Raw genomic sequence first — 57,671 nt, 5'->3', positions numbered from 1 at the left:
GGCGGCGGTGAGCTGTCGCGTCAGGCCCGGGAAGACGCGCTCGGGGTGGCCGCCCCTGACGGGGTCGGCGCCGGGGGCGGCGCCGACCGGTGTGCGGGTCTCCACCCAGAACCCGTGGAGGCTGCCGCTGCCGTCGGGCGCGGTGAGGGCCAGGCCGTTGGGTACGGTGCGCTCGCTTCCGTCGGACGGGCTGTTCTCCACCTGGAGGGTGTCGCTTCCGGGCTCGCGGGCGACGAGCGTCGACGAGCCGCCGCCGTCCAGGTTGAGCGCGCTGTACGAACCCGCCTGGCGCATCATCAGGCCCAGCTCGGTGAGAGTGACACCGCCGCTGTCGGTCTGGCGGCCGTCGACCGTGACGACCTGCATGGTGCGGCCGTCCTTGGAGAAGCCGACCGCGGTGCGGGGCGCGGCCGTGTTGTTGCCCTCGCCGTCGTGGTTCTGGGCGGCACCGTCGACGACCAGGAGCTCCCTGCCGCCGACGGCGGTCCGCGGCACGGCTCCGCCGTCGGTGCGTGCCCGGTACTCCATGGCGACGGGGTCGCCGGGCTTCAGGGCGGTCAGCAGGGCCGCTCCGGCCTCGCGTCCGACGAGGACGGTGGTGCCGTCGGGCACGGGCCCCGACCCCGGGGTGGCCGACACGGAGACGACCTTGCCGTCCTGTACGGCTGCCTCCGCGACGGGGGACGCGTCGTCGACGGTCAGGGCTCGGTCGGCACTGCCCCAGGCGGAGGTGTAGGCGCCCACTCCCCCGGCGGGTACGTTCGCGGCGTTGTACGCGGCGAGGGGATGCTTTCCGGAGGGAAGCGTCAGGCTTCCCTCGAAGTACAGCTGCAGAACACGCCCCGCGTTCTCCGGACCGATGCCCACAGCGCGGTTGACGCCCGGGGCGGGCGAGTGGACCGGGCTGCCGTCCTTGATTCCGGGACCCTGCGGCGCTCCGGTCTGGTTGATGTCGAAGAAGTCCGCGTTGATCGCGGCCACGGTGCGCCGGCCCTGACCCGGGTCGTGCCCGGCGGCGAGTTCGGATACCGTCCGCCGTTCCGCGACCTTGCCGGCCGAGAGGTAGTCGGCGCGTGCTCCGGCCTCCAGGTCGACCGAGAGGGTGTCGACCCGCAGCCACTTGTCGGATTCGAGACGGTCGTAGGAGCTGAGCCGGATACCGGGGGCGAGCGGCCGGGAGCTCCGGGCGGTCTCGATGCCGTCGCCGTCCACGACGGCTCTCGGCCCGCCGGACGGCCTGCTCGCGGGCGGCGGGGCGACCGGTCTGAGGATCTCGGCGGAGTTGCGGGGGCGCGGATCCGGATGCGAATCGGCGGCTGCGGGGGCCATGGCCCCGACCGTCATCGCGGTCACCGTCGCGAGCAGCACGAGTGGCCGCACTGCGGTGCCGAGTATGCCTTGGCCCACAAGTCCTCCTGGTGCAGAGCTGGTTGCGCCGGCAGTAAGCGCTGTCGGCGGACAGCATGGCCGGGCATGCGGTGCCGCACCAGAGGACAACGAGGACATCAGGAGAAACAGCGGGCGGCGAAGGAATGGCCGTCGGTGCCGGGTGGCTCGGTGCTCGGCCGAACGGGCGGCCGTCGGTGGCCTTGCGGAACTCCGCCCGGCAGACTTGGCGACATGCCGACATCAAGGCGCAGTGCGGGTGTTCTGCTCTACCGGGTCACCGGGGGCGGACGGGACGTCGATGTGCTGATCGGGCACATGGGCGGCCCCTTCTGGGCGGGCCGCGAGGCGGCTTCCTGGTCGATCCCCAAGGGTGAGTACGAGCCCGGGGAGGAGCCGGCCGCAGCCGCCCGGCGGGAGTTCGAGGAGGAGCTGGGGCTGCCGGTCCCGGACGGCGCGTGGGTGTCGCTGGGCGAGGCGCGTCAGTCGAGCGGCAAGACCGTGACCATCTGGGCCGTGGAGGCCGAACTGGACCCCGCGCAGGCGGTTCCGGGGACGTTCACCATGGAGTGGCCGAGAGGGTCCGGTGTGCAACGGGAGTTCCCGGAAATGGACCGGTTCGCCTGGTGCACACCGGACGAGGCCGCAGAACGCCTGGTGGCGGGCCAGCGCGTCTTCGTCGACCGGCTGCGCGATTACGTCCGGGACGGCCGGGCGCCTTCGGAGCCGTAAGCGGCGAAGGCACGGCTCCCGGCGCCGGTCACCGGGCGGCCGGCCCGCAGTTCGAGGCGGTCGCCCGTGAAGCGGCTGCGGAAGCTGCGGTCGTGCGAGACGACGACGACGGCGCCCCGGTACCGGGCGAGTGCCGCCTCCAGTTCCTCGACCAGGCTCAGCGCGATGTGGTTCGTCGGCTCGTCCAGAACCAGCAGATCGGCCGGCCTGGTCACCAGTCGCGCCAGGGCGAGTCTGCGCTGCTGCCCGATGGAGAGTGCGGCGACGGGGACGGTCAGGTCTTCGGGACGGAAGAGGCCGAGCGCCAGCAGGTCCTCGGCGTACTCATCGGCGAACCCCGGCCGGCCCGCGGCGAACGTGGCGAGCAGCGAGCGGCGCGTGGGCCTGACGGGGAGTTCCTGCGGGAGGTAGCCGATCCGTGCCCGTCGCCGGACCGTGCCGGTGTCGGGTGCGAGGTCCCCGGCCAGCACGCGCAGCAGGGTGGACTTGCCCGCACCGTTGGGTCCGGTGATCAGGAGTCTCTGCCCCGGGCCGATGCGCAGCGCGGGCAGGTCCAGGCGGTCGCCGACGACTACGGATTCGAGCTCGGCCAGCGGCTCGGGGCTCCCGTTGCCCCCGGCCTCCCGGTCACCCGCTGTCGCCAGTTCGGCCGTGAAACTCAGTGGCCGGGGAGGCGCGGGCACGGGCGTGCGGCGCAGTGCCTCCAGTCGGGTCCTGGCCGCCCTGACCTGCCCGGACAGCTTGGCTTCGTGCGATCTGCGGTGCTTTCCGAAGCCCTGCCCCGGGTCCTTGCCGGTGCCGGCCAGGCGCTGACCGGCCGCGTTCACCTGCTCCTCGGTCCGGGCCAGTTCGGCCAGCCACTCCTGGTGCTCCTGCGCCCATCGCCGGCGTGCGGCTGCCTTGGCTGTGCGGTAGCCGTCCCACCCGTCCCCGTACCGGGAGACGCCGCGCAGGTCCCGGTCGACCTCCAGGATCACGGTGGTGGTCCGCTCCAGGAACGCCCGGTCGTGGGTGACGGCCACCATGGTGCCGCGGTGGGCGCGGAGGTGGTCCTCCAGCCAGGTGACGGCGGCGACGTCGAGATGGTTGGTGGGTTCGTCGAGCAGGAGGAGTTCCGGAGCCGCGGCGAGTACGCAGGCCAGGGCCAGTCTGGACTGCTCACCGCCGGACAGGGTGCCGAGCCCGCGGTCCCGGCCGAGGTGGCCCAGACCGAGGCCGTGCAGGGCCGCGTCGGTCCGGGCGTCGGCCTGGTACCCGCCGCGTTCCTCGTACGCCGTCAGCAGGTCACCGTACGCACCGAGGTCCGCTTCGGTGGGGTTCCCGTCGGACATCGCCGCTTCGGCCTCGCCGATCAGGCGCTCCAGGGTGCGCAGTTCGGCGAGGGCCGCGTCGATCGCGTCCTGGACGGTGCTGCCGGGGTCGAGCGTGAGGGTCTGGGCGAGGTAGCCGGTGCCGCCGGGGAAGGTGACGGTGATGTCGCCGTTCTCCGGGGCCTCGGCCCCGGCCATCAGACGGAGCAGGGTGGACTTCCCGGAACCGTTCTCGCCGATGACGCCGACCTTCTCGCCGGGACGGACGGTGAGGGACACCTGGTCGAGGACGGATCGGTCTCCATAAGCCTTGGAGACGTCTTTCATGGACAGCTGGGCGCGGTGGCGCTGGGGAGACATGGGTGCTTTCCCTGAGGTGACAGGCCCTCGGCAGCGCACGGTGGAAGCCGCTGCGGGGCAGGGGTGTCGGACGGCGGGAAGGACTGCGCCACGACTGCGTGACCGGGTGGGTCACGCGGCGACGCTCAGCGTCGCGCGGCGGCGTCCGGGCCGGGAATCAGAGAAAGAAGTAGTACGAACCCATGCGGTCCAGTGTAACCACGCTCCGCCGGGTACCGCCGTCGTTTTCGGGCGGGGCGGCGGCCCGGAGGTGTGCGCTGCGGGCCGCCGTCGTCGGTTGCGGGCGTGGCTGTCGGGCCCGAGGACCGTGCCGGGGTCAGGCCAGGCGTACCGGCAGCGCGCCGAACCCGTGGGCGATGAACGACTCCACCTGTCCGGCCGGGACCGTCGGGTCGGCCAGGCGCAGTTCCGGGAAGCGGGCGAAGAGTGCGGGCAGCGCGATCGTCGCCTCGAGCCGGGCCAGCGGCGCGCCGATGCAGTAGTGCACGCCGTGGCCGAAGGAGAGGTGCTCCTTGGCGGTTCCGGCCGGGTGGAAGCGGTCCGCGTCCGCGCCGTGACGTTCCGGGTCGCGCCCCGCGGCTGCGTAGGTCGCGAGGATCGCGTCGCCGCGGGCGATGGTGATCCCGTCGTGGAGCTCGATGTCCTCGACGGCGTACCGCAGCGGCAGGTTCGCGATCGACGGGGCCCAGCGCAGGGTCTCCTCGACGACATCGCTCCAGGCGACCTCTCCGCCGCGTACCCGTGCGAGCTGGTCCGGGTGGGCGAGCAGGGCGTGGACGGCGTTGCCGATGAGGTTGACCGTGGTCTCGTGGCCTGCCCCGATGACCAGGAGCAGTGTGTCGATGAGCTCTGTTTCGGTGAGGCCCGAGCCCTCCTCGTCACGGGCGGCGATCAGAACGCTGGTCAGGTCGTCACCCGGCCGCTCCCGTTTGGCAGTGACAAGGCCTGCCAGCAGGCCGTGGACCTCCTGCCAGGTGGCGAGGGCCTGTTCGGGCGTTGCGGTGGTGTCCATGATCGCGCTGACGAGCCTCGCCGTGTCCTCCCGGTGGTCCTCGGGGAGACCGAACAGCTCGCAGATGACTTCCATCGGCAGGGGGTGCGCGTATGCGGCGCGCAGGTCCAGGGGGCCGTCGCCGGCCGCGGCCATCCGGTCCAGGAGGCGTGCGGATATCTCCTCGATACGGGGGCCGAGGGCGTCGGTGCGACGCTTGGTGAACGCGGGAGAGACGAGTTTGCGCAGCCGTCGGTGGTTGGTGCCGTAGGCGGTGAACATATTCGTCACGCCCACCCAGGAGTTGATCCATGTCTCCCGGAACCGGCCCTCGATCCAGTCCGGCCAGTGCTGGTTCGGATCCTTGGACACCCGGTCGTCCGCGAGGAGTTGCTTGAGGACGTCATGGCCGGTGGGCGCCCAGGCGACGATGCCGCCGGGGAGCTCCACCCGTGCGGCGGAGCCCTGGGGGCGGAGCCGGTCCGCCTCAGCGTGGATGTCGCGGCCTGCGGGGTCGATCACGACGGGCTGGTGTCCCATGGAGAACTCCTGCGTGTGGGGGCGGGATGAGTCGAGCGTAGGGGCGCAGGGGTTCATGATCCAAGCAGTCCGGCGGGATGTGGGGCAAGCCTCAGCGGCGGAGCCGGGACGCATGCGCGCGCACCGGCTCCGCACCTCGTCGATGGAGCGTCAGAAGAGCGGCGGCTGCGCGAACCTGACGAGTTCCAGGGCCTGTTGCGGGAACCAGGCACCCGCCGCCGGGTCCACGGTGCCGCGCTCGGGGTCCTCCGGGCCGTCCGTGCCGCGCAGGCAGAGGCCGTCCGACTCCCCCGGGATCTTGATCCACAGGGCGGCGTCGTGGAGCGGGTCGCCCGTGCGGGTGGTGGGCCGGGCCCCGAGGCCGCGGTCCGGCGGGTTGCACCAGTCCTGCGGGTCGGTGTACTTCCCCGCGGGGGCGGTCCAGGCACCCTGGCCGTTGCGGCTGGAGTCGGTGACGAAGCGCTTCATCCGGGCAGGGTCGGCGTCGACGTTGGCGTCCAGCCACGACTGGGCGTCGGCGCGGGGCCACCACTGGTTGGGGCAGTCTGCGGTGTCCCCGCCGGCCTCCGTGTAGGCGAGGCAGGACGAAATCAGGGTGCCGTACCAGGTGTTGGCATCCTCGGTGTGGTAGTTGGATGCGTTGGTGTAGAAGCCGGTCGCCCGCTCCACACCGCCTGCGATCAGGCGCGGCACGATGCTGTTGACCGAGTGCCAGCCCTGGTGGCCGGTGTCGAGGTAGACCTTGGTCCCGGCCAGCGGTTCGAGTGCGTCGACCGCGTAGTTCACCTCGGTGTAGCGGGCCGCCGTCTTCGTGCCTTCGGCATCGTCCTGCCCGCAGTCGGCGGGCAGCAGGGCGAGCGAGTCCGGTTCCAGGACGACCATCGCCTCGTGCTTGCCGATGCCCCGGGCGACGGCGTCGATCCATGCGGTGTACTCGGCGGTCGTGGAGGCTCCGCCGCCCGAGTAGTTGGCGCAGTCCCGTCCCGGGACGTTGTAGAGGGCGAAGACCGGTACGGACCGCTGCCCGGTCGCTTCGCGGACGACTTTCCGGGCCTCCCGCTCGACGACGGCGGGGGTCTGGTCCCCGTACCAGACGGCGTGCGGTGTACGGGCCATGGCCAGAATGCCTGCGGCATCGCGCAGTTGGCCGTGGCGCAGGAGATCGCGTGCCTGGTCGTAGGCGCCCGGGTTCGCGTCGGGGGTGTAGAGCCGCGTGCCGGGCTCGCCGGTCCGGGTTGTCGCGTCGGATCCCGTACCGCCCGGAGGGCCGGCCGCGGCTGCCGGAACGGTGAGCAGCAGAGCCGCCGCCAGGGCGAGTGGCAGGGCGGTGAGAAGGGGTGCTGCGGGGGTGCGCATGGTGTCCATCCTCGGTCGCGACGAACGTGCGGGAGCGCTCCCACATCCGGTCACGGGAGCGCTCCCATGAGGGTTGCCGAGGGCCATGTATGCGTCAAGGCTGTTGCGCCTGTTACTTCGCGGGAGCCGCTCGCCGGGGCGCCCGTACAGGTCAGTGGTCGCTCAACGCTCCTGTGGCGCTCTGTTCGGCGTCACCGTCGGGCATCTCCCGCAGCCTGCCCGTGTCCTGCGGCCTGCTCAGGACGAGCGCCGCCACGTCGTCGCGGCGCACTCCTCCCGAGAACTTCTCCAGGTCGGCCTGGAGCGCTGCCAGCACCTGCCGGGGGTCACGCCCCGCCCACTCGGCGAGCCGTTCGTCCAGCGGGTAGAAGGACCCCTCGGAGTCGCGGGCCTCGGTCACCCCGTCCGTGAACACCAGGAGCGCCGCGCCGCGAGGGAAGGCGACCCACTCGGCGGCGCGCGCCTCGGTGCTGAGCTCCGCCATCCCGAGGGGGACGGACGTCCTGTGCAGGGCGACCTTCGACACCGATGCGCCGTTCAGCAATCGCGGCGGAAGGTGTCCGCAGTTCACCGTCCGCACCCGGTCGCCCCCGTCGAATCCGAGCAGCAGGGCGGTGACGAAGCGCTCGGTGTCCCCGGTCTCGGCGGAGAACTGGTTGTGCCGGGACACCGCGGCCTCCAGGGCATCGGCCACCCCGGTGAGCTCGGCCTCCCGGACGGCCGCTTCGCGGAAGGCGCCGAGCGCGGCGAAGCCCGCTCCGATCGCGGGCAGGCCCTTGCCCTGGACGTCACCGATGATGACCCGTGTCCCGAAGGGCGACTGCACGATTTCGTAGATGTCGCCGCCGACGAAGCGGTCCTCCTCGATCGGCTCGTAGATCCCGTGCGCCCGGACCTGCTCGGTGACGATGGGCAGCGGCCGGAGGATCTGCCGCTGGAGTGCGACGGCCGCCGAACGCAGCCGGGCGATCTCCTTGGCGTGCCGGATACGGGCGGCGCAGGCGACGACTCCCAGGGCGCTGGCCACCGTGGTGAACGCGATGACGAAGGTGACGTCCCAGAACGCCCCTGCGGACCCGATGAGGGACACGGCCACCACGACCGTGACCCACAGTGCCACACAGATGGTCTGGCGAACCGTGCAGAAGACCGAGGCCAGTGCGGGCAGGACCACCAGGAGCGGAATGATGGGCAGTTCCTCGCCGGTGAGGACGTCGAGGAGGACGACCAGGACGGTCAGAAGCACCAGCCCGCCGGCGAGCGCCCAGTTCCTGACACGGGAGGCACCGGCCGCCGCCTCACCCGGATCCGTCCCGGGCAGCGGCGTCCGGCGCGCCGCTGCCGGCAGCCGGAGCCCCATGACCATGAAAGGCCTCTCGCCGATTTGTCGGTGTCATCCCACTTGTTCCAAACTACCTTTCCCTCGGGCCGGGGTCCTGGCGTCGGTGCGCCGCTCCGGTTCCGCCGGGACCAGCGCCGAGAGGAACGAGGTCCGGCGGCGTAGCCGGAAGCCGAGGGATTCGTAGAGCCGGATGGCGTTGACGTTCGACGCGGCAGCGTGCAGGAAGGGCGTCTCGCCGCGTTCCTCGATGCCGTGGGCGACGGCCCGGACGAGCCGCGTCGCGAGCCCCTCCCCGCGTACGGACTCGTCGGTGCACACACCACTGATCTCGGTCCAGCCGGGCGGGTGAAGCCGCTCGCCCGCCATCGCGACGAGCACCCCGGAGCGGCGGATGCCCAGATAGGTGCCGAGCTCGACCGTGCGCGGCAGGAACGGGCCGGGCCGGGTGCGCGCGACGAGTTCCAGCATCTCCGGCACATCGGCGGGGCCCAGGAGCACCGCCTCCGGGTCCGGTGCGGTGTCCACGCCGTCGTCCACCAGCTGCACGCCCTCGGCCTGGAAGACGATCTCCCAGTCGTCCGGCGGCGGCTCCCGGAAGGCGGTGAGGGTGATGGACGCACCCGGTCCGGCGAGTGCGGCGACATCGGCCCAGTCCTGGGCCTCGGGCCGGTCAGGCAGGGCGAGCCACGGGGTGACGTCGGGCGGGTAGCGCAGGATGCGACCCCGGTGCTCCGCGAAGTGGGCATGGGGTCCGGTCAGCGAGGCGCGGGCCGGATTGTCCAGCGGGTGCGCCGCGTCCTGGGGCGTCGGGGCCTCGGGAGAGCTCATGCCGCCTCCCCGCTCGCGGTGGTGCCGGTCCCTTCGGGTGACGCTGCCCGGATCCGTCCGGCGCCACCGACGGCGGGCATCAGAAGTGGGCTTCCCCTTCCGGGTCCGTCATGGCGATCGCGTACGCAGGCCTTGGGCATTAGCTCCTCGCTCCGGTTGATCTCAGCGGCTGACGACAGCATCGGAAAGCCCATTCGTCATGCACCTATTCCCGGGACGCCCGACTGTTCATGAGCGTGTAATCAAGGCACCGGGCCGCAAGCCCCGCGGTCGATGGCGCGCGAGCCCCGGCGGCGGGTGAAAGCCGCCGGGCCGGATCGCATACCGCTAACGGGATCGTGCCCCCAACGTGCCCTTCGCTGTGGCACTCTGGAGACGGCCGCCCCACCGGGCTCCCCCGTACCGGTGGGGCGGTTCTGTGCTTGCTCCCTCCCGGCGGACCCGCGAGGCGGCTGCCGGGAACGGCTCCTGCGGACGGCTCCTGGGGCGATAGCGACGATTACCGGCCAATAGCGGGCGCGTACGCGGCTCAAATCCGCCTTTCGCGCATGCGGGCCGGGCCTCCGGGCAGGCGCCCAGACCTCATGGCCTACGACCTGAGGAGCGTGACGGCAATGACGGAGCACACCGCGCGGACCGCCGACGTGACGCGAGCACGAGTGACGGACGATCTCCCGTGGATCGAGGACGCCGGGAAGATCGCGCCCAAGGACGCACGCGCCCTGTCGAAGCTCTTCTTCGATCGGCTGCAGGTGCTCGAGGAGGGCACTCCCGAGTACCAGTACGCCCGGAACACGCTCATCGAGATGAACCTGTCCCTCGTCCGCTTCGCCGCGGGCCGCTTCCGCAACCGGGGCAGCGGCGACATGGAGGACATCGTCCAGGTCGGCACCGTGGGCCTGATCAAGGCGATCGACCGCTTCGACCTTTCCCGCGAGGTGGAGTTCACCTCGTTCGCCGTGCCGTACATCGTCGGTGAGATCAAGCGGTTCTTCCGCGACACCAGCTGGTCCGTGCACGTGCCCCGGCGCCTGCAGGAACTGCGGGTGGAGATCGCCAAGGCGAAGGAGACCCTGTCGGCCGGCCTGGACAGGGACCCCACCGTGCACGAACTCGCCGAGCATCTCGGCCTCGACGACGTGGAGATCACCGAGGGCATCGTCGCCGCCAACGGCTACACGGCGGGATCGCTCGACATGCCGACCGACGCGGCGGACTCCGCGGGACACATGACGAGCGGCCGCACCTACGCGGATGTGCTGGGCAGGACCGACCCCGCCATGGAGACGGTGGAGAATCTTCATACGCTCGCGCCACTGCTGGGTGAACTCGACGCCCGTGAGCGCCGCATCATCGACATGCGGTTCGGCCAGGAGATGACGCAGGCTCAGATAGGTGACTGCCTGGGGATCTCCCAGATGCATGTCTCCCGGCTGCTGAGCCGCATTCTGGACAAGCTCCGCACCGGGATGTTCACGCAGGACTGACACCCCGGCCCCGGCCCCGGCAGGCATCCCGTCGGGAGCCCCGCGCGGCCTCCCCACCGCCTTCCGCACCATCCCGGTCCGCCGCACTCCGCGCGACATACGCGGAGTGCGGCGGACCTCTTCCGGCAACGCAACTGCCCTCTGTTGCTGCGGTATTGCAGGTTCGTGGCCATCCCGACGGCACGCTTCCACACCCTCGCGCGGCCCTCTACGGTCCGTAATCAGCCCGTCGCCGCCGCGTCGCCATCCGTGCTCGCGCGCATCCGCCACTGAACCACCGTGCGAGGAATGACATGAGCCAGCCCGTCGACTCCGTCACCGCAGGACACACTCCCGAGGACCACGACCGGCAGGACGCCGGGGCCGCCTGGTCCTTCGAGACCAAGCAGATCCACTCCGGTGCCGTCCCGGATCCCACGACCGGTGCCCGTGCGGTGCCGATCTACCAGTCGACGTCGTTCGTCTTCCGTGACACGCAGCATGCGGCCGACCTCTTCGCGCTGGCCGAGCCCGGCAACATCTACACCCGGATCCACAACCCCACGCAGGACGTCCTGGAGCAGCGGATCGCCGCGCTGGAGGGTGGAGTCGCCGCTGTGGCACTCGCCTCCGGACAGGCCGCGGAGACGCTCGCGCTCCTGACGCTGGCCGGCGCCGGCGACCACATCGTCTCCTCGGCCTCGCTCTACGGCGGTACGTACAACCTGTTCCGGCACACGCTCCCCCGGTTCGGCATCGAGGTGTCGTTCGTCGAGGACCCCGACGACATCGAGGCGTGGCGGTCGGCGATCCGGCCCAACACCAAGGCCCTGTTCGCGGAGACGCTCGGAAATCCGCGCGGCGACGTCCTGGACATCCGGGGCGTGGCGGACGCGGCGCACGGGGCGGGGATTCCGCTCGTCGTCGACAACACCGTTCCGACCCCGTACCTCCTGCGGCCCCTCGAGCACGGGGCGGACGTCGTCATCCACTCCGCGACGAAGTTCCTCGGCGGGCACGGCACCACCATCGGCGGTGTCGTCGTGGACGGCGGCACGTTCGACTTCGGTGCACACGCGGAGCGCTTTCCGGACTTCCACACCCCGGACCCGAGCTACCACGGCCTGCGGTACTGGCCGGACCTGGGGCCCAGCGCCTTCGCCGTGAAGCTGCGGGTCCAGCTGCTGCGCGACCTGGGGCCCGCCCTCTCCCCGCACTCCGCGTTCCTGCTGCTCCAGGGTGTGGAGACGTTGAGCCTGCGCCTGGAGCGGCACACCTCCAACGCGCTGACGCTCGCCCGGTGGCTGGAGGGCCGCGACGAGGTGTCGGCCGTGCACTACGCGGGGCTCGAGTCGAGTCCCTGGTACGGAGCGGGGCAGCGCTACCTGCCGCGCGGTGCCGGAGCCGTGCTCGCCTTCGAGCTGCGGGACGGGGTGGAGGCGGGCAAGCGGTTCGTGGACGCGGTCGAGCTGTTCAGCCACCTCGCCAACATCGGTGACGTACGGAGCCTGATCATCCACCCCGCGTCCACGACGCACAGCCAGCTGACCGAGGAGCAGCTCGCCGCGACGGGCGCCACCGCAGGCCTGGTGCGGCTCTCCGTGGGCCTGGAGAACGTGGACGACCTCAAGGCCGATCTGGAGGCCGGCTTCCGCGCCGCCAAGGCGGCGTCCTGAACCGGGTCGCCACGCCCCCCGCACTCCCTCTCCCGCCGGCCGCCGGAGGCTGGCGGGAGGGGGATCCGTCCGGCCGCCGCTCCTGGGTGGCGCTGGACGGTCCGCTCGGGCTCGAGTCGGGGGCCGAACTGCCGGGCGTACGGCTCGCGTACGAGACCTGGGGCAGGCTCGCACCGGACGGCGCCAACGCGGTGCTGGTCCTGCACGCGCTGACCGGTGACAGTCACGCGGCGGGCCCTCCCGGGCCGGGGCATCCGACCGCGGGCTGGTGGGACGCGCTGATCGGTCCCGGCCGGGCGTTCGACACCGACCGCTGGTTCGTCGTCGCGCCGAACGTTCTGGGCGGCTGTCAGGGCAGCACCGGTCCGTCCTCCCGTGCCCCCGACGGCACCCGCTGGGGCCCCGACTTCCCGTTTCTGACGGTCCGTGACCAGGTGGCGGCCGAGGCCGCGCTCGCCGACGCCCTCGGCATCGGCCGTTGGGCTGCGGTCGTCGGCGGTTCGATGGGGGGCATGCGCGCCCTCGAATGGGCGGTGAGCCGGCCGGACCGTACGGGATCGCTGCTGGTACTCGCCACCCCGGCCGCGGCGTCGGCTGAACAGATCGCCTGGGGCAGCGTGCAGATCGCCGCGATCCGCGCCGACCCGGGCTGGCGGGGCGGCCGGTACCACGACGCCCCGCCCGGCTCGGGTCCGCACCGGGGGCTCGGCCAGGCCAGGCGGATCGCCCATGTCACCTATCGCAGCGAGGCGGAGCTGGGGGCGCGGTTCGGCCGGGAGGCGCAGTCCGGAGAGCTTCCCTCGCAGGGCGGGCGCTACCAGGTGGAGTCGTACCTCGACCACCATGCCGCCAAGCTGGTGCGCCGCTTCGACGCCGGCAGCTATGTGACGCTCACCGAGGCGATGAACGGACACGATGTGGGCCGGGGCCGCGGCGGTGTCGCGCAGGCGCTGCACCGTGCGGGTATGCCCGCACTGGTCGCGGGAATCGAATCGGACCGGCTCTATCCGCCCTCGCAGCAGGCGGAACTGGCGGCGCTGCTGCCCGGTGCGGACCGGCTCCGGATCATCGCATCACCTTACGGACACGACGGATTCCTCATCGAGACCGGCCAGGTGGGCGGCCTCGTGAGGGAGTTGCTGCCCGCTTCGTGACCTCGTCCTGCCCCTCCCCAACCCCTGGAGCGTCCATGAGTTCCGTAGAGCCGTCCGAAGCCGCGTACGACCGGATGAGACTGCGTCAGTGGTTCCGCGGCGGCGCCAGATCGGCGGGGATCGACCGCCGCGACCTCCTGAAACTGGTCGCGGCGGCGTCGGCTGCCGTCCCGCTGATTCCGGCCGCCGCCTCGCCGGCCCACGCGGCGGGAACCCTGGCGGGGGTGTTGAAGCCACTGCCGCCGGAGCTGTTCACCGTGCGCGGCACCAACGCGGAGACGAACTTCGCCGCGCTGCGCGACACCGGGCTGCTCACCCCCGTCGACCGCTTCTTCGTCCGCAACCACACCGCGACGCCCCGCATCGAGGCGTCGGACTGGAAGCTGACGGTCTGGGGCAGCGGGCTGACGGGCGGGCCGGTGGACTTCTCGTACGCGGCGTTGCGCGCCCTGCCGTCCGTGACCCGCACCGCGTTCGTCGAGTGCGCGGGCAATGGCCGCAGCTTCTTCACCTCGCAACAGAACCAGCAGGTCAGCGGTACCGCCTGGACCCTCGGCGCGATCGGCACGGCACGCTGGCGCGGGGTGCGGCTCGCCGATGTGCTGCGGCTGGCCGGAATCGGCAGGGACGCGGTGGATGTGCTGCCGCGTGGACTGGACGCGGAGGTCGTCAGCGACGGGACGAATCTGGGCCGGGTGCGCAGGCCTCTGCCGGTGTCGAAGGCTCTGGACGACGTCCTCCTCGCCTACGAGATGAACGGCGAGCCGCTGCCGCCCGACCACGGCCATCCGGTCCGGTTGATCGTCCCGTCCTGGGTCGGCATCGCGAACATCAAGTGGGTCGGGGACATCGAGGTGAGCGCGGAGCCGCTGCTGACTCCGTGGAACACGGGCCTGTACCGGCTGTTCGGACCCGGGTACCCGCCGGAGGGCAGCGATCCGCTGACCCGCCAGACGCTCAAGAGCGCCTTCGAACTGGCGCCCGGTGCCACTTTCGCCGCCCACCGCAGGCACCTGCTCACGGGCCGGTCCTGGTCGGGCGGCGCACCGGTGCGTCTCGTCGAGGTCAGCACCGACGGCGGCACCCGGTGGCGGCCCGCCCGGCTGCGCGACGAGCCCAGGAGCGGCAGCTGGGTCCGCTGGACGGCCGACTGGGTTCCGAAGGAGGCCGGCCCCGCCGTGCTGCTCGCCCGGGCGACGGACCGGTCGGGCCGCACCCAGCCGGCGACGGCGGCCCACAACACGCAGGGCTACCTCTTCGACGCGGTGGTGCGGCACCCGGTGACGGTCGCCTGACACCACCGCTATGCGGAGCCGCCCGCGTAGTACGTGGCGATCATGTCCTCGGCGCCGTGTCCTGCCGCCTCCGCACGGGTGAACCGCTCAGCGGAGGCGGCGACCAGATCCAGCGTCACCCCGGACGCCTCGGCCGCGTCGAGGATCAGCCGGGTGTCCTTGAGCGCCGTGGAGAGCGCGAAGCTCGGGGTGAGGTCGCCGGACAGCACCGCGGCGGCCTTGCCCTGCAGGTACGGGGTGTCCAGTGGGCCGCCCTTCACCGCGTCCAGGAACAACTGCGGGTCGATCCCGAGCCCTTCGGCGAGATTGAGGCATTCGGCCACGCTGTTGACCAGGTTGATCACCCAGGTGTTGGCGACCAGCTTGAGCCGGGTGGCCGCTCCCGGGTCCTCCCCGACCCACACGGTGCGCTGCCCGATCGCTTCCAGGACCGGCAGCGCCGTCGCGCGGGCGGTGGAGGGGCCGGAGACGAACACCGTGAGGGTGCCCTGCTCGGCCGGCTGCCGGGTGCCGGAGACCGGGGCGTCCAGGTAGACGAGTCCGAGGCCGGCGGCCCGGTGGACGAGGTCGGTGGTGGCGTCCAGTCCGACGGTGGAACTCTGCAGCCAGACCTGTCCGGGGCGGAGTCCGGGGGCCGCGGCGGTGAGGGTCGCGGCCACGGACGGGCCGTCGTTCAGCGCGGTGAGGACGACATCGGCGCCGCGCACCGCTTCCTCCGCGGTGTCCGTCACGGTGGCGCCGTGCGCGGCAAGGGGCGCGGCCTTGGCCTGCGTTCGGTTCCAGGCCCGGACCGGAAGTCCGGCCCTGAGCATGCTGCGCGCCATCCCGGATCCCATGATCCCGGTGCCGAGGACCGCGACGGTCGGCCTGCCGGTGGCCGATCCCGTGGGGGCGGCGGTGGTCATGGGGGATTCCCTTCCTCGGTGTGCCCCGCACCGGTACGGCGGGGCGACGGGACTCAAGCCTGCCGCAGCGCGCCGTCGAGTACGGCGCGGTGTACGGCCCGGGCGAGTCGTGATCCCCAGCGTGAGCGCGGTCCGGCGAAGGGTTCCCCGGACTGCGCCCCGGGGTCGGGAGCGGCGATGCACACGGCGTCCGTGGGCGTACCCGAGCAGTCGAGTCCGGCGTCCACGAGGGCTTGGACCTTGGCCTCGGTGGCTGTTGCCACCGCGTTGACCAGGGCGGCGTCGGAGAGGGCCACGGGGACGGTGACGACGATGTTGACCGTGCCCGGTGGCAGCGGGCCGTCGGTGCCGCCGGCCGGGTCCGCGGCCCATCCCCGTACCCCGAGACCGCTGGTGACGGTGGCCGTGACGCCCCCGTCGGCCGCGACGGTGTACGCGGTGACGTCCGCGGCCGTCATCAGACCGGCCCCGGGGCCGCCGAGGTCCTCGGCCGCGGCGATCTCGGCGAGGTGCCGGTCCGGGTCCAGCCGCGGGTATCCGCCCGGTACCTGCGCATTGAGAATCCAGGCCCGCGGCCCGATGCCGCCGCCCAGGACGGCGCTGCTGCACACCCGCCAGCCGGGTCCCAGCCGCCAGACCAGGTGGTGGAGGCGGAGGCCTTCCTCCTGCCTGGCCAGCAGTTCCCCGCGCTGTCCGGGGATGCGGGTACGTACGGAATCGATGGCGCACCCCCGGGGACGGGCCGCCCGACGGTCGGCGACGGCGCGTCGATCATACGTGCGGGGCGGGTCCGCATCCCCGGTGCACCCATGAGGGTGCTCACCCGAATGGCGTAACGGGTGGAAGAGGCCGATACAGGCATTGCGCGGGGCCACCGCCCACCCCGGGTCCTCCGGGCCGCCCGCTGCCCGGGCCGGGAGGTTGCAGCGACCAACCGGGTGAGGCGCGATGGAAGCCGGACGCGCCTTCCCTGCTGGACCCACCCACAGGGCGTGCCCGGGCGAGGAGGAATCGGCCATGGGAGCCGCTGACGGTTTCACGGATTCCGGAGAACTCGACGGTCTGACCGTCTACGACAGTGACGGCGAAAAGGTCGGCAGTGTAGGACGGGTGTACGTCGACGACGACACCGGCAAGCCCGACTGGATCACGGTCAAGACCGGCATGTTCGGCATGAAGGAGAGCTTCGTACCGCTCGCCGGAGCCCGTCGCGTGGGCTCCGACCTGCACGTCTCGCACGCGAAGGACCGCGTCAAGGACGCCCCCAGGGTGGACGCCGACGCGCATCTCTCCGTGGCCGAGGAGGAAGAGCTCTACCGGCACTACGGCATGACCAGGAAGACCACCGCAGGTGCGGGCGGCGACGCGCGCACCACGTCCGGCACCGGAACGGCAGCCATGGGCGCCGCCGGAGCCGCAGGAGCGGCCGGAGCCGCGGGAACGGCCCGCCCCAAGACGACCGGCAAGGCGACAGCGGTCGGCACCACGGGCGCAGCCACCTCGGGCGCAGGCATGGGCAGGCACCGTGACACGGAGGCGTCCTCCACGTCGCGCCCGCTCGCCGGAGCCGGAGCCGAACGGTCCGCCGCGGGCGCCGGGGGACGGGAGGAGATGGTCCGTTCCGAGGAACAGCTCCTCGTCGGTACGGAGGAGTACGAGAGCGGGAAGGCGCATCTGCACAAGTACGTCGTGACCGAGAACGTCACCCGGACCGTACCCGTGTCCCACGAGGAAGTACGCGTGGTGCGCGAACCCATGCGGTCGGGCGAGAAGTCGACCGGGACGACGAGCATCGGCGAAGAGGACGTCGAAGTCACCCTGCACGCCGAACGCGCCACCGTCCGCAAGGAGGCCGTCCCGGTGGAGCGCGTCCGCCTCGAAACCAACAAGGTCACCGAACAGAAGGAAGTCTCCGCCGAACTCCGCAAGGAGAAGATCGACTACGCGGACGGCAAGGACATGGGCAGCGGCAAGGACACGGGCGGCGAGTTCGGCCAGGGACGCCGCCGCTGACCCCCTCACTCAGCGGCGACAGGCCGCGCGACAAGCAGCGAGGGGCGGACCCGGACGACGCGGGCCCGCCCCTTCGCCGTCGGTCACCCGGAGACCGGGCCGCCCGCGGCGGCCCCCGGCAGGAAGCGCACCGACGGCCTGCCGTCCGGCCCGTCGGGCGTCACCACCGCCCGTACCCGGTAGACGTCCGCGACGAGTTCCCCGGTGATCACCTCCGCGGGCGTTCCGCAGGCCACCACCCGTCCCTCCTTCAGCACGGTGACGCGGTCGCAGAACATCGCGGCCAGGTTGAGGTCGTGCAGCGCCACCACAGCGGTGACGGGCAGTGCGGAGACGAGGGCCAGCAGCTCCAGTTGGTGCTGGATGTCGAGATGGTTCGTCGGCTCGTCCAGGAGGAGTTCACGAGGCCGCTGCGCGAGTGCACGGGCGATCTGGACGCGCTGGCGCTCACCGCCGGACAGGGTGTGCCAGGACTGCTCGGTGCGGTCGGCCAGGCCTGTACGCTCCAGCGCCTCACGCACGGCGTCCTCGTCCTCGCGGCCGGGCGCCGTCCAGGCACGGCGGTGCGGGATGCGGCCGAGGCGGACGACGTCCAGGACACTCAACTCGACCTGGGTCGTTGCGTGCTGGTCGACCACGGCGACGCGTCGGGCGACGGTGCGGCGGCCGGTCTCCGCGAGGGTACGGCCGTCGAGGGTCACCGCGCCCGCGCCCGGGCCGAGGACGCCGGCCATGATGCGGAGCAGTGTGGACTTGCCGGATCCGTTGGGCCCCAGGAGTCCGACCGTGGCACCGGGCGGCGGCGCGATGTCCACTCCGTCGAGGACGATCCGCCCGCCCGCTTCCCGCGTCACGCGCTCGGCCCGCAGGCCCTCGGTCGCGGCGGCGGTCATGTGGCCCTCCGGGTGCGGTACAGGACCAGCACGAAGGCGGGCACACCGATGAGGGCGGTGACCACTCCGACCGGTACCTCCTGCGGGTCTAGGACGGTGCGGGCCAGGGTGTCGACCCAGACCAGGAACACCGCCCCGGCGAGCGCGGTGACCGGCAGGAGACGCCGGTGCCCCGAGCCGGTCAGGGCGCGGGCCGCGTGCGGCAGGACGAGGCCGACGAAGCCGATGGCGCCCGCCGAGCTGACGAGCGCCGCGGTCAACAGCGCAGTGGTGCAGAGCAGCACGATTCTGGTGCGGGCGACATGGACGCCGAGGGTGGCCGCCGCGTCCTGGCCGAAGGCGAAGGCGTCGAGCGTACGGGCGTGTCCGAGGCAGATCAGCAGTGCCACGGCGAGCACTGCCGCGCACATCCACACATCGGTCCAGCCGACCCCGCTCAGGGAGCCGAGCAGCCAGAACAGCACACCGCGGGTCTGCTCGGCGTCGGCGGCGGTCATCACGACGAAGGAGGTGAGCGCGGAGAAGAGCTGCATCGCCGCCACACCGGAGAGGACGACCCGGTCGGTCGTCCCGCCGAGCGTGTGGCTGAGCAGCAGAACGAGGGCGAACGAGCAGAGGGCGCCGATGAAGGCACCGGCCGAGATCGACACCGCTCCCCCCACCCGCTCCGAGGATGACGACCACGACCGCTCCGGTGGACGCCCCCGAGGAGACACCGAGGACGAACGGGTCGGCGAGCGGGTTGCGCAGCAGTGACTGCATGACGGTGCCGCACACCGCGAGTCCGGCTCCGCACACCGCGGCGAGCAGGGTGCGGGGCATGCGCAGGTTCCAGATGATCCCGTCCCGGATCGGGCTGAGCCGCGAGTCCCCGGGGCCGAGATGGGCCGCCACCGCGGACCAGACGTCCGGGACCGAGATCCGGGCGGGCCCGATGGTGACGGCGACCGCGACGGACAGGAGCAGGAGCGCCGTCCCGCAGCTCCACAGGAGGCCGTCGCGCAGGACACGGACACCGGCCGGGCGTGACACCGGTGCCTCCGGTGCGCGTACGCCGGCGGCCTGTCGGGTGTCGGTCACCCCGCGAGCCCGAAGCCGCGCAGCCCTGCGGCCACGAGCTCCACGCCTTCGACGGTACGGATGGAGGGGTTCATGGCCTGGCCGCTGAGGAGGACGTAGCGTTTGTGCCGGACGGCGTCCATGTTCCTCGTGGCGGGATTGGACTCCAGGAACTGGATCTTCTTCTCGGCGCTCTCGGCGGTCTGCGACTTGCGGGTCAGGTCGCCGATGACCAGGACGTCGGGGTTGCGGTCGGCGACGGTCTCCCAGTTGATCTGGGGCCACTCCTCGTGGGTGTCGTCGAAGACGTTCTTCGCGCCGAGCTCCTCGGTGATGATGCCGGGCGCCCCGCAGCAGCCCGCGAGGTAGGGCGACTCGGCGTTGGCGAACCAGTAGAGCAGGGTGGCGTCCGATGCCTCGATGCCTGCGGTCGCCTTGCCGATACGTGCCCGGAGGCGGGCGACGAGCTCGTCACCGCGTTCCTGGACGCCGAACACCTTGGCCAGATCGTGCACTTCGGTGTAGACGCTCTCCATGGTCAGCGGCTTCGTACGGGAACCGTCCCCGCCTTTGCTGTTGTCCTTGGCGGTGCAGTCGGCCGGCGAGACGTAGGTGGGGACGCCGAGGTCCTCGAACTGTTCGCGGGGCGCGACACCGCCCTTGCCGAGCGTCGATTCGAACGAGGAGCTGATGAAGTCGGGTTCCTTGTCGAGGACCTTCTCCGAAGAGGGCCGGTTCTCGGCGATGCGGGGGACGCTCGCACTGGCCTTCTCCAGGCCCTTCATCACCGGATCGGTCCAGGTGGAGGTGCCCGCCAGCCGGTCGGCGAGGCCGAGCGAGAGCAGGATCTCCGTCGACCCCTGGTCCAGGGAGACCGCGTGGTGCGGGGCGGCCGCGACGGTGACGGTGCGTCCGCAGTTCTTCAGCGTCACGGGGTAACCGGCGGCGCCGGCGTCCTGCGTCGTCTTGTCGGACGAACCGCCACCGCAGGCGGTCAGCAGGACAAGTCCCGCCGTGAGCAGGGCGGTTCGGCGTACGGTACTGGCTATGGGCGGCACTGGGTCCCTCTGCGTCCTGGGGCTCATGCGCGGAGCCCGGTACGAAGCACCGCTCCCGGTACGGGAAACGGGTGCCAGCAGGTTTTCGGACTCGGGTTCATCCGGACGGGACGCCTTCCCGGACCCCGAGGGTGTCCAGTGGCCGTGGCCCCGCCCGTCCCCCTCACCGCTGCGCGTCAGCTCCGGTTTCGCACCGGATTCCCTGACTCCACGTGGAGTGTGACTGGCCTCTGCAAGCTATCACGCAGCTGAACGCAGGCCTCGGGGGCCGCGGCCGGCACGGCGGGTGGGGCGTCCCCCGCACCGGCCCCTCCTCGACCGGGACCTGCGCTCGGGGTCAGGACCTGCGCCGAACCGATTCTCCGGCTCTCACGTGCGGCGTCCACGCCGGCGGGCGAGTACGGACGCCGTGCCCCAGTACGCGAGCAGGACAACCCGCAGGCCGAGGATCTCGGCGGCCTCGCGCACACGCCGGGCCCCGGCCGCACCGGGTGGTGTCCGGACGGGCCGTCGGCCGCTCACCGTGCGGCCGGCGGCGAGGGCTCGGCCGGGCCCCGGTGCCAGGGGCCGTCCGGGTCGTCGTACGCGTCGGCGTAGTCCGGTCCTGCGATCGGCCAGTCGGCGAGCAGCTCTTCCGGCAGCGCGAAGGACTCGACCAGTTCGGGTGCGTGTGCGGCGACGGCCGCGATCAGTTCCTCGGTGGCCTCGGGCAGTTCGTCGACCTGCTGGGCGGTCAGGTGACCTGCCGCCAGCAGGTCCCCGCTGTTGCGTGCCACCCACTGGAGGGCGAACAGCCGCTGCAGCTCGGCCAGTCGCTCCCGGGCGGCCCCCTCGGGGAGCGTGGCCAGTGCCTCGGCGTACCCCTCGGCCGCCTGTCGGTACGCGTGGGCCTCGACCCCGCGCAGGGCGGCACCGGAGGCCGCGTTCCACCGCGCGAGCGCGTCGTCGTGCGGTGCCCGGAGCGCGCGTTCCCTGGCCCGGGTGAACCAGATCTCCTCCACCGCGTCGAGGAGCCTGCCGAGGAACCGGGGGTCGGCCAGCTCACCGGGGGTCCGGTCGGCCGGGATGTTGCCGGTCCCGTCCGCCGGGTCCTGCGAGGGGTCACCGGGTGCCGGTCCGGCGGCGAAGAACATGTCCGCCGCCGCCTTCGCGTGGACGGCGAGGTTGTCGCCCTCGGCCGTGATGGCGCCTTCGACCCCGGTGACCAGCTCCGTCATGCCGTTGTTCTCCAACAACGCCTGCGCACCGCAGCGTTCACGGCACTCGACGATGACCGCGCGGGCCTGCCAGGTGATCCACCCCTTGGCGACCGCCACCAGGCGTTCCGCCTCCGCCCTGTCCTCACCGGAGCGGCGCTCCCACCGGTCCAGAGCCCGGCGGTGCAGCAGGCTCATGGCGAAGACCGTGGCCATGGCCGAGGCGAGCGGCCCGTGGTGGGTCCGGTGGGCGTTCACCGGAATCTGCCCGGCACCCCGGGTGCCGGAGATCATGCGATGGCCGCCGTAGCGGACGGCGACCGCCAGCGTGGCGCGGGCGGATCCGGCCGCGCAGGCGCTCATGGAGATCCGCCCCGGGGTCACACGGCCGATGGATGTCAGGAAGCGGCGCCGCCGGTCGGCGGGGGTACTGCTGAACCCTCCGTCCCCGCCCGGCATCCTCCCGTCTCCCAGCAAGGCGTCCCGCCCCACGAACAGCCGGTCGAACGAGGTCAGGCAGTGGTCCACGGGGCTGCCCATCCGGGCCGGCAGGCGCCGGACCCGTACCCCTGGAAGGGCCTGTACGTCGTCGGTGAGCGGCACCAGGAAGAGGTGGACGCCGTGGTCCGTCCCGTCGGCGAGAAGGCGTGCGGCGACGAGCCCGGTCTTCGGTCCTCCCGCAGGACTGGTGTTGGGCATGAACTTCTGCGCCCCCGCGTTCGGGGTGTGCAGGACGAACCCGTCCCGCTCGCGGTCGTACGTCGCGGTCGTCTCCAGGGACGCCGCGTCGTTGCCGTGCGCCACCTCCGTACAGAGGAAGGCGCCGATGCGCCGCATCCCCAGAAAGTCGGACAGATCGCGGTCCGTGCCGGCGTCGTGGTCGAGAAGACTGCCGAGGAAGAGGCTGTAGTGGATGCCCGCAACGGTGGTGAGCGCGGGGTCCACCGGGCCCAGCCATTCGTGCAGGGCGGCCAGCGCGCGCGGGTCGGCGGCGAGGCGGGCTCCGCTGTCGAGGGACCGGTTGAGGATCCGCAGCCGGTCGTAGGCGAGGGAGAGCCGCTCTTCGGGGGTACCGCCCGCGGGGCGGCGGAACGGTTCTGTACTGATCAGCCGCCGCCAGAAGCCGTGCTCCCGGCGGAAGTCCGCGCCGAGGAGGACTCCGGTCAGCAGATCGGCCGTGGACGGTTGGACGGTGTCGGTAAGGGTCACGGTCATGAAGGACTAAACGACCGGGGCGGGCGGGAGGACACCGGCGGCCCCGTCCTCAGGCCGCCCTGGGGACAGGCGCCCCGGTCAGTCCCGCCGCCAGCTCCTCCTCGTCGGGCGGAAGGGCACCGGCCCGTGCCACGGTCACGGCGGCCGAAGCCGAGCCGTGGCGCAGCACGTCGCCCAGCGTCCCGGTGTCCAGTGAGCGCAGCCGTGCGCGGCCGCCCTCCCCGAGCAGTCCGTGCGCTGCCAGGGCGTGGAGCGTGCCGGACATGAACGCGTCGCCCGCTCCCACCGTGTCGACGACCCGGACGGGCACCGCGTCGACGCGCAACGTCGCACCGGGAAGGAACGCCAGCGCCCCCTCGGCACCCCGCGTGACGAGGACGACCGCCGGGCCGGAGCGCAGCCACAGCTCGGCGGTCTTCTCGGGTGCCTGACCCGGGTACAGCCACGCCAGGTCCTCGTCGCTCGCCTTGACCACATCGCTGAGGGCGACACAGCGTTCTACCCTGCGTACGGCCTCGGCGCGATCTCCCATCAGCTCCGGCCTCACATTCGGGTCGAAGCTGACGGTCGCGCTCGCCCGGAGTGCTTCGACGGCGGCGAGGACAGTCCCGGCCCCGGGCTCGACGACGGCGGCGATCGACCCGGTGTGCACGTGCTGCGCCGGACGCTCCGGCGTCACGGGGGCCAGTGACCAGGTGATCTCGAAGGTGTACGTGGCCCGCCCCGCGTCGTCCAGGGTGACGGCGGCGGACGGCGTGGGCGCGCCGCACCCGTCGGTGCGCACACGGACCCCCGCCGAGGCCAGATGGTCCCGGATGAGCCGTCCGTTCGCGTCCTGGCCGAGCTGGGTGAGGAGCGTGGTGCTGCGACCCAGCCGGGCCAGACCGTACGCGACGTTCGCGGGGCTGCCGCCCGCGTGGACACGGTCTGCCGCGCCCGGCTCCCGGACGATGTCGGCGACGCATTCGCCGATGACCAGCAGAGCGGGTCTGTCGAGCATGAGGAAGGTCTCCAGGAGTGGCGCCGGGCGGGGGTGTCAGGCACGCGGGGTCGCCGGACACGCTGCCGCCGATTCTGCCTCGTGCGCAGGGGGTGCCGGGAGACCCCGTGCCCGGCACGTGCAACGAAGGCGTCCTCGCGCGCGGCGGCACGGAGCAGCCGTCAGCCGATGCCTTCTCCCGTGGCGGATTCCGGCCGGCCGCTGAGCTGCGCGGCCGGGGCGTCGGCACGACGGGCCCACAGGAGGGCGCCTGCCAGCAGCACCGTGGCACCGAGCAGCCAGGGCAGGGGGCCTGCGGGCAGCACGCCCGTGACCAGCCCTCCGGCCGCCCCGACGAGCTGCAGCGAGAGGGACTGCACGGAAAGAGCGGTCGCGCGGCCCGAGGTGTCGACGCGGCGGTGCAGGAGGTCGTTCTCGCTGGGACCGGCGGCCCCGAGCCCCAGGTACACCAGCGCGTATCCGGCGACGGCCAGGGTCAGGGAGGCCGCTCCGGTGGAGGACACGGTCGCGGCGAGCACCAGGAGCCCTGTGGAGCTCGCCACGAGGCTCGCCAGCACCGCACGCTCGCTGCCGCCGGCGAACCGGGCGACGAGCGGGGCGATCTGGCTGCCGAGCGCCGAGCAGACGAACCCGGCGGCTGCCAGTCCCGCGAACAGCACCGCGCCGGACTCGGAAGCTCCGGTGACGGCGGCGGCGCGGCCGGGCGTGAGCAGTTCGAGGGCGGCCAGCGCGGTCCCGGCGGCACCCGCGGTCATCAGGATGCGGCGGATCAGCACGTCCCGGGCACCCAGCCGAAGCCCCGCGCCGATGGCCGCCGGAACACCGCGCAGCACACCGCGCAGGGTGGCCGGGGGGCGGGGAGGTTCGGGGAGCGCGGTGAGGGCGTAGAGGACGAAGACGGTCTCGACGGCCACGCCCAGGAGCACGGGGACGGAGAGCGGCAGGACGAGGTCGGAGGTGTACGCGCGCAGGCGGGCGCCGACGTCCGGGCCGAGGCCGAGCAGCCAGGGCAGCGCACCGCCGAGCAGCATGCCGAGTGCCAGGGCGGCCGAGGAGGCGGCGGCGCCGCGCGCCAGTCCCGTGCGCAGGTCGGCGTCGGGGCCGGAGCGGGCGTGCACTGTGTCGACGTACCAGGCTTCGGCCGGTCCGCTGGACAGGGCCCGGCCCGCGCCCATGAGCGCCATGCCGAGGGCGAGGACCCAGCCGGCCGTTCCGAGTCCTATGAGGATGAGGGCGCACACGTTGAGGATTCCGGCGCCCGCCAGGACGGTGCGGCGGCCGATGACGTCGGAGAGGCCGCCGGTGGGGAGTTCGAGGGCGGCGGCGGTGAGGGAGTGCGCGGCGAAGGCCGCGGCGACGGCGGCGAGGGCCAGGCCCCGTTCGGTGAAGAGCAGCACCATGGGGGCGGCGGTCAGGCCGGCCGGCAGCCAGAACAGGAACGACACCGCGACGAAGCGGCGCCGCGCGGTGCGTTCGTCCAGCCCTGTGTACTCGGTGGGCGCGGGCCGGGTCACGAGGTGCCCTGGGAGCGCGGGCCGGCCTCGGACGTGACGTCCGAGCGAGTGCCGCCGGAGCGTGTGTCGCGCTCGGGGTCCGCTTCGCCGCGCGGATCTGTGTCGGGGCGCGGGTCCGCTGCGGACTGCGGTGCCGTCGGTGCGCTCGCCGCCTGCGGGAGTCCGGCCGTGACCAGCACGACCCGCTCGGCCCTCGGATCGTGCTCGTCACGGGCTGCCAGCTCCGTCACCTTGGCATTGAACGTGTCCCAGAGCTCCCTCAGGGATTCCGGCGTCAGGCGGGGCATCAGGTCGCTGACACCGGAGGGCTCGCGCCACTCCTCCCCCAGCCGGCCGTCCTCGATGTCGGCCTCGTGCTGGACCACCGAGTGCTGCAGATGCTCGATCGAGCGACGCCAGAACGTGCCCAGCACGGCCCTGCCGCCTGCCGTGGCCAGCATCCCCTCGTTGCTCCACGAGGTGACGGCGTGCACCGCCTGCCACCGTCGCTCGCGGCCGTCCCGGTGCTCCGCCTCCGCGACGAACGCGTACTTGGCCAGCACGCGCAGGTGGTAACTGGTCGACGCCGACGACTCACCCGTCCTGACCGCCATCTCACTCGCGGTGGCGGGACCGTGCTGCCGCAGCAGTCCGAGCAGCCGGAGACGCAGCGGATGGGTGAGCGCCTTCAGCGCCGCCGAGTCCTGCTCCGGGTCGAGTGTGCGGGGTGAGCCGTCGCTGTCCATAACGACAGGCTAGAAGGAACCAGCCTTTTCCCAAAGTATTTTTGCAGAATATTTTTGGGAAACCTGATCAGATGCTCCGGACCCCCTCCAGTGCGTCCGCGACCAGCGCGAGGAAGCGGGCATGGGCCTGGGGACTGCACAGGGGCTCCGGGTTCCACGGGACGATCCACGCCTCCTCCGTGGCCGCCCGCCAGTCCGGTGCGCCGATCTCGCCGAGCGGGGTCGCGTTCGACCGGACGTCCGCAAGGACGACGTGCGGCCGGAGCTCCGCCGCCCGGTCCCATTCCGTGGTGGACCAGTTGACTCCCCCACCCTCGGCCGGTGACACGAGGTCGACCCCCAGCTCGGCCAGCACCCGCAGTTCGGGCCACATCGGCGGGCGGGCGATGTGCGCCTGCTCCTGGCCCGCCGGAGACAGCGCCACCACCCTCGGGCTGTCGGGCACGGCTTCGGCCACGGCGCGCAGCCGCTCCCTGGCGGCTTCCAGGTCCTCGGCGACACCCGGGACGGGTTCACCGCCGAGCGAGCGGGCCAGCTCGGCGAACCGCTCGGCTATGCGGTCCAGGGTGCGCGCCTGACCCACGTCGATCACGGCGACCGGGACCCGCTCCTCCAGCTGTTTGGCGGCGTCCGGGTCCAGCCCGTAGACCTGTCCGTGGCCGTAGCTGACGGCGACGACCAGGTCCGGCCGTCCACGTAACAGGGTCTCCACGTCCAGGCCGGCGCCCGCGCCCCGGTAGTCGACGGTGTCCAGCGGAAGCGTGCCGGTCTTCGCCCGGTCGGGCGCCGTACCGTCATGGCCGGAGCCGAAGATCCCCTCCGGGCGCACGCCGTAGTCCCACAGCGTCGCTCCGGCCTGGATGTAGGCGAGCACGCGCGAAGGGCGCCGCTCCGCCGCCAGCAGCTGCCCCCGGTCGTCCGCGAACCTCCACGCACTCTGCTCGGTCACGTCTCTCACTCCTCCGTAGCGGCTGCCTCGGCCCTCGCCCGGGCTCGCACCTGACTACCTGCCCAGCCGGTCGTCGCCACACCCCTCGGTGGAACGCCCCAGATAGGCGAGCGGCCCCGGATCGGGGACGTCGATCTCATGGAATCCGAGCCGGTCGTAGAAGGCCCTGGCCGGGGTGTTCGCCACCAGCATGGACAGATGGACGGCCGGGACCCCCTTGGCGTGCAGCGCCCCCAGGAAGGTGTCCATCAGCTCCCTCCCGTGCCCCTTGCGCTGCCAGGGCGGCAGCAGGTCGATGTGCAGGTGCGCCGGATGCCCGTCCAGCTCGGGGAGGATCATGCGTTCGGGGCAGTGGAGAAGGGCGGTCATCTCCTCGACGAACGTGCTCGGCGTCCCGTCGGGCCGGGGGAAGCGTCCTGTCACCAGCGGGAGCCAGACCTTGCGGAACGCGTCCACGAACTGCCGGGTGTCCGCGGTCCCCAGGATGTAGCCGACCGCCTGCCCGGACCCGTCGTCGAGGACGAACGTCAGCTCGGGTTCGAGGTACGCGTAGGGCGCCGCGAACAGCGTCGGCATCAGCTCCGGATCGGGGTACAGGTGCCGGGAGTCACCGCCGTTGTCCGCCGTGCGGATGCAGATCTCCGCGAGGGCCTCACGGTCGCCGGGTCGGTAGGGACGTACGTGCGCTGCCTGGGTCATTGCCCCATCCTGCCCATCTGGGAGCGCTCCCACAAGGGCTTTCGCCCTCAGCCGCCGCCGCCCTTCACGCGTTCGAGTTCGACGTTGAACTGGGCGCCGGCAAGGAGTGCCAGGTTGGTGAACCAGATCCAGATCAGGAAGACGACCAGACCGGCCAGCGACCCGTACAGCCGGCTGTAGCTGCCGACGTGGGTGGCGTACAGCGCGAATCCGGCCGAGGCGAACAGCCACAGGAACGCCGCGAGCACTCCGCCCGGCAGCCCGCGCCGCACGCCTCGGGCGGTACGCGGACCGGTGCTGAAGAGGACCAGGATCAGACAGGCGACCAGACAGAGCAGCACGGGCCACTTGAGAACCGCCCAGAGAGTCTCACCCGCGTGGGTCAGGCCCGTCCGCTCCCCGAACCAGCGGGCCAGCGGACCGGTGAGGACCAGGGCGAACGCACTGGCCATCAGCAGGACGAGCAGTCCGATCGCGGACGCCACGATGATGTGCGCCTGGCGCAGGGCGGGCCTGGTGTCCTTCACGTCGTGCATGGCGTGCAGCGCTCTGCGGAAGACCGCCAGGTAGCTGGAGGCCGACCAGACGGCGCTCACGCTCCCGGTGGCCACGAGCAGCCAGACGGCGGTGCGCTCGTGGGTGGCCGCCTCCAGGGGCTGGCGCAGCGCCGCTCCGGACTCGGCGGGCGCGAAGGCCGTGATGTCGATGATCAGGGCGTTGGTGGCGCCGGGGTTCGCGAGGCCGATGACGGACACGGTGACCAGGAGCGCCGGGAGCAGGGCGAGGATGGCGTAGTACGTGAGGGCCGCCGCCCAGTCGGAGAGGTCGTCGTTCCAGAGCGAGACGGGAGTACGGCGCAGGGCGGTGCGCCAGCTCCGTGCGGCCCGCCCTGACGGGGGCGCGGTGCGGTCCGCGGCGGGGGCGTCGGTCCTGCTGGGCACGCTGGTACTCCGGGGGACGAAGGAAGAATCGGCGGGCCGGACGGCGTCGTATGACGGCCCGGCTGCCACCTTTCTCTCATGCCTCCGTCCCGCAGGTGTATTCCTGGCTGCTCAGTCGTTGACAGCTGTCAGCAGCACCACGGCGTCCTCGAGCGCCAGCAGCCCGTGCCGTTCCTGGGGAATCGGGTGCAGACGCCCCGTGGCCAGCTCCACGTCGCCGGAGGCGGCGGTGATCCGGACCCGGCCTCGCAGCACCTGGAGCGAGGCGGCGGGGGGTGCGTTGTGCTCGTCGAGGGCGGATCCCGAGGTGAGTGCGATCACCGTCTGCCGCAACGGTTCCTGCCGCAGCAGCAGGTGCGCGCTGCGCCCGTGCGCGCTGGCGCGGGCTGCGGTCAGGTGCTCGTCGGCGAGAGCGTTGAGATCATCCATACGACCACTGTGCCGCAGCCTCCGCTCCCCCGCTATCCACCTCGGGCCGGGGCCGCCACCGGTGCGTGCGGTGACGGCCCGGCCCGGCGGCGGCGTCAGCTCCGCAGCCAGGCCGCCGCATCGCCGGGCAGCAGCCCGGAGTCGTCCAGCGGAGCACTGGTCAGCAGCACCTCGGCGTGGTCGGGGAGCGGCACCGCAGCCCCGGACAGGTTGACGGCGCAGATCAGGCCGTGGGGCCGGGTGAAGGCGAGCACTCCGGGCTCCGACGGCAGCCAGTTCAGCTGCCCGTCCGCCGTTTCCGCGGCGGCCGCGGCGAATCCGGGTTCGCTGCGGCGCAGCCTCAGGGCTTCGCGGTACAGGCTGAGCATCGAGCCGGGATCGCCGCTCTGCCGATCTGCCGCGTAGGACGGCCAGGAGGCCGGCTGCGGCAGCCAGGGTTCGTCCGCGGACCCGAACCCCGCGTGCGGTTCCTGTTCGGACCACGGCAGTGGCACCCGGCAGCCGTCGCGCCCCGGGTCGATGCCGCCGGAGCGCAGGTGCATGGGGTCCTGGATGCGCGCCCGCGGGATGTCGGCCTCCGGAAGGCCGAGCTCCTCGCCCTGATACAGGTAGACGGCGCCGGGCAGTGCCAGCGAGAGCAGGGCGGCGGCCCGGGCCCTGCGGGTACCGAGTTCCAGGTCCGTGGGGGTGCCGAAGACCTTCGCGGCGAAGTCGAAGCCGGTGTCCTCGCGTCCGTACCGGGTCACGGTGCGGGTCACGTCGTGGTTGCACAGCACCCAGGTCGCGGGGGCGCCGACCGGCGCGTGTTCGGCGAGGGTGTCGTCGATCGCGGCGCGCAGCAGCCGGGCGTCCCAGGGGCAGGCCAGGAAGTTGAAGTTGAAGGCGGTGTGCAGTTCGTCGGGGCGCAGGTACCGGGCGAAGCGCTCGGAGTCGGGAAGCCACACCTCGCCGACGAAGATGCCCTCGTACTCGTCGGCGATCGCACGCCAGGCGCGGTAGATGCCGTGGAGTTCGTCGCGGTCGATGTACGGGTGGGGGTCGACGCCCTTGGTGAAGTCCGGCAGGGCCGGGTCCTTGGCGAGCAGGGCCGCCGAGTCGATGCGTACGCCCGCCACTCCCCGTTCGAACCAGAAGCGCAGGACGTCCTCGTGCTCCTGGCGGACGGCCGGGTGTGCCCAGTTGAGATCGGGCTGCTCGGGAGCGAACAGGTGGAGGTACCACTGGCCGTCGTCGAGCCTGGTCCAGGGGGTGCCACCGAATTCGGACACCCAGTCGTTGGGCGGGATCTCACCGTTCTCGCCGCGTCCCGGCATGAAGTGGAAGAGGTCGCGCTCGGGGCTGCCGGGGCCCGCCGCGAGCGCTGCCCGGAACCAGCTGTGCCGGTCGGAGACGTGGTTCGGAACGATGTCGATGATGGTGCGTATGCCCAGCGCACGGGCTTCGGCGATCAGCTTCTCGGCTTCGGCGAGATGGCCGAAGGCGGGGTCGATGACGCGGTAGTCGGCGACGTCGTAGCCGCCGTCGGCCAGGGGTGAGAGGTACCAGGGGGTGAACCAGAGGGCGTCCACACCCAGCTCCACGAGATAGGGCAGCCTGGCCCGTACTCCCGCGAGATCGCCGGTGCCGTCTCCGTCGCCGTCGGCGAAGCTGCGTACGTAGATCTGGTAGATGGCGGCGTCGCGCCACCAGGTTGCGGTGGCCTCGGTCGGACGGATGGCTGCCACGTGGCGTTCCTTTCGGGCAGGTGGTACTCCGCCGCCGGCCCCGGACACGGGGCGTGTGGTGGGAGGGCCGGCGGCGGAGTGCTGGTGGGGGACGGCAGGGGTACTGCTAGCCCTTGAGGCCGCCCGCGGTGAGACCGCTCATGATGTTGCGCTGGAAGAGAAGGAAGATCAGCAGCGTCGGGACCGACGCGATGGTGAGCGCGGCGATGAGGACGTTCTCCGGGACTCCGCTGGCCAGGGAGTAGATGCCCACGTTGAGCGTCTGCTTGCTCGGGTCGGGCAGGGTGAGCATCGGCCAGAGGAAGTCCTTCCAGACTCCGACGACGGCGAAGATGGAGACGACGCCCAGGATCGGCCGGGAGATCGGCAGCACCACGGAGCGCAGGGTGCGCAGGGGTGAGGCGCCGTCGATGGCGGCGGCGTCCAGCAGTTCGCGTGGGATCGAGTCGAAGAACCGCTTCAGCAGGAAGATGTTGAAGGCGTTCGTGACGGACGGCAGCCAGATCGCCCAGGGCGAGTTGAGCAGGTTGCGCTCGAAGATCGGCACGTCGAGCACGGTGAGGTACTGCGGGACGACGAGGACGGTCGCCGGGATCATCAGGGTGGCGAGCATCATGCCGAGGATGACCTTGCCGAAGACCGGCCGCAGCTTGGAGAGCGAGTAGGCGGCGGCCACGTCGAAGATCAGCTGGAAGGCCAGCGCGCCGAACGCGTAGTACAGGGTGTTGAAGAGCAGCCGGGACAGGTCCATCACGTTCCACGCCTGGGAGTAGTTCTCCGTGTGGATCGAGGTGGGGAAGGCCGTGGGCGGGCTCTGTACGACTTCCTGGGTGGTCTTGAGTCCCCCGGTGACCATCCAGTACAGGGGCCCGAGGAATGCGATGGTGAAGGCGGCGATCACCACGGCGAAGATGATCCAGTAGAGGACCTTGCCGCGGGGGCGGCCGAGTTGGGCGGGCGAGATCAGGGTCCGCTGGCGGCCGAGGTCCGACTCGCGGGGTCCTCCTCCGCGCCTGCCGGTACCTCGCCGGGAGACAAGCGTGCTCGATGCCATCCTCGTACTCCCGTCCTAGTCTTCGCTGTTGCGGCTGAGCCGTACGTACACCGCGGAGAAGCCCGCGAGTACGACGAGCAGGACGAGTCCGAGAGCCGCCGCGCTGCCGTAGTTGTTGAAATTGAAGGCGTACTGGTAGATGAGGTAGACGACCGTGGTGGTGGAGCCTTCGGGGCCCGCCCCGTTGGTGAGCAGGAAGGGCTCGGTGAACACCTGCATCGTCGCGATGATCTGCATGAGCAGCAGGAGCGACAGGATGAGCCGGGTCTGCGGAATGGTGACGTGCCAGATCTTGCGCAGCAGCCCGGCTCCGTCGAGCTCCGCCGCCTCGTACAGCTCGCCGGGGATGCCCTGGAGCGCGGCGAGGTAGATGAGGGTGGCTCCGCCCATGTTCATCCAGGTCGCCGCGATGACGACGGAGAGCATGGAGGTGTCGGGGTCCTGGAGCCATTGCTGTGCGGGGAGGTGGAGGAATTCCAGGATGCGGTTGAAGAGTCCGTAGCCGGGGTCGTAGAAGTACTTGAAGAGCAGTACGGAGGCGACCGGCGGCAGCATGACCGGCAGGTAGACCAGAAGCCGCAGGTACCCCTGCGCGTGCCGGAACTCGTTGAGCACGACGGCGATGACGAACGGGACCGCGAAGCCCAGCACGAGGGCCAGGACGGTGAAGAGCAGGGTGTTGCGCCAGGCCTGCCAGAAGGCCGGGTCGTTGAAGACGTAGCTCAGGTTGGACCAGCCGGCCCAGGTCGTACGTCCGTCCTCGGTCTTCTGGAAGGCCAGGAAGAACTCCCGGACCATCGGGTACCAGGAGAAGAACGAGAAGCAGAGGACCGCGCCGATCAGGAAGCCGTGCGCGGATATGTTGCGGCGCAGGGCGCGCACGAACTCCTCGCGGGGGGAGTCCGGCCGGGCGGGGCGGTGGTGTCCGGGCGGTGGCGGGCTCGCCTTGCTCGTGGACAGGGTAGGGGCCGACATGGTGTCTCCTCGGTGCCGGTGCAGTCGCTCGCAGTCGGACGGTCGGGATTGCGGGGCCGGGTCCGCGTGACCCGGCCCCGCGCGTCCGTTACTGGTTCGCCAGAACCTGGTTGACCTGCTGCTCCGCGGTGGAGAGCAGCTTGTCGATGTCGGCGTCCTTGTTGGTCAGGACTCCGGACATCGCGACGTCGAGGATCTTGTAGATCTCCTGGGCCTTGGGCGGCTCGGCCTTGCCCTGGACGGGGTTGTCCATGAAGGCCTTGAAGTTCTCGATGGGCATCGTGGCGTTCGCGGCGCGACTGGCGTCGTCCTTGGTCTTGCTCTCACCGGTGAAGAAGTTCGGCTGCGGCAGCCCGACGGGCAGCTGGTCGGCCTTGGTGCGGGCCCAGTCGAACTGGCCCTTGCCGGGCGAGAGGTTCTTGAAGTTCAGCCAGGCGACGGCCGCCTTGATCTTGTCGGGCGAACTGCCCTTCTTGATCATGTAGTTGTTGCCGCCGAAGAGGGTCCCCTGCGCGCCGGGGATCGGACCGATTCCGAAGTTCTCGTACTCGGCTCCGAGTTGCTGGACCATGTACGCGATGTCGTCGGGTGCGGCCAGGAACATGCCGAGCTTGTCGGTGGATATCTGCTTCTGCAGATCGCCCCACTTCAACAGCTGGGTCTGCCCCATGCTGTTGTCCTTCCAGCGCATGTCGTGCAGCTGCTGGAGGACCTGCTTGCCCTTCTCGTCGTTGAAGGCGGCCTTCTTGCCGCCGGCGTCCACCACGTCACCGCCGAGGCCGTACTGCGTGGCGGCGAAGTGCCACCCGCCGTTGTTGCCCGCGCTGTACTCGCCGAAGCCGGCGATGCCCTTGCCGAGCCCCGCGATCTTCTTGCTCGCCGCGCGGACCTCCTCCCAGGTCGAGGGAGGGGTGTTCGGGTCCAGGCCGGCCTGCGTGAACAGCTTCCGGTTGACGATCAGGCCCATGGTGTAGTTGCTGGTCGGCAGGGCGTAGAGCTTGCCGTCCTTGCGGGCCACGTCGAGCACCTGGGGCTGGATGTCCTTGAGCGCGGGGACGGACTTGTCGGTGACGTACGCCGAGATGTCCTCCGCCCCGTCGTTGTCCAGGACCTGCTGCAGGTCGGTGAAGTAGGCGTAGAACACGTCCGGCTGCGACTTGCCCTTGAGCATCGCCGTGAAGCGCGGCGGCTCCAGGCACTGTCCGGGCGTGGACTTTCCGTTGATCTTGACGTTCGGGTAGATCTTGCCGAACGCCTTGATGTCCTCTTTCCACTCGCGCAGCTCCGCGGCCTTCGCGGCCGGCGGCATGCAGTCGATCGACAGCGTCACCTTGGCCTTCGGGTCCAGCGGTGCTGACGGATCGGACGAGCCGCTACCGGAACCGCCCTTGTCGTCCTCACTGTTGCTGCTGCTCGTGCCACAGGAGGCAAGGGCAGTCAGCGCGAGTGCGGTGACGAGCGCGGCGGCGGAGGTTCGACGTGTGCGAGAACGGCGGAACCCAGCACTTCTCATCGGTGGTCCCCTTCGGGCATGAGCATGGAAGGCCCTCGGCGAACTCTCTGCCGGGGCGCGGCTTACTCAACCACCGCCGACATGTGAACGCAATATCTCGCGCAGTTTTCGTAAATGTTTGACAGCCTTCCGCATCCGGAGCCGTGACGCACCCGGTGGCACACCCGCCCCCACGGACAGCGGTCCGCCCCACGGGCCCGTCAGGCGCGCGCCTGCGCGGTCGAGCCGCGGACCACCAGCTCGGGCTCGAAGAGGAGCTCGCCCGGCGGCACGGTGCCGCCCTGGATCAGTGCCGAGAGCAGCTCGACGGCCGCCCGCCCCATCGCCTCGATGGGCTGACGGACCGTGGTCAGGGGCGGCTCGGTGCAGTTCATGAAGGCGGAGTCGTCGAAGCCGACGACCGAGACGTCCGAGGGGACCGCGAGTCCCCGCCGGCGGGCGGCGCGCACGGCACCGAGCGCCAGCGGGTCGCTGGCGCAGACGATCCCCGTGACGCCCCGCTCCAACAGGCGCGAGGCCGCGGCCTGGCCGCCCTCGAGCGAGAACATGGAGCGCTCGATGCGCTCCTGCGGGAGCGCTCCCGCCACGGCGAGCGCGGCAGCGAGTTTGCGCCGCGAGGGGACGTGGTCGGAGGGACCGAGGACCAGGCCGATGCGCTCGTGCCCGAGCGACACGAGGTGCCGCCACGCCTGTTCGATCGCGACAGCGTCGTCGCAGGACACGCAGGGGAAGTCCAGCCCCTCGATGGGCGCGTTGATCAGCACGACCGGGATGCGGCGCTCGGCGAGCCGCCGGTAGTGGTCGTGCGGCTCGTCGGCCTGCGCGAAGAGACCTCCCGCGAAGACGACACCGGACACCTGCTGCTGGAGGAGCAGCTCGACGTAGTCGGCCTCGGAGACGCCCCCCTTGGTCTGGGTGCACAGCACGGGCGTGAGGCCCTGCTGCGCGAGGGAGCCGCCGATCACCTCGGCGAATGCCGGAAAGATCGGGTTCTGCAGCTCGGGCAGGACCAGGCCGACGAGCCTGGCCCGCTCGCCGCGCAGCTGGGTCGGCCGCTCGTACCCGAGCACATCCAGTGCCGTCAGCACCGATTGGCGGGTCGTCCGCGAGACTCCGGGCTTACCGTTGAGCACCCGGCTGACCGTGGCCTCGCTGACCCCTACCTTCTGCGCCACTTGGGCAAGTCGTCGCGTCATGACCGCAACGCTAGCGCAACTCTTGCAAGCCACCGACTTATCGCTGCAAAGAGTCTACGCAGGCGGGGTGCCCCGCGGAAGCCGCGAGGCACCCCCTCATCCCTGCTCCTTTCCGGTGGAACCCTCCGGGTCCTCCATACCTCCCAGGCCCTCTACGGGTTGATGTTGATCTTGAAGGTGGAGGTGGTGTTCCTGACGTCCAGGGCGTTGCCGCTCAGCTTCAGCCCGTTGAACGTGACCTCACCGACCGCCGGGCCCTGGCCCGCCTCCGGCATCTCGTTGGCCCAGAGACCGAAGCCGGACTTCGCGTCGAACGCGTCACCGCTCTTGCGCGCTCCGGTGATCGAGATGTCGGTGAGCACCGTGTCCTTGATCGGGAACTGGGGCTGTCCACCGACGTAGTTCGTCTGGAACATGATCCCGCTGTACGTCGGGTCGACGATGTCCACATGGGAGATCCGGATGCCCTGGAACACCTTGGAGGCCGAGAACAGCCAGATGCCGGGGAAGGTCTGCGACCCCCAGAAGTGCCCGCCCGACCGCACGACCGACACGTTCTCGATCGCGGTGGGGCCGGTCCCGAATCCGTTCATCGGATAGCCGAAGTCCAGTGAACTGACCGTGATTCCGGAGTACACCAGGGTGTCGGCGATGTGGATGTTGCGGAAGGTGTTGTCGTACCCGCCGTACACGGCCACACCCGCGGCGCGCCAGGTGAGGATGGACGTCAGGTTCTCGTACACGTTGTTCTTCATGTCCGCGCCGCCGCCGTCGATCGCCGAGAACAGCGCGAAGCTGTCGTCCCCGGTGGCACGCGCCTCGTTGTTGGTGACGTGGTTGTCGGTGGATCCGTTGGTCATGTTGATGCCGTCGGCGAACATGTTGCGGATCCGGGAGTTCTTGATGGTGACACCGTCGGTGTTGGCGCCCCAGTAGAGGCACACCATGTGCTCGTTCCAGATGTTGTCGATCACGATGTCCGAGACGTTGGAGAAGTCGAACACCTTGCCCGGCCCGTCGATGCGGGACGTGTAGTTGCCGAAGTACGCGAAGTTCGAGAACGACGAACCCTTCGCACTGGCCTCCGCGCGCCACCCGACATCGGTGTTGTCCTGCGTGGACGGGGCGTGGAAGCGGGTGTACCAGGGACCCGCACCGACGACCTTCACGGCCTTGCCGTAGACCTGGAACTTGCTGGCGGTGGAGTAGTCACCGGCCGGCAGGTAGACGCCCACAAGGGTGCCCGTGGTGTCCATCCGCACCTTGTCCAGGGCGTTCTGGACGTCCTGGTGGGTGAAGCCGGCGGGCACGGTGTACGTGGCCGGATCCGGGTTGGCCACCTGGGCGACCTGCTCCAGGCTGACGAAGTCGATCGCATAGGTGCTGGTGTTGGCCGCGTCCTTCTGCAAACGGATCTTGCTGCCTGCCGGGACGGTCCTGCCCAGCATGAGGTTCGCCTCGTCGTAGATGTGCCGGGGCGCGCCCGAGCCCGGGGAGTTGCCCGGTCCGGTCTCGTTCCCGTACAGCCACGCGTACTTCGACGTGAGGTCGATGGCCTTCAGGAAGGTGCCGTCCACATAGACGTTCAGCTTCGAGTCGATGCCGCCGCCACCCGCGGAGTCCGGGATGGAGAACCGGGTGACCAGGGTGTTCGTCGACGCCCGGGTGGTGAACTCGACGTAGTTCCCGGTGCTGTCGAGAGTGACCGCCCTGCGCCCCGACGCCTCGCCCGCGACGTCGCCGACGGTCCTGTTGGGACCGACCACCTTGGCGCCGCCGCCCGGGACGCCGTCCTCCGCCTCGTACATGTCGTACGGCATGTTGGCGCCGCGTCCGACGAACAGCGATTCGGTGCGGGTGTTGTTCTCGCGCTTCACCGGGAGCTCGTTGGCGTCGTCGGCGACCACCACCTTCACCGTGTACGAGCCGTTGGCGGCCGTCCAGGTGCCGAGGGAGACCGGCGCCGTCGTGGAGCCCGCCGCGATGGCGCCGTTGTGCGCGCCGGTGAGGGTCTTCACCGTGGCGCCCTTGGAGTCGACCAGACTCAGGGTGATCCCGTGGCTGCCGCTCGCGGAGGCCACGGTGCCCTGGTTCCTGAGGGCGACGGAGAAGGTCACGGTGTCGCCCGCGGACGGGGCGGACGGGGCGGTGGTGACCGCGTTCGCGACGAGGTCGGAGCTGGAGACGGGCTTCACGACCAGCGGGGCACTGCTGGTGAAGCGGTTGTTGGTCTCGTTCTCCTCGATGATCTCGCCCGCCGGGTCGACGACCGCGCCCAGCGTGTAACTGCCCGCGTCGCGCGCTCCGATACCGGCGGTGACCTGTGCGGACGCACCGGCGGCGAGAGCGCCCACCGAGGCGGTGGCGACCTTGGAGCCGCCCAGCTCGAAGTCGAGCTTGCCCGCGGGAGCGGCGAGGGCGCCCGTGTTGCGTACGGTCGCCGACAGGGTGATCTGGTCGGACTCCACGGGCGCGGCCGGGGAGGCTCCGACGGCCGAGACCTGAAGGTCCGCGTTGGGGGCGGGAGCGCCCATCACCTGGAACTCGGCGACCTGGCCGGCCGGGGCCCCGGTGTTGGAGGTGAACTTCAGCTGGACGTCGGCGACCCTGGCGGTGACCGGGATCGTCACCGTGTTGCCGCTCGCCGGGTCGAACGCGTAGTTCCTGGCCGCGGCCAGGCTCGTGAAGGACGTGGCGTTCTGCTCCCGTCCGAGCACCTCGATGTTCTGGGTGCGCGCGCCCCAGCTGCTGTCGGGATTGAGCTTGACGACGACGCTCTCGGTGTCGGCGTTGGAGCCCAGCTTCACGGTGAGGGTGTTGGGGTAGCTGCCGCCCGCGCCCTCCCAGTAGGTGGTGACGGAGTTGTCGTTGGCGTTCGTCGCGACGAACGTGTGGACCACCGAGGACGCGGTGATCGGCTTGGAGACGGCGAGGTTGGACGCGGCGTTCGTGGAACCGTTGCGGGTCACGGAGTTGCTCGCGACGGATATGTTGCCGGCCGCGTCCTTGGCGCGCACCACGTAGGTGACCGTGGTGCCGGCCGACTGGGTGTCGGTGTACGTCGTGATGTCACCGGCCACGCTCCTGCGGAGCACGTTGTTGGCGTAGACGTCGTAGCCGGTCACGCCCTTGTTGTCCGAGGACGCCTGCCAGGCCAGCCTGATCTGTCCCGCGGACGGCTCGGTGAAGGCCAGCCCCGAGGGGGCGGTGGGTGCCTGCGTGTCGCCGGAGTCGCCCTGGCGGGTGACGGTGTTGCTGTTGCCCGACACGTTGCCCGCCGCGTCCCGGGCCCGGACGTAGTACGAGACGCTCTCGCCGGCCGGGCGTGTGTCGGTGAACGTGGTGACGTTGCCCGCCACGCCGGTCAGCAGGGTGTTGCCGGCGTAGATGTCGTAGCCGGTGACGCCCGTGTCGTCCGAGGAGGCCTTCCAGGTCAGCCTGATCTGGCCGGTGGACGGCTCGGTGAGGGCCAGGTCGGCGGGGGCCGTGGGTGCCTGGGTGTCCCCGGTCCCGGGGCCGTAGACCTCGAGTTCGGAGACCTGTCCGGCCGGCTGGACCGAGTTGGCGGTGACCAGCACCCGTACGTAGCGGGTGGTGGTGGCGTCGAAGGAGATCGTCGCCGTCTGCCCGCCCGCGGCGTTGAAGGTGTACGCCTTGGAGGCCGTCAGGTCACTGAATTCCGAACCGTTGGTGCTGCCCTGGATCTTCAGTGTCTGGGTCCGCTGCTCCCAGCCGTCGGGCAGCCGCAGCACGACCCGGTCGACGCGGACCGAGGAGCCGAGGTCCGCCTGGATCCACTGCGGGAGGGCGTTGTTCCTGCTCTCCCAGTAGCTGGCCCGGTTGCCGTCGTTGCCGTTGGCCGCCACGTACACCTCGGTGTGGCTGCTCGCCGTCAGGGTCCTGCCGGCGGCGAGGTCGGCCGACGAGTCCTCGGCCTCGCGGACCTCCAGTTCGGCGAGCTGGGCGTTGCGTCCCGCCGTGTTGGCCGTGATGTTCACCCGTACGAAGCGGGTCTTCGTGGCCGGGAAGGGGATCGTCACCTTGTTCGACGAACCGGGGCTGAAGGTGTAGGTCCCCGAGGTCTTCAGGGTGGAGAAGCTTGTGCCGTCCGCGCTCCCCTGGATGGAGAGGGTCTGCCTTCTGCTCTCCCATCCTGCGGGGAGCTTCAGCGTCACCTCGTCGATCCGGGAGTCCGGCCCGAGGTCGGTCTGCACCCACTGCGGAAGTGAGCTGCCGGATCCCTCCCAGTACGTCGACTGGTTGCCGTCCGTCACGCTCCGGGCGGTGTGCCCGTCGCCGGTACTGCTCGCCGCCGCGGCCCTGCCCGCGGCGATGCTGGGGCCGTCGGCCGCCGAGGCGGCGAGCGACGGCCATCCGATCATCAGAAGACTGGTGGTGACCGCGGCGGAAACGGCCCGCCATCTCCAGCGTGTGGCTCTCATTGGTCCCCGATCTTCGGCCTCGGCGCGGAGCGCGTCGAGGGCGCGGCTCTGTCTGCTCGGCTCGGTGACACCTGTTTCTGCGCTCACTGAGCATGAGTTTTGCGTTTTGCGGTCAGAGAATTGCAGAGAACTGCGAGAGCGTCCACCGTTGGGACAGAACCGATCGATCCGGATCGAAGAGTGATTCGGGCGCAAGCGCCGTGCTGCTACAGAGATTTGATTGCCAAGGCAGAAGAGCTCCGAGGACCGCAAGACAGCGCAATCGACGCAAGCCGCTTGCGTGCAAGTGGAAGGCGCTGCAAAGTGCCTGCTCCACGGCACAGCACGGAGCGGGGCCCGCGTGACGCGGACCCCGCTCCGATGGAGGCGGATCAGTGTTCGGCCGGACCGGGGGTCAGAGGCCGCCGGTGTACAGAAGCCGGTCGGGCGAGCCGGTGCCCAGATCGGTCAGCACGTCCGTCGTGGACTGGCCGGCGATCCAGTCGGAGATCTCCTGCGGGGTCGCGGCCGGGTTCTGCTCCAGGTAGAGGGCGGCGACGCCGACGACGTGCGGGCTGGACATGGACGTTCCGCTCAGTGACGTGGATCCGCCGCCGAGCCCGGCGGAGACGATGTCGGCCCCGGGGGCGTACACCTCCACGCAGGTGCCCCAGTTGCTGAAGTCCGTCTGCCGGTCCTGGTTGTCGCTGGCACCCACGGCCAGCACCTGGTCGGCGCCCGCCGGGGAGACGTTGCAGGCGTCCTGGCTCTCGTTGCCCGCGGCGACGACGGGCAGGATGCCCAGCTCGGCGAGTCCGTCGAAGGCGTCGTCGACCGCTGCGGACGAGGGTCCGCCGAGCGATGCGTTGACCACGCTGGGCGGCTCGGCGTTCTCGGCGATCCAGTCGAGACCCGCGATGATCCCGGCCCAGGTTCCCGACCCTTCGCAGTTGAGCACCCTGACGGGGACGAGCGAGGCGGAGCCCGCGACCCCGTAGGTCGCGCCGGCGACCGTGCCGGCCACATGCGTGCCGTGGCCGTTGCAGTCCTCGGCGCCCCGGCCGTCGCCGATGCCGTCGTAGCCTTCGCCCACCCGGCCGCCGAACTCGCTGTGGGCGGCCTCGATGCCGGTGTCGACGATGTACGCGGTCACGCCGGCACCCGTACCGGCCGCGTTGTACATGGAGTCCAGCGGCAGGTTCCGCTGGTCGATCCGGTCAAGTCCCCAGCTCGCGGCGGCCGCTCGGGCGCCGGCATCCTTCTTGGCGGCCGGCGGTGCGAGCGAGGCCTCGCTGTTCTCCTCCACGGCCTGGACGCCTGCCGTGCCGCGCACCTTCTCCAGCTGGGCAGGGGTGAGCGAAGCCGCGAAGCCGTGCAGGACCTTGCTGTACGTGAACAGCGTGGTGACCCCGAGATCCTCGGCCATGGCGTCAGCCGTCTGCGCGGACGACAGGGTGACGATGTACTGGCCGGGCACGGCCCGGGACGACTTCTGCACCGGGACGAGGCTGTCGCCGGTGTCGGCCGTGGCCGGGGTGGTGCCGATCAGCGGGGCCATCAGCAGTAGAGCGGCCGGGGCCCAGTGGGCGCGCAGGCGCATGCGTTCTCCTTGACGTGGAGGAGCCGATCGCGGACCAGGACAGGCCCGCGAGGTGCGAACACCTGACCTTTCGTCCACATCCGGGTCGCGCCTTGAGTCACGTCAGCCGGACAGCGCAAAGATCGGTACCGGGGCAGGCCCATTCGGCCGATTGCCTGAAAGGTTTCAACTTCCTCCTGCGGGCGAACATAAACCCGCTTCAACATGGACGTCAATGCCGCACACAGCAGGCTTTCAATCATCAAGCCAGAAAGACCTCGATCACGAAGGAACCCTTGACAGGGACCGGACACAACCCTAGCTTCACATGACTGAAACGATTCATCATCGCGTCGTTACGGAGCCGAGTTGTGATCAGCAGAAGACGACTGCTCAGCACCACCGCAGCCACCGCAGCGCTCGCTGCGGTGTCCGCACCCGCCGCGCACGCCGCAGGATCATCGCGGGCAGCCGCCGGCCGGGCCCGTGTCACCGAACCGACCGTCGAATACGTGCGCCATCCGCTCGGCCTCGACACCCCTCGTCCGAGACTGAGCTGGCCGGTCGCGTCGGGCCTCCCCGGCCGGACCCAGACCGCGTACCAGGTGCGGGTCGCCACCGCCCCGGAACGCCTCGGGAAGCCCGACGTCTGGGACAGCGGCAAGGTCGAGTCCGACCGGTCGGTGCTGGTCCCGTACGCGGGCCCCGAGCCGGTGTCCCGTACGCGCTACCACTGGTCGGTGCGTGTGTGGGACTCCGGCGGGCAGGTCTCCGGATGGAGCGAGCCGTCCTGGTGGGAGACAGGGCTCCTGGCCGAATCGGACTGGTCGGCCGGTTGGATCGGCGCGCCGGCCGCGTTGACCGCTGCGCCCGCGCTGGACGAAGCCTCGTGGATCTGGTTCCCCGAGGGCGATCCGGCCGCCGGTGCGCCCGCGGCCACGCGCTGGTTCCGGGGCCGGGTGGAGATTCCGGCCGGTGTCACCCGCGCACGCCTGGTCATGACGGCCGATGACGGGTTCACCGCCCGGGTGGACGGCGTGGAGGTGGCGCACACCGAGGCGGACGGCCCCGCCAACAACTGGCAGCGGCCCGTCCTCAGGGATGTGACGGACCGGCTCTCCCCCGGCGTGCATGTGATCGCCGTGTCGGCCACCAACGCCACGGAAGGACCCGCCGGACTGCTCGGCCTGCTGGAGCTGACCACCGCTGACGGTGTGGTCACCCTGGCCACCGGCGCCGACTGGCGGACCAGCGACAAAGAGCCTTCGGGGGACTGGGCGTCGGGTACCTACGACGACAGCGCGTGGTCCGCCGCCAAGGTCCTCGCCCCCTGGGGTTCCGGGCCCTGGGGCCGCGTCCAGGTGGCGCACTCCCCCGCCACCCAGCTGCGCAAGGAGTTCCGGCTCGGCCGCAAACGTGTGGCGCGCGCCAGGCTGTACTCCACCGCGCTCGGGCTGTACGAGGTGTTCCTCAACGGCAAGCGGGTCGGCGAGGACCGGCTCGCACCGGGCTGGACCGACTACAACAAGCGGGTCCAGTACCAGACGTACGACGTGACCGGACTGCTCGCACCGGGCGGGAACGCACTCGGGGTCACGCTCGCGGCGGGTTGGTACGCCGGCAACATCGCCTGGTTCGGGCCGCATCAGTACGGCGACCAGCCTGCCGTTCTGGCCCAGTTGGAGGTCACCTTCACGGACGGCTCGACGGAGCGGGTGGTCTCGGGGACCGACTGGCTGGCCGCGACCGGGCCCGTCACCGGCGCCGATCTCATGGCGGGCGAGGAGTACGACGCCCGGCTGGAGACCGACGGCTGGACGCGGGCCGGCTTCGACGCGTCGGGGTGGCTCGCGGCCGATCAGGTGGACGACGTCACGGCGGCGCTCGTCGCCGAAGTGGACGGCGCATGCCGGGTCGAGCGCGAGCTGACGGCACGTGAGGTGACGGAGCCGGAGCCCGGTGTCTTCGTGTTCGACCTCGGCCAGAACATGGTGGGCACCCCGCGCCTCACCGTATCGGGGCCGGCCGGCACCACGGTCCGGCTGCGCCATGCCGAGGTCCTCAACCCGGACGGCACGATCTACACGACCAACCTGCGCACCGCCCGCGCCACGGACACGTACACGCTCAAGGGCGGCGGCCGGGAGACGTACGAACCGCGCTTCACCTTCCACGGCTTCCGCTACGTCGAGGTGACGGGCTATCCCGGCCGGCCGGGCCCCGACGCGGTCGTCGGCCGTGTCATCCACACCTCGGCACCGTTCACCATGGACTTCACGACCGATGTGCCCATGCTCAACCAGCTCCACAGCAACATCACCTGGGGGCAGCGCGGCAACTTCCTCTCCATTCCGACGGACACCCCCGCACGGGACGAGCGCCTCGGCTGGACCGGTGACATCAACGTGTTCGCGCCCACCGCCGCGTACACGATGGAGTCGGCACGGTTTCTCACCAAGTGGCTCCACGACCTGCGCGACGACCAGGTCGCCGACGGCGCCTTCCCCAACGTCGCCCCGGACCTGCCGGGCGTCGGCAGCGGTGCGGCAGGCTGGGGCGACGCCGGGGTGACCGTGCCGTGGGCCCTGTACCAGGCGTACGGCGATGTGCGGGTCCTCGAGCAGTCCTGGTCCTCGATGCTGAAGTGGCTGGAATACCTGGAGGCACACAGCACCGGGCTCCTGCGGCCCGCCGACGGGTACGGCGACTGGCTCAACATCGAGGACGAGACGCCCAAGGACGTCATCGGTACGGCGTACTTCGCCCACAGCGCCGACCTCGTCGCCCGTATCGCCGAAGCGCTGGGCAAGGACCCGGCACCGTACCGGAGCCTCTTCGGCCGGGTGCGCGACGCGTTCCGGGCGGCGTACGTGACGGCCGGCGGGCGCGTCAAGGGCGATACGCAGACGGCCTATGTACTGGCGCTGTCCATGGACCTCCTGACGGAGGGCGACCGGGGGCCGGCGGCCGACCGGCTGGTCGCGCTCATCGAGGCGAAGGACTGGCATCTGTCGACGGGGTTCCTCGGGACCCCGCGGCTGCTGCCGGTGCTGACCGACACCGGGCACACGGATGTCGCCTACCGGCTGCTGACGCAGCGGACCTTCCCGAGCTGGGGCTACCAGATCGACCGGGGCGCCACGACGATGTGGGAGCGGTGGGACTCCATCCGGCCGGACGGCAGCTTCCAGGACGCCGGGATGAACTCCTTCAACCACTACGCGTACGGCTCGGTGGGTGAGTGGATGTACGCGAACATCACGGGGATCGCACCGGGGAGCCCCGGCTTCCGGAAGGTCGTCGTGCGACCGCGTCCTGGCGGCGGAGTGACGCAGGCCGAGGGCCGGTTCGACTCCCTGTACGGGCCGGTCACGACGCGCTGGAAGGTGGACGCGGACGGCTTCGCCCTCCGGGTCGTCCTGCCCGCCAACACGACCGCCGAGGTGTGGATACCGGGTGGGGACGAGCGGAGCGCCGGCCAGGGCTCCGCGACGTTCCTGCGCCTGGACGACGGGTGTGCGGTCTTCTCCGCCGGGTCGGGCACCCACCGGTTCGCCGCCTCCGCCTGACGGGATCACCCGGGCGCCCTGTAGGACGGAAACTGTCCTACAGGGCGCCTAACGTGTTCCTCAGGAGCTCGGGGAGAAGCCCAGGACTCCCCTGGAGGAGGCGGACGTGACCATGGCCGACGGCACGGAACCGGGTGCGGAGCCGCAGCTCTTCGAGCGGGTCGCGGAACTGAGGGCCTGGCTGGAGCGGCATCACGGGGTGCGGTCGGACCTGTGGGTGAAGGTCGCGAAGAAGAGCACGGGCATCGAGTCCGTCACGGCCGCCGAGATCATCGACGCCGTGCTCTGCTACGGCTGGATCGACGGGCAGCGCAAGTCCCTCGACGAGGAGTACTACCTCCAGCGGATCTCGCGCCGCCGCAGGGGCGGCCACTGGTCCCAGGTCAACGTGCGCAAGGTCGAGGCGCTGACGGCGGCCGGCCTGATGCGGGAGCCGGGACTGGCCGAGGTGCGGGCCGCGCAGGAGGACGGTCGGTGGGCGGCGGCGTACCCCTCGCAGAAGGAGGCCACCGTGCCCGAGGACCTCGCGGCCGCGCTGACCGCCGGCTCCCTCGCGGCGCAGCGGTTCGACGAGCTCGGCAGAACGGACAGGTACCTGGTGATTCTCGAACTCCTGAAGGCGCGGACGCCCGAGCTGAGGGCCGCCCGCCTCGCACGGGCGATCACGAAGCTGGAGTCGGGCGGTACGTCCGGCTGAGCCGCCCGGAGGCGGTCAGGCGGTGCTGCCGAGGAGGTCCGGCTTCTCGGCCAGCGCGGCGAGACGCCCGGCCGGGTCCGCGACCAGCCGACGGGCCGCCAGATCGAGGATGCCGCCGATGGCCCTGATGTCCGCGGCCAGGGTGCCGTCCTCCTTGACGATCTGCTGCACGATCTCGAAGGTCTTGCCCGCACCGTAGACGAACTCGCAGCTCACCCGCACTCTGTCCCCGCCACGCAGCTCCCGCAGGTACTTCACCGTCACTTCCAGCTGCACGGGCCCGACTCCGTCGGCCAGCAGCCTCTCCTGCGGCAGTCCGGCGGCCCGCAGCAGCTCCCAGCGCGCGTGTTCCGCGTACTGGAGGTAGACGGCCTGGTTGAGGTGGCCCTGGGTGTCGAGCTCGTAGCCGCGCACGGTGACGTCGACGAAGTAGGTCATGAACATCCGAACACCGGCGGGCAGTCCGCCATTCCGCCGGGTCCCGTGGCCAGGTGCCTCTACGCAACCTCTTTACGCGCCTGTCATGCACGGGTAACTTCCTGACTGCAAAAGATTGCAGCAAAATTCTGACAGCACTTGCTGTCGGAACGCACTGCTCGCCCGAACCCCGAGGCGCGTCCGGGTTCTCCGGCGGGATCCTCGCAGCCGCTCGTGGAGCGGTTGTGCTGTTGGCAGCCACGGTCCACCCGCCCGTGGCACTCCCCTGGAGACACACGAATGAAACGCACCCCCACCCGGCTGCTCGGACGCCCTCTGGCAGCGGCCGTCGCAGCCACCGTGATGCTGGGGCTCCTGGCCGCGGTACCGAAGGCCGCGGATTCCGATTCGGCCGTGCCCGCGGCCGCTTCGGAGTCCACCGCGACCGTCTTCTACTACACGAAGACCAAGAACTGGTCCGCGTACAAGCTCCACTACGCACCCGACGGCGGCTCCTGGACCACCGTTCCGGGCGTGGCGATGGAGGCCGCGTGCACGGACTGGGTGAAGCGGACCGTCAGCCTGGGCAGCGCCTCCGGTCTGGCCGCGACGTTCAACAACGGTTCGGGCGTCTGGGACAACAACGCCGGGAAGAACTACGCCCTGGGCACCGGGAACATCACCGTCAAGGACGGCGTCGTGGCCCACAGCGACCCGTGCGCGGACACCGGTACGGAACCCACACCCACACCGACCTCCGACCCCGGGGGGTCACACACCGCGGCGGTCTACTACTCGACCGCCACGGTCGGCTGGACCACCACCAATCTGCACTACCAGCCGACGGGCGGCGCCTGGACCACCGTGCCCGGCGTGGGCATGGAGGCCGCCTGTACCGGCTGGGTGAGGAAGTCCGTCGACCTCGGTACGGCGACCACGATGCTTGCCACGTTCAACAACGGCAACGGGGTGTGGGACAACAACAACGGCGCCAACTACACGGTGCCGGCGGGGCTCACCACGGTGAAGGACAAGAAGGTCACCGCCGACGCCGAGGACCCCTGCGCCGCCGAGGTCCCGGACACCCAGGCACCGACCCTGCCCACGAAGGTGACCGCCGACGCCGACGGTGTGTCCGTCGTGCTGACCTGGGATCCGTCCACCGATGACCGCGGTGTGACGAAGTACCAGGTGACCCGGACCGGGGGCACGAAGGGCACGATGGTCACCGACGTCGGCTCCACCGTGTATTCCGACACCGGGCTGGAGGAGAAGACGGCCTACAGCTACACGGTCAAGGCCGTCGACGCCGCCGGGAACGTGTCGGCCGCCTCGGCAGCCGCCACCGCGACCACGGGCGAGAAGCCCGCGGCACCGGCGGCCGGGGAACCGCTGGGCACCGATCCCCGCAAGGACCCGATCTACTTCGTGCTCACCGCCCGCTTCAACGACGGTGACACCTCCAACAACCGGGGTGGGAGCCAGCACACGAAGTCGGGCAACGCGGCGAACAACGACCCCATGTTCCGGGGCGACTTCAAGGGCCTGGTCGAGAAGCTCGACTACATCAAGGGCCTCGGCATGTCCGCCGTGTGGATCACCCCGGTGGTGCTGAACCGGTCCGACTACGACTACCACGGCTACCACGGCTACGACTTCTACGAGGTCGACGCCCGGCTGGAGTCCGCCGGTGCCTCCTACCAGGACCTCATCAACGCGGCCCACGCCAAGGGCATGAAGATCTACCAGGACGTCGTCTACAACCACTCCTCCCGCTGGGGCGCCAAGGGCCTGTTCACCCCGAAGGCGTACGGAGTCCGCGACGCCCAGTGGAGCTGGTTCTACGACGAGAAGAACGACGGGTTCGAGTACGACGGCCTGACCGTCGAGCCCAAGTCCGGGAAGTCGTACTACAACGGCGACCTCTGGTCGACCGCCGAGCCTTCGGGCAACACCTGCGTCAACTGGGGCACGCCCACCCAGTACACCTCGCCCGAGGGGTACCGGATCTACAACTGCCAGTGGCCCAACCCCACTTCGGGCATGTTCCCGAAGGCGTACTACCACAACTGCTGGATCGGGAACTGGGAGGGCGAGGACTCCCGCAGCTGCTGGCTGCACGACGACCTCGCCGACTTCAACACCGAGAGCGCGCCCGTCCAGAACTACCTGATCGGCGCCTACAACAAGTACATCGACATGGGCGTGGACGGCTTCCGGGTCGACACCGCCGTGCACATCCCCCGTACGACCTGGAACCGCCGCTTCCTTCCGGCGATCCAGGAGCGCGTCACCCAGCAGTTCGGCGCCGAGGCCGCGAAGAACTTCTTCGTCTTCGGTGAGGTCGCGGCCTTCGTCAACGACAAGTGGAATCGCGGCTCGGTCAACCACTCCGCGCAGTTCTACACCTGGAAGGAACGCAAGGAGTACGACGCGGACGACGAGAAGGCCGCGCTGGAGATGTACGACTACGAACAGCAGCAGGGCACCGGCTCCCAGCCGACCTCCACCAACGCCTTCCTGAACGGCAACGCGTACCACGCACCGGACCACAGCAGGTTCTCCGGCATGAACGTCATCGACATGCGCATGCACATGAACTTCGGTGACGCCAACAACGCGTACAACAACGGCAAGGACTCCGACGACAGTTACAACGACGCCACCTACAACGTCGTGTACGTCGACAGCCACGACTACGGGCCCAACAAGAGCAGCGAACGGTACGCGGGCGGCACCGACGCCTGGGCCGAGAACATGTCCCTGATGTGGACCTTCCGGGGCATCCCCACGCTCTACTACGGCTCCGAGGTCGAGTTCCAGGCCGGCAAGAAGATCGACTGCGGGCCCACCTGCCCGCTGGCGACGACCGGCCGCGCGTACTTCGGCGGTCAGCTCGCGGGCGACGTCAGGGCGTCCGACTTCAGCAAGGTCTCCTCGGCGACCGGTGCCGTCGCCGACACCCTCGCGAAGCCGCTGGTCAAGCATGTGCAGCGGCTCAACGAGATCCGACGGGCCGTGCCCGCCCTGCAGATGGGCCAGTACTCCACCGAGGGCATCACGGGGTCGATGGCGTACAAGCGCCGGTACACCGACGCGGCGAGCGGCACGGACAGCTTCGCGCTGGTGACGGTCACCGGCAGCGCCACGTACGCGGGCATCCCCAACGGCACCTATAAGGACGCCGTCACCGGGGACACCCGGGTGGTGACGGGCGGCACGCTCGCCGTCCCGGCACCGGGCAAGGGCAACCTGCGGGTGTACGTCCTCGACCTCGGCGGGAAGAACGCGGCCCCGGGCATGATCGGGACGGCGGGTGCCTACCTGAAGTGACCCGAGGTGAACCCGGGCGTGGCGGGCGCGCGATGCGCGTGCGCCACGCCCGGCCGTTCTAGCTTCCGGCCACCCGCCGCAGGGTGCGCAGCAGGTACTCCTTGCGGTGGAGCGGGTCGTGGTCGGTACGGGGCCGCTGCGGAACGGGGCCCTCGACGGGCCGGTAGTGCGCGAAGTCGGACTCCAGCACCCCCTCGCCGCGCGTCATCTCCGGCAGCAGCTGCTGCAGTTCGTGGATGCGGGCGGCGGGTACCTCGCCCTCCAGGGTGCACACGCGGCCCCGCGTCCGCGGAGTCCGGGGGACGGCGCGCAACCGTGCGAGGACCGGGACGAGCGGGCCGAACGTATCGGCCGGGAGCTCGATGCGGAAGTGGTGCATCGGCTCGTACACCGTGGTCCCGGCCTGTTTCAGCGCGTCCATGAGCACCAGCGGTGTCAGGTTGCGGAAGTCGCCCGCCGTGCTCGACATGCTCTTGTCGAACACGGCATGCGAATGACTCTGCCGGGGCCAGTATCCGGAATGGGTCAGGGTGACGGTGCAGTCGGTGACCTGCCATCCGTGAATTCCCTGGCCGAGCGTCTCCAGCACGGTGTCCTCCACGGCCCTCATGAGGGAGAAGGGCATGGATCCGAGTTCCACCTCCCGCCGGAATTCCACCCCGCTGCCGGTCGGTGCGGGATCGACACGGAGTCCGACCGTGGCGAGGAAGGGATTGGGGTCCCGGTCGATGACCTCGACGGCCGCGCCGGTTCCGGCCGGCCGTTCCAGGCAGATGGTCGTCGTCTCCCGGAAGGTGACCTCGATGCCGTACTCGTCGGCCAGCGTCGCCTGGATGACCTCCTTCTGCACCTCGCCGTAGAGCGAGAGGGAGACCTCCTGACGGATGTCGTCACGCCGTACACCGATCAGCGGGTCCTGCTCCGCGAGCTGGCCGAGCGCGGTGTGCAGGGCGCCCCGGTCCTCCCTGCGGAGAGGGGAGACCACCGTCTCCAGCGTCGGCGGGGCGAAGTGGGCCTGTGTCTGCGGCTTCGCGGGCGCCTCACCGATCCTGTCCCCGATCCGGACGGCACCGAGCCCCCTCAGCCGGCCGATCCGGCCGGCGGTGAGTGCGGAAGCACGGTCGTCCGTACCGCGGTCGAAGACGGTGATGCCGGAGATCTTGCCCTCGCGCCCGTCGTCCTCGCCGTCCCCCCGGAAGCGGACGCGCTCACGCGTGCGCACCGTTCCGGAGAACATCCGGACGTACGCGACCTTCTCCCCGGCAGGACCGCGCTCGACCTTGAACACCGTGCCCGATGCCGGTCCCTCGGCATCCTGGCCGGTCACCGGCAGCAGCTCGGTGATTCCCGCGATCAGGTCCGCCACACCCGCCCCGGTGGCCGCGGAGCCGAAGTACACCGGGTGCACCAGCGCCTGCCGGGTCTGCGCCGCCAGACCGGCGCGCAGCCGCTCGTACGGGATGCCCGTCGCGTCGTCGACGTAGGCGGCGAGCAGGTCGTCGTCGTGACCGGTGAGCAGATCGGTCAGCGCGGTGGTGAATCCCGCGTCCGCGGCGGTGAACGGTACGGTGCGGGCGTCGCGGGTCCCCAGGGCTTCGGCCGAACCCATCGCGACGATATCGCTCGACAGGCGCTCCGCGATGTCCGCGAGGACACCTTCGTACCGGGCGCCTCCCCTGTCGGTCTTGTTCACGAAGACGAGTGTGGGGATCCGCAGCCGGCGCAGCGTCCGCATCAGGACGCGGGTCTGTGCCTGCACACCCTCCACGGCGGAGACGACGAGCACCGCGCCGTCGAGCACACCGAGGACCCGTTCCACCTCGGCGATGAAGTCCGGGTGGCCGGGGGTGTCGATGAGGTTGACCGCGACGTGGTCGATGACGAAGGAGACGACCGCGGACTTGATGGTGATGCCGCGTTGCCGTTCCAAGGCCAGCGAGTCGGTCTGTGTGCTGCCGTCGTCGACGCTGCCGACGGTGTCGATGACTCCGGCGGCGTGGAGAAGCCGCTCGGTCAGGCTTGTCTTACCGGCGTCGACGTGCGCCAGAATTCCCAGGTTCAATGTGTGCACTGAGCTTCATGCCCTCGAGATAGGTGTCAATTCCTGTCTGGGTGGACACAGAAGCTCGGCGCATGGAATTTCTCCCGGGTTGTTCGGCTGGTGCCGGAATTACAGCAGGCAGCCGCTTCGCGGGGCAATCGAATTAGGGTCTTTCGTTTGGATCGGATGCGCGTGCCGGGCCCCGCGGGCCCGGCATTGATCCAAACGAAGGACCCTAGGCCTCCAGGTGCGGGAAGCGCAGTTCGGTGCGGCTCCGGGCGGTCTCTCCGGGGCGCAGGACGGTGCTGGGCTGGTCGGGCCGGTTGGGTGAGTCGGGCAGGTGCTGGGTCTCCAGGCAGACCGCGCCGTGGCGTTCGTGGCGGCGGCCGGAGGCGTCGGTGAACGAGCCGTCGAGCTGGTTGGCGGTGTAGACCTGGATGCCCGGCTCGGTGGTCCACACCTCCAGGACGCGGGCCGAGTCCGGGGCGGTGAGGCGGGCGGCCCGGCGCAGACCGCCATCGGTCCCCCGCAGCACCCAGCAGTGGTCGAACCCGCCCGCCAGGCGCAGCTGTTCGTCCTCCAGTCCGATGGACTCCCCCAGTACGCGCGGTGCTGTGAGGTCGAACGGTGTGCCGCGTACCGCGGCCGGCGCTCCCAGCGGGATGCCGTCGCCGTCCACCGGCAGATAGGTGTCGGCGTCGACCTCCAGCCGGTGGCCCAGGATGTCGCCCCGGCCCGCCAGGTCGAAGTAGGCGTGGTTGGTGAGGTTGACGACAGTGGCCCGGTCGGTGACCGAGGCGTAGTCGATGGCCAGGGTGCCCGCCGTGTCGAGGGTGTAGGTGACCGTCGCGTCGAGCGCGCCGGGGAACCCCATGTCGCCGTCGGGGCTGTGCAGGGTGAGGCGCAGGGACACGCTGTCGTCGGTACCGTCCGCGGTGGCGTCCCACACCTTGGTGTGGAATCCCTCGGGGCCCCCGTGCAGTGCGTGGCCGCGGTCGTTGGCGGGGACGTGGTGCGTGTCCCCGTCCAGGGTGAAGCGGCCGTTCGCGATGCGGTTGGCGTAGCGGCCGACGACGGCGCCGAAGTACGGGTGCTTGCCCGTGTAGTCGTCGACGGTGGCGAGCGACCGTACGACGGAGGCGGTCGCGCCCTGGGTGTCGGGCACGGTGAGGCTGTGCAGGGAGGCGCCGTAGGTGAGTACCTGGGCGACGACTCCGGTACCGGAGTCGAGGGTCCACAGGCCGGTCTCCGTCCCATGGGCGGAGCCGAACGGTGTGCGGTGCACGGTGGGGCGCGGCATCAGAGGTCCTTGTGAAGAGCGGGGGCACGCCCGGGTGCGGTGGATTCGCGGACGATGAGGCGGTAGCCGGGGCGGGGCCGGCGTGGTTCGGAGACCGGTTCGCCCGAGAGGCGTTCGACGAGGCTGTCGACGGCCAGCCGGGCGATGGCCTCCTTGTCCGGGGCGATGGTGGTGAGCGTGGTGGTGCCGTACCGGCTCTCCTCGATGTCGTCGAAGCCGACGACGGCGATGTCGTCCGGGATGCTCAGCCCGCGTTCGGTGATGGTCCGCATCGCGCCGATGGCGATGAGGTCGTTGTACGCGAACACGGCGTCCGGCCGCTCGCCCCGGTCCAGGAGCGAGGCCATGGCTGTGGCGCCGTCCTCGCGGCCGTATCCGTCGGTGACCACGACGAGGGACTCGTCGGGCTCGATGCCCGCGGCGGCCAGTTCCTCGCGCCAGCCGCGCAGCCGCAGATGCGCGGGCTGGCGTTCGCGGCCGGTACGTGAGCCGAGGAACGCGATCCTGCGGCTGCCGTTGTCGATGAGGTGGCGCACGGCCTCGCGGGACGCCGCGACGTTGTCGATGGCGATGTGGTCGTACGGTGCCTCGTACTCACGCTCGCCGAGCAGCACCAGCGGCGCCGTCTCGGTGCGTGCCATGAGGTCCTCGGTCTCCAGGTGGATGGGGCTGAGGATGAGGCCGTCGATCACATGGGACCGGAATCCCTGGCTGACCAGGAGTTCCTTCTCCCGGAGGCCGGCGGTGTGGTCGACCAGGACGGTGTAGTCGTGCCGGGCGGCCGCGTCGACGACCGCTCCGGCGAGTTCGGCGAAGTAGGGGTTGCCGAACTCGGGTACGGCGAGGGCGATGATCCCGGTGCGGCCCTTGCGCAGGTGGCGGGCGGTGAGGTTCGGCCGGTAGCCGAGTTCGTCGATCGCCTTCTGCACCTTTGCGCGCATCGCCGGTGTGACGTGCTGATAGTTGTTCACCACGTTCGACACGGTCTTGATGGACACGCCCGCCCGATGCGCAACGTCCTTGAGGCTGACGCCCACGGCACTCCTTGGATCGACTTGGCTCAGTGGTTCGGCTCGGTACAGCTGGTTCGTCGTCAGGTGCTTCTGCGACTGCGCGCCAGATAGCGCTGGGCCACCACGACAACGATAAGGAAACCGCCGCTGACCACCGACTGGTACGAGGAGTTGAGCGAGCCGATCTGGTTGATCAGGTTCTGGATGACGGCCAGCAGCAGGACGCCCCAGAGGGTTCCGCTGATGGAGCCGGCACCGCCGATGAGCAGCGTGCCGCCGATGACGACCGCGGAGATCGCGTCCAGTTCCATGCCCACGCCGACGATGGTGACACCGGAGGACAGCCGGGCCGCGTTGAGCGCACCGGCGAGTCCTGCCAGCAGGCCGCTGAGGGTGTAGACGAGGATCTTGGTGCGGGCGACGGGGAGGCCCATCAGGGTGGCCGCGTCGCTGCTGCCGCCGACGGCGAAGAGGGTCTGCCCGAACGAGGTGCGCTGCAGCACCAGTCCGCCGGCCCCGAAGAGGACCAGGGCGATCAGGATCGGGTAGCCGAAGCCCCAGACGCTGCCCTGGCCGAGCTCCCCGAAGGCGGAGTCCTTGGGCACCAGGTAGGTGGTGGCGCCCTCGTCGGTGAGGGCGAGCAGCAGACCGCGGGCGGCCAGCAGGGTGGCGAGGGTGACGATGAAGGGCGCCATGTTGCCCCGGGCGATCAGGAGCCCGTTGAGCAGCCCGATCGCACCGCACACCACGAGGGGTACGAGCAGGGCGGCGAGGAAGCCGTACTGCGAGGCCCAGGCGGCGAGGACTCCGCCGAGGGCGAATACCGACCCGACGGACAGGTCGATGCCGCCGGTGATGATGACCATGGTCATGCCGAGGGCGACCACGGCGAGGAAGGACGCCTGGATCGTCACGCCGCGCGCGTTGTCCAGGGAGGCGAAGGTCGGGTAGATGAACGAGGCGGCGATCACGACGGTCAGCAGGACCGCGAGGACGCCCTGGCGCTGGAGGAGTTCGGCGACGCGCTGCTTGGTGTCCGGTGCGGGGGCGGCGGGGCGGGGAGCTTTGCCGCCCGCGGGTGCGGCCTTCCGCACGGCCGGGGCCTGGACTGCGGGGGCGGGTGTGGTTTCGTTCATCGGGACCGACGCTCCCGGGCGACGTAGACGGCGGCGATGATGATGGCCGCCTGGGCGATCTGTGCGGTGGAGTCGGGCAGGTCGTGCTTGACGAGTGTGGCGCGCAGGAGCTGCATCAGCAGGGCGCCGGCCACGGTGCCGAGCACCCGGATGGAGCCGCCGTTGAGGGGCGTGCCGCCGACCACGACCGCCGTGATGGCGGAGAGTTCCATGAGGGTGCCGAGCGAGGACGGGTCGCTCGCGGTGAGCCTGGCCGTGGCGAGGATGCCGGCGAGGGCCGCGAGCACGCCGCAGAGCACGTACACACCGATGAGGACGCGCTTCACCGGGAGTCCCGCGAGGGCGGCCGCGGACCGGTTGCCTCCGACGGCGACGATCTGCCGCCCGAAGGTGGTGCGCTGCACGAGGAAGGCCACGGCGACGGCGAGGACTCCGGCGATCAGGACGACCAGCGGAATGCCGAGGAAGGAGCCGGTTCCCAGCGACAGCAGGTCGGGGTTGACGATCTGCTTGAGCTGGCCGTCGGCCATGACCAGGGCCAGTCCCCGGCCGCCGACGAAGAGGGCGAGCGTGGCCACGATGGGCTGCAGCCCGATGAGGGAGACCAGCGTGCCGTTGACCGCTCCGACGACCGCGCCCGCGAGGAGCGAGACGACGAGCGCGGGCACGAGCCCGTATCCGAGATAGAGCGGCAGGAACGCGGCGGCGAGCGCCATGGTCGAGCCGACGGAGAGGTCGACGCCTTCGGTACCGATGACCAGGGCCATGCCCAGGGCGACGATGACGATGGGGGCGACCTGGACGAGCTGGGTGCGGAAGTTGTCCGCGGTCATGAAGTGGTCGGTGAACAGGGCGTTGAAGAGCAGCACGACCGCCACGGCGACGTACACGCCGTATTCCTGGTACCAGGCGGGGTCACGCAGCCGTGCCAGGGGCGTCACACGCTTGGCGGGCTGCTTGGCTGGCTCTACGGGTGGGGAGACGGCGGCCTGGGTCATCGGGGGTCCTCCTGAGCGGCCGGGGCCTTGTCTCCCGGCGCCGGTGCATGGTCGGCGAGTACTTCGAGCAGCCGGCTCTCGGCCACCTCGTCGCCCGCCAGTTCGCCTGCGACGGCTCCGCCGCGCAGGACGACGATCCGGTCGGCGCCCTCGATGAGCTCCTCGATGTCGGAGGAGATGAGCAGGACGGCCAGGCCCTCCAGGGCGAGGTCGTCGATGAGGCTCTGGACCTCGGCCTTGGCGCCGACGTCGATACCGCGGGTGGGTTCGTCGAGCAGCAGGACCTTGGGTTCCAGGCAGAGCCAGCGGGCCAGCAGGACCTTCTGCTGGTTGCCGCCGGAGAGTTCGCCGACCTTCTGCTCGGGGCTCGACGCCTTGATCCGCAGGCGCTTCATGAAGATGTCGACGATCCGGTCCTGCTTGGCGCGGGAGACGACACCGGCGCGGGAGAGGCGCGGCATGGCGGCCAGCACGATGTTCTCGCGGACGGAGAGGCCGGGGACGATTCCCTCCGCCTTGCGGTCCTCGGGCAGCAGGCTGATCCCGGCCCGGATGGCGGCGGCCGGGGTGAGGCGGTTCAGCGCGGTGCCGTCGACGGTGAGCTCGCCCGCGTCCAGGGGCAGCGCACCGGACAGGGCTTTCGCCGTCTCGCTGCGGCCCGATCCGAGGAGGCCGCCGAGGCCGAGCACTTCGCCCGCGTACAGCGACAGGGATATGTCGTGGAGCTGGTGGCGGCTGGTCAGGCCGGTCGCGGTGAGCACCGGGGTGCGGGCCGCTTCGTGTCCCTCCGCCGCGAAGTTGGTGACGCCGGAGCGGCGTACCTCGGCCATGTCGCGGCCGAGCATCATCGAGACGAGCTGCATCCGGTCGAGGTCGGCGAGGTCCCCGGTGTGGATGTGGCGGCCGTCGCGCAGGACGGTGACGCGGTCGCAGATCCGGTACAGCTCGTCCATGCGGTGGCTGACGTAGAGCACGGCGATGCCCTGGGCGCGCAGGGTCTCGATGACCCGGAAGAGGGTCTCCACCTCACGCGGTTCGAGCGAGGAGGTGGGTTCGTCCATGATGACGACCTGGGCGTTGACCGAGACGGCCCGTGCCAGGGCGACCATCTGCTGCGTGCCGATCCCGAGGGTGTGCAGGGGGCGGCGGGGGTCGACGCGTACGCCGAAGCCGTCGAGCAGTTCGGCCGTCTCCCGGTGCATGCGGGCGAAGTCGATGAGGCCGAGGCTGTTCTTGGGTTCACGGCCGAGGAAGATGTTGCGCGCCACGCTCATCAGCGGGACGAGGTTCACCTCCTGGTAGATCGTGGAGATGCCGGCCTGCTGGGACTCGAACGGCCGGGCGAACCTCACCGGCTGACCCGCCATCCGCAGGTCGCCCCCGTCCGGCCGGTACACACCGGTCAGGACCTTGATGAGGGTCGACTTGCCGGCGCCGTTCTCGCCGACGAGCGCGTGCGTCTCCCCTGCGCGCAGGGAGAAGGAGACGTCGTCCAGGGCGACGACGCCGGGGAACCGTTTGCTCACCGAGCGGGCTTCGAGCACCGCGGCGGCCGTGGGCACGGCCGCGTCCGGTGCCTGAGGTACTGCTTCGGGTGGTGCCATGGGTGGTCTTGGCCTTCCGCTGTTCCAAGGGTGTGGGCCCGGGAGCCGCCGTGGCCCTCGTCAGAGGGC

Annotated in this window: 41 protein-coding genes, 1 pseudogene and 1 riboswitch (1 of these 43 running past the window's edge); of the genes and pseudogenes, 9 read left to right on the top strand and 33 right to left on the bottom strand. The window is 70.8% G+C overall.

The window, feature by feature from the left end; genetic code table 11:
• A protein-coding gene (locus ACFQ6X_RS22625; protein WP_383184213.1) for a phosphodiester glycosidase family protein crosses the window boundary here: on the bottom strand, positions 1-1,344 show its 5' end (the start). Its footprint begins 2,085 nt before the window's first position; 1,344 of the gene's 3,429 nt are visible here — the first part of the coding sequence; the start codon lies at positions 1,342-1,344; its stop codon lies beyond the left edge, outside the window.
• A gap of 276 nt (positions 1,345-1,620) precedes the next feature.
• On the opposite strand from ACFQ6X_RS22625, the gene ACFQ6X_RS22620 reads away from it, so the two are divergent.
• Positions 1,621-2,118 (top strand): NUDIX domain-containing protein, encoded by a 498-nt coding sequence (locus ACFQ6X_RS22620; RefSeq protein WP_383184078.1) that lies wholly within the window; start codon positions 1,621-1,623, stop codon positions 2,116-2,118.
• Here ACFQ6X_RS22620 and abc-f read toward each other — a convergent pair.
• The 5 genes from abc-f to ACFQ6X_RS22595 all read right to left on the bottom strand — a co-directional run bounded on the left by abc-f (position 2,082) and on the right by ACFQ6X_RS22595 (position 8,845).
• Positions 2,082-3,788, bottom strand: coding sequence for a ribosomal protection-like ABC-F family protein (abc-f, locus tag ACFQ6X_RS22615; protein ID WP_383184076.1), 1,707 nt, complete (start codon positions 3,786-3,788; stop codon positions 2,082-2,084). The genes ACFQ6X_RS22620 and abc-f overlap by 37 nt on opposite strands.
• A gap of 316 nt (positions 3,789-4,104) precedes the next feature.
• Positions 4,105-5,319: a cytochrome P450 gene (locus ACFQ6X_RS22610; protein WP_383184074.1), complete on the bottom strand. Its 1,215-nt coding sequence runs from the start codon at positions 5,317-5,319 to the stop codon at positions 4,105-4,107.
• 150 nt (positions 5,320-5,469) lie between these two features.
• Positions 5,470-6,675: a glycoside hydrolase family 6 protein gene (locus tag ACFQ6X_RS22605; protein WP_383184072.1), complete on the bottom strand. Its 1,206-nt coding sequence runs from the start codon at positions 6,673-6,675 to the stop codon at positions 5,470-5,472.
• Positions 6,676-6,826: 151 nt separating this feature from the next.
• On the bottom strand, positions 6,827-8,041 hold the full coding sequence (locus ACFQ6X_RS22600; protein ID WP_383184070.1) for a PP2C family protein-serine/threonine phosphatase: 1,215 nt from the start codon (positions 8,039-8,041) through the stop codon (positions 6,827-6,829).
• A gap of 27 nt (positions 8,042-8,068) precedes the next feature.
• Positions 8,069-8,845 (bottom strand): GNAT family N-acetyltransferase, encoded by a 777-nt coding sequence (locus ACFQ6X_RS22595; protein ID WP_383184068.1) that lies wholly within the window; start codon positions 8,843-8,845, stop codon positions 8,069-8,071.
• Between the two features lie 614 nt (positions 8,846-9,459).
• On the opposite strand from ACFQ6X_RS22595, the gene ACFQ6X_RS22590 reads away from it, so the two are divergent.
• The 4 genes from ACFQ6X_RS22590 (at position 9,460) to ACFQ6X_RS22575 (ending at position 14,436) form a co-directional block, all read left to right on the top strand.
• Positions 9,460-10,332: an RNA polymerase sigma factor SigF gene (locus ACFQ6X_RS22590; protein ID WP_383184066.1), complete on the top strand. Its 873-nt coding sequence runs from the start codon at positions 9,460-9,462 to the stop codon at positions 10,330-10,332.
• 293 nt (positions 10,333-10,625) lie between these two features.
• Positions 10,626-11,987, top strand: coding sequence for a bifunctional o-acetylhomoserine/o-acetylserine sulfhydrylase (locus ACFQ6X_RS22585; protein ID WP_383184064.1), 1,362 nt, complete (start codon positions 10,626-10,628; stop codon positions 11,985-11,987).
• A complete protein-coding gene (locus ACFQ6X_RS22580; RefSeq protein ID WP_383184211.1) occupies positions 11,984-13,141 on the top strand; it encodes a homoserine O-acetyltransferase in 1,158 nt (385 codons plus the stop codon). Before ACFQ6X_RS22585 ends, ACFQ6X_RS22580 begins: the two co-directional genes overlap by 4 nt.
• 35 nt (positions 13,142-13,176) lie before the next feature.
• Positions 13,177-14,436, top strand: a complete 1,260-nt coding sequence (locus tag ACFQ6X_RS22575; protein ID WP_383184062.1) for a sulfite oxidase — start codon at positions 13,177-13,179, stop codon at positions 14,434-14,436.
• Between the two features lie 8 nt (positions 14,437-14,444).
• Here the strand turns inward: ACFQ6X_RS22575 and ACFQ6X_RS22570 are convergent, their stop codons facing one another.
• A complete protein-coding gene (locus tag ACFQ6X_RS22570) occupies positions 14,445-15,341 on the bottom strand; it encodes an NAD(P)-dependent oxidoreductase (protein WP_383184060.1) in 897 nt (298 codons plus the stop codon).
• A gap of 53 nt (positions 15,342-15,394) precedes the next feature.
• Positions 15,395-16,018 carry an adenosylcobinamide amidohydrolase gene (locus tag ACFQ6X_RS22565; RefSeq protein WP_383184209.1) on the bottom strand — a complete coding sequence of 208 codons (624 nt, stop codon included), beginning with the start codon at positions 16,016-16,018 and terminating at the stop codon, positions 15,395-15,397.
• A gap of 340 nt (positions 16,019-16,358) precedes the next feature.
• On the opposite strand from ACFQ6X_RS22565, the gene ACFQ6X_RS22560 reads away from it, so the two are divergent.
• Entirely contained in the window at positions 16,359-17,354 is a 996-nt protein-coding gene (locus ACFQ6X_RS22560) for a PRC and DUF2382 domain-containing protein (RefSeq protein WP_383184058.1), read from the top strand.
• 83 nt (positions 17,355-17,437) lie between these two features.
• Here the strand turns inward: ACFQ6X_RS22560 and ACFQ6X_RS22555 are convergent, their stop codons facing one another.
• The 18 genes and pseudogenes from ACFQ6X_RS22555 to ACFQ6X_RS22470 form a co-directional block, all read right to left on the bottom strand.
• A complete protein-coding gene (locus ACFQ6X_RS22555) occupies positions 17,438-18,247 on the bottom strand; it encodes an ABC transporter ATP-binding protein (RefSeq protein WP_383184053.1) in 810 nt (269 codons plus the stop codon).
• Positions 18,244-19,279 (bottom strand): annotated as a pseudogene (locus ACFQ6X_RS22550) (FecCD family ABC transporter permease). The gene ACFQ6X_RS22555 and the pseudogene ACFQ6X_RS22550 overlap by 4 nt, the downstream one beginning before the upstream one ends.
• A 44-nt stretch (positions 19,280-19,323) precedes the next feature.
• A complete protein-coding gene (locus tag ACFQ6X_RS22545; protein WP_383184051.1) occupies positions 19,324-20,391 on the bottom strand; it encodes an ABC transporter substrate-binding protein in 1,068 nt (355 codons plus the stop codon).
• A 31-nt stretch (positions 20,392-20,422) separates the two neighbouring features.
• Positions 20,423-20,607: riboswitch (cobalamin riboswitch) on the bottom strand.
• A 275-nt stretch (positions 20,608-20,882) separates the two neighbouring features.
• Positions 20,883-22,775: an acyl-CoA dehydrogenase gene (locus ACFQ6X_RS22540; RefSeq protein WP_383184049.1), complete on the bottom strand. Its 1,893-nt coding sequence runs from the start codon at positions 22,773-22,775 to the stop codon at positions 20,883-20,885.
• A 49-nt stretch (positions 22,776-22,824) separates the two neighbouring features.
• The gene (locus ACFQ6X_RS22535; RefSeq protein WP_383184047.1) at positions 22,825-23,775 is read right to left on the bottom strand and encodes a carbohydrate kinase; all 951 of its coding nucleotides are present in this window, start codon (positions 23,773-23,775) and stop codon (positions 22,825-22,827) included.
• Between the two features lie 161 nt (positions 23,776-23,936).
• A complete protein-coding gene (locus ACFQ6X_RS22530; RefSeq protein WP_383184045.1) occupies positions 23,937-25,289 on the bottom strand; it encodes an MFS transporter in 1,353 nt (450 codons plus the stop codon).
• Positions 25,286-26,014 (bottom strand): helix-turn-helix domain-containing protein, encoded by a 729-nt coding sequence (locus ACFQ6X_RS22525; RefSeq protein WP_383184043.1) that lies wholly within the window; start codon positions 26,012-26,014, stop codon positions 25,286-25,288. The genes ACFQ6X_RS22530 and ACFQ6X_RS22525 overlap by 4 nt, the downstream gene beginning before the upstream one ends.
• 67 nt (positions 26,015-26,081) lie before the next feature.
• Positions 26,082-26,963, bottom strand: coding sequence for an ABC transporter substrate-binding protein (locus ACFQ6X_RS22520; RefSeq protein WP_383184041.1), 882 nt, complete (start codon positions 26,961-26,963; stop codon positions 26,082-26,084).
• Between the two features lie 54 nt (positions 26,964-27,017).
• Complete coding sequence (locus ACFQ6X_RS22515) at positions 27,018-27,662, bottom strand: GNAT family N-acetyltransferase (RefSeq protein WP_383184039.1); 645 nt, start codon at positions 27,660-27,662, stop codon at positions 27,018-27,020.
• A gap of 47 nt (positions 27,663-27,709) precedes the next feature.
• Entirely contained in the window at positions 27,710-28,603 is an 894-nt protein-coding gene (locus tag ACFQ6X_RS22510; RefSeq protein WP_383184037.1) for a YihY/virulence factor BrkB family protein, read from the bottom strand.
• A gap of 111 nt (positions 28,604-28,714) precedes the next feature.
• On the bottom strand, positions 28,715-29,032 hold the full coding sequence (locus tag ACFQ6X_RS22505) for a cupin (RefSeq protein ID WP_383184035.1): 318 nt from the start codon (positions 29,030-29,032) through the stop codon (positions 28,715-28,717).
• 95 nt (positions 29,033-29,127) lie between these two features.
• Positions 29,128-30,756: a glycoside hydrolase family 13 protein gene (locus ACFQ6X_RS22500; RefSeq protein ID WP_383184033.1), complete on the bottom strand. Its 1,629-nt coding sequence runs from the start codon at positions 30,754-30,756 to the stop codon at positions 29,128-29,130.
• Positions 30,757-30,862: 106 nt separating this feature from the next.
• Positions 30,863-31,810, bottom strand: a complete 948-nt coding sequence (locus ACFQ6X_RS22495; protein ID WP_383184031.1) for a carbohydrate ABC transporter permease — start codon at positions 31,808-31,810, stop codon at positions 30,863-30,865.
• Between the two features lie 15 nt (positions 31,811-31,825).
• A complete protein-coding gene (locus tag ACFQ6X_RS22490; protein WP_351176999.1) occupies positions 31,826-32,785 on the bottom strand; it encodes a sugar ABC transporter permease in 960 nt (319 codons plus the stop codon).
• 88 nt (positions 32,786-32,873) lie between these two features.
• Entirely contained in the window at positions 32,874-34,298 is a 1,425-nt protein-coding gene (locus tag ACFQ6X_RS22485) for an extracellular solute-binding protein (protein WP_383184029.1), read from the bottom strand.
• A 200-nt stretch (positions 34,299-34,498) separates the two neighbouring features.
• The gene (locus ACFQ6X_RS22480) at positions 34,499-35,494 is read right to left on the bottom strand and encodes a LacI family DNA-binding transcriptional regulator (protein WP_383184027.1); all 996 of its coding nucleotides are present in this window, start codon (positions 35,492-35,494) and stop codon (positions 34,499-34,501) included.
• Between the two features lie 152 nt (positions 35,495-35,646).
• Positions 35,647-39,936, bottom strand: a complete 4,290-nt coding sequence (locus ACFQ6X_RS22475) for a discoidin domain-containing protein (protein WP_383184025.1) — start codon at positions 39,934-39,936, stop codon at positions 35,647-35,649.
• A gap of 394 nt (positions 39,937-40,330) precedes the next feature.
• Positions 40,331-41,515: a S8 family peptidase gene (locus ACFQ6X_RS22470; RefSeq protein ID WP_383184023.1), complete on the bottom strand. Its 1,185-nt coding sequence runs from the start codon at positions 41,513-41,515 to the stop codon at positions 40,331-40,333.
• Between the two features lie 350 nt (positions 41,516-41,865).
• On the opposite strand from ACFQ6X_RS22470, the gene ACFQ6X_RS22465 reads away from it, so the two are divergent.
• Together ACFQ6X_RS22465 and ACFQ6X_RS22460 are read left to right on the top strand one after the other, a co-directional pair.
• Positions 41,866-45,063, top strand: a complete 3,198-nt coding sequence (locus ACFQ6X_RS22465; RefSeq protein ID WP_383184021.1) for an alpha-L-rhamnosidase — start codon at positions 41,866-41,868, stop codon at positions 45,061-45,063.
• A 112-nt stretch (positions 45,064-45,175) separates the two neighbouring features.
• Entirely contained in the window at positions 45,176-45,760 is a 585-nt protein-coding gene (locus tag ACFQ6X_RS22460) for a YdeI family protein (protein ID WP_383184207.1), read from the top strand.
• 15 nt (positions 45,761-45,775) lie between these two features.
• Here ACFQ6X_RS22460 and ACFQ6X_RS22455 read toward each other — a convergent pair whose 3' ends face one another.
• On the bottom strand, positions 45,776-46,198 hold the full coding sequence (locus ACFQ6X_RS22455; protein WP_383184019.1) for an acyl-CoA thioesterase: 423 nt from the start codon (positions 46,196-46,198) through the stop codon (positions 45,776-45,778).
• A gap of 279 nt (positions 46,199-46,477) precedes the next feature.
• Between ACFQ6X_RS22455 and ACFQ6X_RS22450 the strand changes: the two genes are divergently transcribed.
• Positions 46,478-49,510: a carbohydrate binding domain-containing protein gene (locus tag ACFQ6X_RS22450; RefSeq protein ID WP_383184017.1), complete on the top strand. Its 3,033-nt coding sequence runs from the start codon at positions 46,478-46,480 to the stop codon at positions 49,508-49,510.
• Positions 49,511-49,568: 58 nt separating this feature from the next.
• Here ACFQ6X_RS22450 and ACFQ6X_RS22445 read toward each other — a convergent pair whose 3' ends face one another.
• The 6 genes from ACFQ6X_RS22445 to ACFQ6X_RS22420 all read right to left on the bottom strand — a co-directional run bounded on the left by ACFQ6X_RS22445 (position 49,569) and on the right by ACFQ6X_RS22420 (position 57,602).
• Positions 49,569-51,581, bottom strand: coding sequence for a GTP-binding protein (locus ACFQ6X_RS22445; RefSeq protein ID WP_383184015.1), 2,013 nt, complete (start codon positions 51,579-51,581; stop codon positions 49,569-49,571).
• 205 nt (positions 51,582-51,786) lie between these two features.
• Positions 51,787-52,851, bottom strand: a complete 1,065-nt coding sequence (locus ACFQ6X_RS22440) for an aldose epimerase family protein (RefSeq protein ID WP_383184013.1) — start codon at positions 52,849-52,851, stop codon at positions 51,787-51,789.
• Positions 52,851-53,888 carry a LacI family DNA-binding transcriptional regulator gene (locus ACFQ6X_RS22435; protein ID WP_329214171.1) on the bottom strand — a complete coding sequence of 346 codons (1,038 nt, stop codon included), beginning with the start codon at positions 53,886-53,888 and terminating at the stop codon, positions 52,851-52,853. The genes ACFQ6X_RS22440 and ACFQ6X_RS22435 overlap by 1 nt, the downstream gene beginning before the upstream one ends.
• 56 nt (positions 53,889-53,944) lie before the next feature.
• Positions 53,945-55,000, bottom strand: a complete 1,056-nt coding sequence (locus tag ACFQ6X_RS22430) for an ABC transporter permease (RefSeq protein ID WP_383184010.1) — start codon at positions 54,998-55,000, stop codon at positions 53,945-53,947.
• Positions 54,997-55,998 (bottom strand): ABC transporter permease, encoded by a 1,002-nt coding sequence (locus ACFQ6X_RS22425; protein WP_383184008.1) that lies wholly within the window; start codon positions 55,996-55,998, stop codon positions 54,997-54,999. The genes ACFQ6X_RS22430 and ACFQ6X_RS22425 overlap by 4 nt, the downstream gene beginning before the upstream one ends.
• On the bottom strand, positions 55,995-57,602 hold the full coding sequence (locus tag ACFQ6X_RS22420) for a sugar ABC transporter ATP-binding protein (RefSeq protein WP_383184007.1): 1,608 nt from the start codon (positions 57,600-57,602) through the stop codon (positions 55,995-55,997). Before ACFQ6X_RS22420 ends, ACFQ6X_RS22425 begins: the two co-directional genes overlap by 4 nt.
• Between the last annotated feature and the right edge of the window lie 69 nt (positions 57,603-57,671).

This window comes from Streptomyces sp. NPDC056452, assembly GCF_042796085.1.
Lineage (GTDB): Bacteria > Actinomycetota > Actinomycetes > Streptomycetales > Streptomycetaceae > Streptomyces.
Note: the sequence above shows the minus strand (reverse complement) of the source record. Positions and strands in the feature narration are given on the sequence as shown.

What these genes read in the sequence shown, in the direction of transcription:
- ACFQ6X_RS22505 (WP_383184035.1), bottom strand. Translation starts at nt 29,032, where the DNA reads ATGGATGATCTCAACGCTCTCGCCGACGAGCACCTGACCGCAGCCCGC.
- ACFQ6X_RS22455 (WP_383184019.1), bottom strand. Translation starts at nt 46,198, where the DNA reads ATGACCTACTTCGTCGACGTCACCGTGCGCGGCTACGAGCTCGACACC.
- ACFQ6X_RS22460 (WP_383184207.1), top strand. Translation starts at nt 45,176, where the DNA reads ATGGCCGACGGCACGGAACCGGGTGCGGAGCCGCAGCTCTTCGAGCGG.
- abc-f (WP_383184076.1), bottom strand. Translation starts at nt 3,788, where the DNA reads ATGTCTCCCCAGCGCCACCGCGCCCAGCTGTCCATGAAAGACGTCTCC.
- ACFQ6X_RS22620 (WP_383184078.1), top strand. Translation starts at nt 1,621, where the DNA reads ATGCCGACATCAAGGCGCAGTGCGGGTGTTCTGCTCTACCGGGTCACC.
- ACFQ6X_RS22420 (WP_383184007.1), bottom strand. Translation starts at nt 57,602, where the DNA reads ATGGCACCACCCGAAGCAGTACCTCAGGCACCGGACGCGGCCGTGCCC.
- ACFQ6X_RS22555 (WP_383184053.1), bottom strand. Translation starts at nt 18,247, where the DNA reads ATGACCGCCGCCGCGACCGAGGGCCTGCGGGCCGAGCGCGTGACGCGG.
- ACFQ6X_RS22515 (WP_383184039.1), bottom strand. Translation starts at nt 27,662, where the DNA reads ATGACCCAGGCAGCGCACGTACGTCCCTACCGACCCGGCGACCGTGAG.
- ACFQ6X_RS22475 (WP_383184025.1), bottom strand. Translation starts at nt 39,936, where the DNA reads ATGAGAGCCACACGCTGGAGATGGCGGGCCGTTTCCGCCGCGGTCACC.
- ACFQ6X_RS22425 (WP_383184008.1), bottom strand. Translation starts at nt 55,998, where the DNA reads ATGACCCAGGCCGCCGTCTCCCCACCCGTAGAGCCAGCCAAGCAGCCC.
- ACFQ6X_RS22575 (WP_383184062.1), top strand. Translation starts at nt 13,177, where the DNA reads ATGAGTTCCGTAGAGCCGTCCGAAGCCGCGTACGACCGGATGAGACTG.
- ACFQ6X_RS22590 (WP_383184066.1), top strand. Translation starts at nt 9,460, where the DNA reads ATGACGGAGCACACCGCGCGGACCGCCGACGTGACGCGAGCACGAGTG.
- ACFQ6X_RS22570 (WP_383184060.1), bottom strand. Translation starts at nt 15,341, where the DNA reads ATGACCACCGCCGCCCCCACGGGATCGGCCACCGGCAGGCCGACCGTC.
- ACFQ6X_RS22535 (WP_383184047.1), bottom strand. Translation starts at nt 23,775, where the DNA reads ATGCTCGACAGACCCGCTCTGCTGGTCATCGGCGAATGCGTCGCCGAC.
- ACFQ6X_RS22560 (WP_383184058.1), top strand. Translation starts at nt 16,359, where the DNA reads ATGGGAGCCGCTGACGGTTTCACGGATTCCGGAGAACTCGACGGTCTG.
- ACFQ6X_RS22485 (WP_383184029.1), bottom strand. Translation starts at nt 34,298, where the DNA reads ATGAGAAGTGCTGGGTTCCGCCGTTCTCGCACACGTCGAACCTCCGCC.
- ACFQ6X_RS22495 (WP_383184031.1), bottom strand. Translation starts at nt 31,810, where the DNA reads ATGGCATCGAGCACGCTTGTCTCCCGGCGAGGTACCGGCAGGCGCGGA.
- ACFQ6X_RS22430 (WP_383184010.1), bottom strand. Translation starts at nt 55,000, where the DNA reads ATGAACGAAACCACACCCGCCCCCGCAGTCCAGGCCCCGGCCGTGCGG.
- ACFQ6X_RS22545 (WP_383184051.1), bottom strand. Translation starts at nt 20,391, where the DNA reads ATGAGCCCCAGGACGCAGAGGGACCCAGTGCCGCCCATAGCCAGTACC.
- ACFQ6X_RS22450 (WP_383184017.1), top strand. Translation starts at nt 46,478, where the DNA reads ATGAAACGCACCCCCACCCGGCTGCTCGGACGCCCTCTGGCAGCGGCC.
- ACFQ6X_RS22610 (WP_383184074.1), bottom strand. Translation starts at nt 5,319, where the DNA reads ATGGGACACCAGCCCGTCGTGATCGACCCCGCAGGCCGCGACATCCAC.
- ACFQ6X_RS22440 (WP_383184013.1), bottom strand. Translation starts at nt 52,851, where the DNA reads ATGCCGCGCCCCACCGTGCACCGCACACCGTTCGGCTCCGCCCATGGG.
- ACFQ6X_RS22480 (WP_383184027.1), bottom strand. Translation starts at nt 35,494, where the DNA reads ATGACGCGACGACTTGCCCAAGTGGCGCAGAAGGTAGGGGTCAGCGAG.
- ACFQ6X_RS22540 (WP_383184049.1), bottom strand. Translation starts at nt 22,775, where the DNA reads ATGACCGTGACCCTTACCGACACCGTCCAACCGTCCACGGCCGATCTG.
- ACFQ6X_RS22600 (WP_383184070.1), bottom strand. Translation starts at nt 8,041, where the DNA reads ATGGTCATGGGGCTCCGGCTGCCGGCAGCGGCGCGCCGGACGCCGCTG.
- ACFQ6X_RS22490 (WP_351176999.1), bottom strand. Translation starts at nt 32,785, where the DNA reads ATGTCGGCCCCTACCCTGTCCACGAGCAAGGCGAGCCCGCCACCGCCC.
- ACFQ6X_RS22605 (WP_383184072.1), bottom strand. Translation starts at nt 6,675, where the DNA reads ATGCGCACCCCCGCAGCACCCCTTCTCACCGCCCTGCCACTCGCCCTG.
- ACFQ6X_RS22595 (WP_383184068.1), bottom strand. Translation starts at nt 8,845, where the DNA reads ATGAGCTCTCCCGAGGCCCCGACGCCCCAGGACGCGGCGCACCCGCTG.
- ACFQ6X_RS22470 (WP_383184023.1), bottom strand. Translation starts at nt 41,515, where the DNA reads ATGCGCCTGCGCGCCCACTGGGCCCCGGCCGCTCTACTGCTGATGGCC.
- ACFQ6X_RS22525 (WP_383184043.1), bottom strand. Translation starts at nt 26,014, where the DNA reads ATGGACAGCGACGGCTCACCCCGCACACTCGACCCGGAGCAGGACTCG.
- ACFQ6X_RS22585 (WP_383184064.1), top strand. Translation starts at nt 10,626, where the DNA reads ATGAGCCAGCCCGTCGACTCCGTCACCGCAGGACACACTCCCGAGGAC.